The 55,529-nt window shown below is 56.8% G+C and carries 58 protein-coding genes (1 of these 58 running past the window's edge); 18 read left to right on the forward strand and 40 right to left on the reverse strand.

Annotation, left to right across the window (positions count from 1 at the left end; translation table 11 throughout):
- The 9 genes from ABU178_RS16775 to fkpA form a co-directional block, all read right to left on the reverse strand.
- On the reverse strand, positions 1 to 392 hold a 392-nt coding region (locus tag ABU178_RS16775; RefSeq protein WP_397216972.1), incomplete at its 3' end, for a GTP-binding protein.
- Positions 393 to 461: 69 nt separating this feature from the next.
- Positions 462 to 2,576 (reverse strand): elongation factor G, encoded by a 2,115-nt coding sequence (fusA, locus tag ABU178_RS16780; RefSeq protein WP_397216974.1) that lies wholly within the window; start codon positions 2,574 to 2,576, stop codon positions 462 to 464.
- 93 nt (positions 2,577 to 2,669) lie between these two features.
- A complete protein-coding gene (gene rpsG, locus ABU178_RS16785) occupies positions 2,670 to 3,140 on the reverse strand; it encodes a 30S ribosomal protein S7 (protein WP_397216975.1) in 471 nt (156 codons plus the stop codon).
- A gap of 96 nt (positions 3,141 to 3,236) precedes the next feature.
- Positions 3,237 to 3,611: a 30S ribosomal protein S12 gene (gene rpsL, locus ABU178_RS16790; RefSeq protein ID WP_003852912.1), complete on the reverse strand. Its 375-nt coding sequence runs from the start codon at positions 3,609 to 3,611 to the stop codon at positions 3,237 to 3,239.
- 124 nt (positions 3,612 to 3,735) lie between these two features.
- A complete protein-coding gene (tusB, locus tag ABU178_RS16795) occupies positions 3,736 to 4,023 on the reverse strand; it encodes a sulfurtransferase complex subunit TusB (RefSeq protein WP_397216978.1) in 288 nt (95 codons plus the stop codon).
- 9 nt (positions 4,024 to 4,032) lie between these two features.
- Positions 4,033 to 4,392, reverse strand: coding sequence for a sulfurtransferase complex subunit TusC (tusC, locus tag ABU178_RS16800; RefSeq protein WP_397216980.1), 360 nt, complete (start codon positions 4,390 to 4,392; stop codon positions 4,033 to 4,035).
- On the reverse strand, positions 4,392 to 4,778 hold the full coding sequence (gene tusD, locus ABU178_RS16805; RefSeq protein WP_397216982.1) for a sulfurtransferase complex subunit TusD: 387 nt from the start codon (positions 4,776 to 4,778) through the stop codon (positions 4,392 to 4,394). Before tusD ends, tusC begins: the two co-directional genes overlap by 1 nt.
- The gene (locus ABU178_RS16810) at positions 4,778 to 5,500 is read right to left on the reverse strand and encodes a transcriptional regulator (protein WP_397216984.1); all 723 of its coding nucleotides are present in this window, start codon (positions 5,498 to 5,500) and stop codon (positions 4,778 to 4,780) included. Before ABU178_RS16810 ends, tusD begins: the two co-directional genes overlap by 1 nt.
- Before the next feature lie 164 nt (positions 5,501 to 5,664).
- Complete coding sequence (gene fkpA, locus ABU178_RS16815; protein ID WP_397216986.1) at positions 5,665 to 6,489, reverse strand: FKBP-type peptidyl-prolyl cis-trans isomerase; 825 nt, start codon at positions 6,487 to 6,489, stop codon at positions 5,665 to 5,667.
- Positions 6,490 to 6,758: 269 nt separating this feature from the next.
- Between fkpA and ABU178_RS16820 the strand changes: the two genes are divergently transcribed.
- Entirely contained in the window at positions 6,759 to 6,977 is a 219-nt protein-coding gene (locus tag ABU178_RS16820) for a SlyX family protein (RefSeq protein WP_397216988.1), read from the forward strand.
- A 109-nt stretch (positions 6,978 to 7,086) separates the two neighbouring features.
- Here the strand turns inward: ABU178_RS16820 and slyD are convergent, their stop codons facing one another.
- The 4 genes from slyD to kefG form a co-directional block, all read right to left on the reverse strand.
- Positions 7,087 to 7,641: a peptidylprolyl isomerase gene (gene slyD, locus ABU178_RS16825; protein WP_397216990.1), complete on the reverse strand. Its 555-nt coding sequence runs from the start codon at positions 7,639 to 7,641 to the stop codon at positions 7,087 to 7,089.
- A gap of 196 nt (positions 7,642 to 7,837) precedes the next feature.
- Positions 7,838 to 8,032 carry a YheV family putative zinc ribbon protein gene (locus ABU178_RS16830; protein ID WP_397216992.1) on the reverse strand — a complete coding sequence of 65 codons (195 nt, stop codon included), beginning with the start codon at positions 8,030 to 8,032 and terminating at the stop codon, positions 7,838 to 7,840.
- A 76-nt stretch (positions 8,033 to 8,108) separates the two neighbouring features.
- The gene (kefB, locus tag ABU178_RS16835; protein WP_397216994.1) at positions 8,109 to 9,911 is read right to left on the reverse strand and encodes a glutathione-regulated potassium-efflux system protein KefB; all 1,803 of its coding nucleotides are present in this window, start codon (positions 9,909 to 9,911) and stop codon (positions 8,109 to 8,111) included.
- A complete protein-coding gene (gene kefG, locus ABU178_RS16840) occupies positions 9,911 to 10,462 on the reverse strand; it encodes a glutathione-regulated potassium-efflux system ancillary protein KefG (protein WP_397216996.1) in 552 nt (183 codons plus the stop codon). Before kefG ends, kefB begins: the two co-directional genes overlap by 1 nt.
- A 123-nt stretch (positions 10,463 to 10,585) precedes the next feature.
- On the opposite strand from kefG, the gene ABU178_RS16845 reads away from it, so the two are divergent.
- Positions 10,586 to 12,490 (forward strand): ABC transporter ATP-binding protein, encoded by a 1,905-nt coding sequence (locus tag ABU178_RS16845; protein WP_397216998.1) that lies wholly within the window; start codon positions 10,586 to 10,588, stop codon positions 12,488 to 12,490.
- Positions 12,491 to 12,632: 142 nt separating this feature from the next.
- On the opposite strand, the gene tauD is transcribed toward ABU178_RS16845, so the two are convergent.
- Genes tauD through tauA form a run of 4 tightly spaced genes read right to left on the reverse strand, consistent with a single transcriptional unit; the run spans position 12,633 to position 16,051 of the window.
- On the reverse strand, positions 12,633 to 13,472 hold the full coding sequence (tauD, locus tag ABU178_RS16850) for a taurine dioxygenase (protein ID WP_397217000.1): 840 nt from the start codon (positions 13,470 to 13,472) through the stop codon (positions 12,633 to 12,635).
- A complete protein-coding gene (gene tauC / locus ABU178_RS16855) occupies positions 13,472 to 14,296 on the reverse strand; it encodes a taurine ABC transporter permease TauC (RefSeq protein ID WP_397217001.1) in 825 nt (274 codons plus the stop codon). The genes tauD and tauC overlap by 1 nt, the downstream gene beginning before the upstream one ends.
- Positions 14,293 to 15,060: a taurine ABC transporter ATP-binding subunit gene (tauB, locus tag ABU178_RS16860; RefSeq protein ID WP_397217003.1), complete on the reverse strand. Its 768-nt coding sequence runs from the start codon at positions 15,058 to 15,060 to the stop codon at positions 14,293 to 14,295. The genes tauC and tauB overlap by 4 nt, the downstream gene beginning before the upstream one ends.
- A gap of 10 nt (positions 15,061 to 15,070) precedes the next feature.
- A complete protein-coding gene (gene tauA / locus ABU178_RS16865; protein WP_397217005.1) occupies positions 15,071 to 16,051 on the reverse strand; it encodes a taurine ABC transporter substrate-binding protein in 981 nt (326 codons plus the stop codon).
- A 231-nt stretch (positions 16,052 to 16,282) separates the two neighbouring features.
- Between tauA and ABU178_RS16870 the strand changes: the two genes are divergently transcribed.
- Entirely contained in the window at positions 16,283 to 17,263 is a 981-nt protein-coding gene (locus tag ABU178_RS16870; RefSeq protein ID WP_397217007.1) for a LacI family DNA-binding transcriptional regulator, read from the forward strand.
- A 1-nt stretch (position 17,264) separates the two neighbouring features.
- Here the strand turns inward: ABU178_RS16870 and ABU178_RS16875 are convergent, their stop codons facing one another.
- Positions 17,265 to 17,867, reverse strand: coding sequence for a LysE family translocator (locus ABU178_RS16875; protein WP_397217009.1), 603 nt, complete (start codon positions 17,865 to 17,867; stop codon positions 17,265 to 17,267).
- Between the two features lie 60 nt (positions 17,868 to 17,927).
- Between ABU178_RS16875 and ABU178_RS16880 the strand changes: the two genes are divergently transcribed.
- From ABU178_RS16880 to ABU178_RS16890, 3 genes are all read left to right on the forward strand, one after another.
- Positions 17,928 to 18,944, forward strand: a complete 1,017-nt coding sequence (locus tag ABU178_RS16880) for a hydrolase (protein ID WP_397217011.1) — start codon at positions 17,928 to 17,930, stop codon at positions 18,942 to 18,944.
- A 3-nt stretch (positions 18,945 to 18,947) separates the two neighbouring features.
- The gene (locus tag ABU178_RS16885) at positions 18,948 to 19,166 is read left to right on the forward strand and encodes a YheU family protein (RefSeq protein ID WP_397217013.1); all 219 of its coding nucleotides are present in this window, start codon (positions 18,948 to 18,950) and stop codon (positions 19,164 to 19,166) included.
- A 74-nt stretch (positions 19,167 to 19,240) separates the two neighbouring features.
- On the forward strand, positions 19,241 to 20,110 hold the full coding sequence (locus ABU178_RS16890) for a phosphoribulokinase (RefSeq protein ID WP_397217015.1): 870 nt from the start codon (positions 19,241 to 19,243) through the stop codon (positions 20,108 to 20,110).
- Positions 20,111 to 20,145: 35 nt separating this feature from the next.
- Here the strand turns inward: ABU178_RS16890 and ABU178_RS16895 are convergent, their stop codons facing one another.
- Positions 20,146 to 20,550: an OsmC family protein gene (locus ABU178_RS16895; RefSeq protein ID WP_397217017.1), complete on the reverse strand. Its 405-nt coding sequence runs from the start codon at positions 20,548 to 20,550 to the stop codon at positions 20,146 to 20,148.
- 302 nt (positions 20,551 to 20,852) lie between these two features.
- On the opposite strand from ABU178_RS16895, the gene crp reads away from it, so the two are divergent.
- Together crp and ABU178_RS16905 are read left to right on the forward strand one after the other, a co-directional pair.
- Positions 20,853 to 21,485, forward strand: a complete 633-nt coding sequence (gene crp, locus ABU178_RS16900; protein ID WP_017803012.1) for a cAMP-activated global transcriptional regulator CRP — start codon at positions 20,853 to 20,855, stop codon at positions 21,483 to 21,485.
- A 58-nt stretch (positions 21,486 to 21,543) separates the two neighbouring features.
- The gene (locus ABU178_RS16905) at positions 21,544 to 23,622 is read left to right on the forward strand and encodes a YccS/YhfK family putative transporter (protein ID WP_397217019.1); all 2,079 of its coding nucleotides are present in this window, start codon (positions 21,544 to 21,546) and stop codon (positions 23,620 to 23,622) included.
- Here ABU178_RS16905 and argD read toward each other — a convergent pair.
- The 5 genes from argD to ppiA all read right to left on the reverse strand — a co-directional run bounded on the left by argD (position 23,619) and on the right by ppiA (position 26,971).
- Positions 23,619 to 24,839 (reverse strand): bifunctional acetylornithine/succinyldiaminopimelate transaminase, encoded by a 1,221-nt coding sequence (argD, locus tag ABU178_RS16910; RefSeq protein ID WP_397217021.1) that lies wholly within the window; start codon positions 24,837 to 24,839, stop codon positions 23,619 to 23,621. The genes ABU178_RS16905 and argD overlap by 4 nt on opposite strands.
- Before the next feature lie 88 nt (positions 24,840 to 24,927).
- Positions 24,928 to 25,503, reverse strand: coding sequence for an aminodeoxychorismate synthase component II (locus ABU178_RS16915; RefSeq protein WP_397217023.1), 576 nt, complete (start codon positions 25,501 to 25,503; stop codon positions 24,928 to 24,930).
- Positions 25,504 to 25,543: 40 nt separating this feature from the next.
- Complete coding sequence (locus tag ABU178_RS16920; protein WP_397217025.1) at positions 25,544 to 26,137, reverse strand: putative adenosine monophosphate-protein transferase Fic; 594 nt, start codon at positions 26,135 to 26,137, stop codon at positions 25,544 to 25,546.
- Positions 26,127 to 26,297 carry a YhfG family protein gene (locus ABU178_RS16925; RefSeq protein ID WP_397217027.1) on the reverse strand — a complete coding sequence of 57 codons (171 nt, stop codon included), beginning with the start codon at positions 26,295 to 26,297 and terminating at the stop codon, positions 26,127 to 26,129. The genes ABU178_RS16920 and ABU178_RS16925 overlap by 11 nt, the downstream gene beginning before the upstream one ends.
- A gap of 101 nt (positions 26,298 to 26,398) precedes the next feature.
- Positions 26,399 to 26,971, reverse strand: a complete 573-nt coding sequence (gene ppiA, locus ABU178_RS16930) for a peptidylprolyl isomerase A (RefSeq protein WP_397217029.1) — start codon at positions 26,969 to 26,971, stop codon at positions 26,399 to 26,401.
- Positions 26,972 to 27,235: 264 nt separating this feature from the next.
- Between ppiA and tsgA the strand changes: the two genes are divergently transcribed.
- Positions 27,236 to 28,414, forward strand: coding sequence for an MFS transporter TsgA (gene tsgA, locus ABU178_RS16935; protein WP_397217031.1), 1,179 nt, complete (start codon positions 27,236 to 27,238; stop codon positions 28,412 to 28,414).
- A gap of 32 nt (positions 28,415 to 28,446) precedes the next feature.
- Here the strand turns inward: tsgA and ABU178_RS16940 are convergent, their stop codons facing one another.
- Entirely contained in the window at positions 28,447 to 29,730 is a 1,284-nt protein-coding gene (locus tag ABU178_RS16940; protein ID WP_397217033.1) for a cytosine deaminase, read from the reverse strand.
- A gap of 230 nt (positions 29,731 to 29,960) precedes the next feature.
- On the opposite strand from ABU178_RS16940, the gene nirB reads away from it, so the two are divergent.
- From nirB to cysG, 3 genes are all read left to right on the forward strand, one after another.
- The gene (gene nirB / locus ABU178_RS16945; protein WP_397217035.1) at positions 29,961 to 32,501 is read left to right on the forward strand and encodes a nitrite reductase large subunit NirB; all 2,541 of its coding nucleotides are present in this window, start codon (positions 29,961 to 29,963) and stop codon (positions 32,499 to 32,501) included.
- The gene (nirD, locus tag ABU178_RS16950; RefSeq protein WP_397217038.1) at positions 32,498 to 32,824 is read left to right on the forward strand and encodes a nitrite reductase small subunit NirD; all 327 of its coding nucleotides are present in this window, start codon (positions 32,498 to 32,500) and stop codon (positions 32,822 to 32,824) included. The genes nirB and nirD overlap by 4 nt, the downstream gene beginning before the upstream one ends.
- A gap of 72 nt (positions 32,825 to 32,896) precedes the next feature.
- Positions 32,897 to 34,261 carry a siroheme synthase CysG gene (cysG, locus tag ABU178_RS16955; protein WP_397217040.1) on the forward strand — a complete coding sequence of 455 codons (1,365 nt, stop codon included), beginning with the start codon at positions 32,897 to 32,899 and terminating at the stop codon, positions 34,259 to 34,261.
- 70 nt (positions 34,262 to 34,331) lie between these two features.
- Here cysG and trpS read toward each other — a convergent pair whose 3' ends face one another.
- From trpS to pilM, 12 genes are all read right to left on the reverse strand, one after another.
- Positions 34,332 to 35,336 carry a tryptophan--tRNA ligase gene (gene trpS / locus ABU178_RS16960; RefSeq protein WP_397217042.1) on the reverse strand — a complete coding sequence of 335 codons (1,005 nt, stop codon included), beginning with the start codon at positions 35,334 to 35,336 and terminating at the stop codon, positions 34,332 to 34,334.
- A 16-nt stretch (positions 35,337 to 35,352) separates the two neighbouring features.
- A complete protein-coding gene (locus tag ABU178_RS16965) occupies positions 35,353 to 36,030 on the reverse strand; it encodes a phosphoglycolate phosphatase (protein WP_397217044.1) in 678 nt (225 codons plus the stop codon).
- Complete coding sequence (gene rpe, locus ABU178_RS16970; RefSeq protein WP_397217046.1) at positions 36,014 to 36,697, reverse strand: ribulose-phosphate 3-epimerase; 684 nt, start codon at positions 36,695 to 36,697, stop codon at positions 36,014 to 36,016. The genes ABU178_RS16965 and rpe overlap by 17 nt, the downstream gene beginning before the upstream one ends.
- Positions 36,698 to 36,763: 66 nt before the next feature.
- Positions 36,764 to 37,576, reverse strand: a complete 813-nt coding sequence (dam, locus tag ABU178_RS16975; protein WP_397217048.1) for an adenine-specific DNA-methyltransferase — start codon at positions 37,574 to 37,576, stop codon at positions 36,764 to 36,766.
- 95 nt (positions 37,577 to 37,671) lie between these two features.
- On the reverse strand, positions 37,672 to 38,703 hold the full coding sequence (locus tag ABU178_RS16980) for an SPOR domain-containing protein (RefSeq protein WP_397217050.1): 1,032 nt from the start codon (positions 38,701 to 38,703) through the stop codon (positions 37,672 to 37,674).
- A 72-nt stretch (positions 38,704 to 38,775) separates the two neighbouring features.
- Positions 38,776 to 39,864 (reverse strand): 3-dehydroquinate synthase, encoded by a 1,089-nt coding sequence (gene aroB, locus ABU178_RS16985; RefSeq protein ID WP_397217052.1) that lies wholly within the window; start codon positions 39,862 to 39,864, stop codon positions 38,776 to 38,778.
- A 39-nt stretch (positions 39,865 to 39,903) separates the two neighbouring features.
- On the reverse strand, positions 39,904 to 40,425 hold the full coding sequence (gene aroK, locus ABU178_RS16990; RefSeq protein ID WP_397217054.1) for a shikimate kinase AroK: 522 nt from the start codon (positions 40,423 to 40,425) through the stop codon (positions 39,904 to 39,906).
- A gap of 360 nt (positions 40,426 to 40,785) precedes the next feature.
- The gene (hofQ, locus tag ABU178_RS16995) at positions 40,786 to 42,051 is read right to left on the reverse strand and encodes a DNA uptake porin HofQ (RefSeq protein WP_397217056.1); all 1,266 of its coding nucleotides are present in this window, start codon (positions 42,049 to 42,051) and stop codon (positions 40,786 to 40,788) included.
- A complete protein-coding gene (locus ABU178_RS17000; protein ID WP_397217058.1) occupies positions 41,987 to 42,376 on the reverse strand; it encodes a HofP DNA utilization family protein in 390 nt (129 codons plus the stop codon). Before ABU178_RS17000 ends, hofQ begins: the two co-directional genes overlap by 65 nt.
- A complete protein-coding gene (locus ABU178_RS17005) occupies positions 42,366 to 42,866 on the reverse strand; it encodes a HofO family protein (protein WP_397217060.1) in 501 nt (166 codons plus the stop codon). Before ABU178_RS17005 ends, ABU178_RS17000 begins: the two co-directional genes overlap by 11 nt.
- The gene (locus ABU178_RS17010; RefSeq protein ID WP_397217062.1) at positions 42,863 to 43,399 is read right to left on the reverse strand and encodes a PilN domain-containing protein; all 537 of its coding nucleotides are present in this window, start codon (positions 43,397 to 43,399) and stop codon (positions 42,863 to 42,865) included. The genes ABU178_RS17005 and ABU178_RS17010 overlap by 4 nt, the downstream gene beginning before the upstream one ends.
- Positions 43,399 to 44,226 carry a pilus assembly protein PilM gene (gene pilM, locus ABU178_RS17015; protein ID WP_397217064.1) on the reverse strand — a complete coding sequence of 276 codons (828 nt, stop codon included), beginning with the start codon at positions 44,224 to 44,226 and terminating at the stop codon, positions 43,399 to 43,401. Before pilM ends, ABU178_RS17010 begins: the two co-directional genes overlap by 1 nt.
- A gap of 116 nt (positions 44,227 to 44,342) precedes the next feature.
- On the opposite strand from pilM, the gene mrcA reads away from it, so the two are divergent.
- Positions 44,343 to 46,898, forward strand: a complete 2,556-nt coding sequence (mrcA, locus tag ABU178_RS17020) for a peptidoglycan glycosyltransferase/peptidoglycan DD-transpeptidase MrcA (RefSeq protein ID WP_397217066.1) — start codon at positions 44,343 to 44,345, stop codon at positions 46,896 to 46,898.
- A 106-nt stretch (positions 46,899 to 47,004) separates the two neighbouring features.
- On the opposite strand, the gene nudE is transcribed toward mrcA, so the two are convergent.
- Entirely contained in the window at positions 47,005 to 47,571 is a 567-nt protein-coding gene (gene nudE / locus ABU178_RS17025; protein ID WP_397217068.1) for an ADP compounds hydrolase NudE, read from the reverse strand.
- Positions 47,572 to 47,974: 403 nt separating this feature from the next.
- Between nudE and ABU178_RS17030 the strand changes: the two genes are divergently transcribed.
- The 5 genes from ABU178_RS17030 (at position 47,975) to pckA (ending at position 54,055) form a co-directional block, all read left to right on the forward strand.
- Positions 47,975 to 50,122, forward strand: coding sequence for an intracellular growth attenuator family protein (locus tag ABU178_RS17030; RefSeq protein WP_397217070.1), 2,148 nt, complete (start codon positions 47,975 to 47,977; stop codon positions 50,120 to 50,122).
- A gap of 51 nt (positions 50,123 to 50,173) precedes the next feature.
- Complete coding sequence (gene yrfG, locus ABU178_RS17035; protein WP_397217072.1) at positions 50,174 to 50,842, forward strand: GMP/IMP nucleotidase; 669 nt, start codon at positions 50,174 to 50,176, stop codon at positions 50,840 to 50,842.
- Positions 50,843 to 50,855: 13 nt separating this feature from the next.
- Positions 50,856 to 51,257: a ribosome-associated heat shock protein Hsp15 gene (gene hslR / locus ABU178_RS17040; protein ID WP_397217074.1), complete on the forward strand. Its 402-nt coding sequence runs from the start codon at positions 50,856 to 50,858 to the stop codon at positions 51,255 to 51,257.
- A 26-nt stretch (positions 51,258 to 51,283) separates the two neighbouring features.
- Positions 51,284 to 52,153, forward strand: a complete 870-nt coding sequence (gene hslO / locus ABU178_RS17045) for an Hsp33 family molecular chaperone HslO (protein WP_397217076.1) — start codon at positions 51,284 to 51,286, stop codon at positions 52,151 to 52,153.
- A 282-nt stretch (positions 52,154 to 52,435) separates the two neighbouring features.
- Positions 52,436 to 54,055: a phosphoenolpyruvate carboxykinase (ATP) gene (pckA, locus tag ABU178_RS17050; protein ID WP_397217078.1), complete on the forward strand. Its 1,620-nt coding sequence runs from the start codon at positions 52,436 to 52,438 to the stop codon at positions 54,053 to 54,055.
- A gap of 54 nt (positions 54,056 to 54,109) precedes the next feature.
- Here the strand turns inward: pckA and envZ are convergent, their stop codons facing one another.
- Together envZ and ompR are read right to left on the reverse strand one after the other, a co-directional pair.
- Positions 54,110 to 55,474, reverse strand: coding sequence for a two-component system sensor histidine kinase EnvZ (envZ, locus tag ABU178_RS17055; RefSeq protein WP_397217080.1), 1,365 nt, complete (start codon positions 55,472 to 55,474; stop codon positions 54,110 to 54,112).
- Positions 55,471 to 55,529, reverse strand: the 3' portion of a protein-coding gene (ompR, locus tag ABU178_RS17060) for an osmolarity response regulator transcription factor OmpR (protein WP_001157751.1). 661 nt of this gene lie beyond the right edge of the window; 59 of the gene's 720 nt are visible here — the last part of the coding sequence; its start codon lies beyond the right edge, outside the window — the gene reads right to left on this strand; its stop codon occupies positions 55,471 to 55,473. The genes envZ and ompR overlap by 4 nt, the downstream gene beginning before the upstream one ends.

Raw genomic sequence — 55,529 nt, forward strand, 5'->3', positions numbered from 1 at the left:
ATGTACGGAACGCCTACCTGACGACCCAGCAGGATGTGCTCACGGGTCTGCGGCATCGGGCCGTCAGTCGCAGCAACAACCAGGATAGCGCCGTCCATCTGAGCAGCACCGGTGATCATGTTTTTCACATAGTCGGCGTGGCCCGGGCAGTCAACGTGCGCGTAGTGACGGGTCGGGGTTTCATACTCAACGTGAGAAGTGTTGATGGTGATACCACGAGCCTTCTCTTCCGGCGCGTTATCGATCTGATCGAACGCACGAGCCTGGCCACCGTATTTCTTGGACAGAACGGTGGTGATTGCTGCAGTCAGGGTGGTTTTACCGTGGTCAACGTGACCGATGGTGCCCACGTTTACGTGCAGTTTGTTACGTTGAAATTGCTCTTTCGCCATGGCGATAATCCTTACTGTTATGCCTTCATCATTGATGAAGGCATCTGTTCACTATTTTAAACCGTAGCCTTATTTGCCACGAGCTTCAATAACGGCCTGAGCGACGTTGTTCGGCGCATCATCGTACTTCAGGAACTCCATGGAGTAAGAAGCACGGCCTTTGGTCAGAGAACGCAACTGGGTCGCGTATCCGAACATTTCAGACAGCGGCACTTCAGCGTGAATCTGAACGCCGGTAGCGTTGGATTCCTGCCCTTTGAGCATACCACGGCGACGGCTAAGGTCACCGATAACGTCACCCGTGTTCTCTTCCGGCGTCTCTACTTCAACCTTCATGATCGGCTCAAGCAGTACCGGATGGGCTTTCTTAAAGCCGTCTTTGAACGCGATAGAAGCAGCCAGTTTAAACGCCAGTTCTGAGGAGTCGACGTCATGGTAAGAACCAAAGTGCAGACGAACGCCCAGATCAACTACCGGATAGCCAGCCAGCGGACCTGATTTCAGCTGCTCCTGGATACCTTTGTCAACGGCCGGGATGTATTCGCCAGGAATCACACCGCCTTTGATGTCGTTGACGAACTCGTAGCCTTTCGGATTCGAGCCCGGCTCCAGCGGGTACATGTCGATAACAACATGACCGTACTGACCACGACCACCAGACTGCTTGGCGTGTTTACCTTCGATATCGGTAACTTTAGTGCGAATCGCTTCACGATAAGCAACCTGCGGTTTACCGACGTTCGCTTCAACGTTGAATTCACGCTTCATACGGTCAACGATGATGTCGAGGTGCAGCTCACCCATACCGGCGATGATGGTCTGGTTAGACTCTTCGTCAGTCCATACGCGGAATGACGGGTCTTCTTTCGCCAGACGGCCCAGAGCCAGACCCATTTTTTCCTGGTCAGCTTTGGTTTTCGGCTCAACGGCGATAGAAATTACCGGCTCCGGGAATTCCATACGCTCAAGGATAATCGGTTTAGCAGGATCACACAGGGTATCACCGGTGATCACATCTTTCAGACCGATTGCCGCAGCGATGTCGCCTGCGCGAACTTCGCTAATCTCTTCACGTTTGTTCGCGTGCATCTGAACAATACGACCGAAACGCTCGCGTGCAGATTTTACAGAGTTCAGTACGGTATCGCCTGAGTTAACCACGCCAGAGTACACGCGGAAGAAGGTCAGGTTACCTACGAACGGGTCGTTCGCAATTTTGAACGCCAGCGCAGAGAACGGCTCGCTGTCATCAGCATGACGCTCAGCAGGAGTATCTTTGCCGTCGTCCAGCATACCGTTGATCGCAGGAACGTCAGTCGGTGCCGGCAGGTACTCAACCACAGCATCCAGCATCGCCTGAACACCTTTGTTCTTAAATGCAGAACCACAGGTCACGAGGATGATCTCGTTGTTCAGTACGCGCAGACGCAGCGCTTTCTTGATCTCTTCTTCGGTCAGCTCTTCGCCGCCCAAATACTTCTCCATCAGCTCTTCAGATGCTTCAGCTGCGGATTCGATCAGATTCTGGCGCCATTCTTCAGCCAATTCTTCCATCTCAGCCGGGATATCTTCGTAAACGAAGGTAGTACCCTGATCAGCATCGTTCCAGTTGATGGCCTTCATTTTGATCAGGTCAACAACGCCGGTGAAGTTCTCTTCAGCGCCGATTGCCAACTGCAGCGGAACCGGAGTTGCGCCCAGACGCTCTTTAATCTGACCAACAACTTTCAGGAAGTTCGCGCCCATGCGGTCCATTTTGTTAACGAACGCAATACGCGGAACTTTGTATTTATTGGCCTGACGCCATACGGTCTCAGACTGCGGCTGCACGCCACCTACTGCACAGTAAACCATTACTGCGCCATCGAGCACGCGCATGGAACGTTCTACTTCGATGGTGAAGTCAACGTGTCCCGGGGTGTCGATGATGTTGATGCGGTGCGGCTCAAACTGCTTAGCCATACCTGACCAGAACGCGGTGGTCGCCGCAGAAGTGATGGTAATACCACGCTCCTGCTCCTGCGCCATCCAGTCCATGGTTGCTGCGCCATCGTGTACTTCACCGATTTTATGGTTAACACCGGTGTAGAACAGGATACGCTCGGTGGTAGTGGTTTTACCGGCGTCAATGTGTGCGCTGATACCGATGTTACGGTAGCGCGCAATGGGTGTTGTACGAGCCATTTGATTCCTCTGATTCTCGGACGTTCAAAGTTAGTCGAACCCAGCGGGTTGGCTGTTTGAGCGCCCGCTGGTTTAACAACTACTACGTGGCTATTACCAGCGGTAGTGAGCGAACGCCTTGTTGGCTTCTGCCATACGGTGAACGTCTTCACGTTTCTTCACTGCGGTACCTTTGTTTTCCGCAGCATCAGAAAGTTCGTTCGCCAGGCGCAGAGCCATAGATTTATCACCGCGTTTACGAGCAGCTTCTACGATCCAACGCATTGCCAGGGCATTACGACGAACCGGACGGACTTCAACTGGCACCTGATAAGTAGAACCACCAACACGGCGAGACTTAACTTCAACAGTCGGACGCACGTTTTCGAGGGCTACTTCGAAAGCTTCCAGTTCAGATTTACCAGAACGCTGAGCCAGGGTCTCCAGCGCGGTATATACGATTGCTTCAGCAGTAGATTTTTTACCATCTACCATCAGGATATTTACAAATTTGGCCAGCAGCTCAGATCCGAACTTAGGATCCGGCAGGATTTTACGTTGACCAATGACGCGACGACGTGGCATGGAAATACTCCGTTGATAATTCAGGATTGTCCAAAACTCTACGAGTTTATTTTGACATTTATGTTAAAACGTTTGGCCTTACTTAACGGAGAACCATTAAGCCTTTGGCTTCTTCACGCCGTATTTGGAGCGGGCTTGCTTACGGTCTTTAACACCTGAGCAGTCCAGCGCGCCACGAACGGTGTGGTAACGCACACCTGGCAGGTCTTTAACACGACCGCCACGGATCAGGATCACGGAGTGTTCCTGCAGGTTATGACCTTCACCACCGATGTAGGAGGTAACTTCAAAACCGTTGGTCAGACGAACACGGCAAACTTTACGCAGTGCTGAGTTCGGTTTTTTCGGGGTGGTGGTGTACACACGAGTACAAACACCACGTTTTTGCGGGCAGGCTTCCAGCGCAGGCACGTTGCTCTTTGCAACTTTGCGTACGCGTGGTTTGCGAACCAGCTGGTTAACTGTTGCCATTAAATAGCTCCTGGTTTAGCTTTTGCTTCGTAAACACGTAATAAATCGCCTCGTATTACTACGAGGACGCAGAATTTTAGGGCTGTGCTAAAAAGGTGTCAAGAAATAACCAGGATTTACGCGATTACCAGGTTATTTGCTGCTGATGTTTTGCGGTTAGGGCAACGAATCCAGTATAGTCCAGCGATGACACTTTGGCTGAAATTTGTGCAGATAATCCTCGCGCTTCAACATCTTCCAGCAATACCCACAGCGTGGCGGGCGCGGAAAGCAGCCTTTCCAGCATTGCGCTGCCCGCCAGGGCGCCCAAAACGCCATCCTGCAATAACAGCAGGTCATCCTCCGGATTTAGCATGCGAAGCAGCGTTTCGATATCGCACTGCCAGGGGGAATGCATCAGAGTATGTAGCATCTGTGGTTCTCAGAAAGTGATAATGCGGTCAAATTCAGCCAGCCGCTGGCGCAGCGCGTCCGGTTCCAGCACTTCCACATCAAGCACGCGCGCCGCCTCAGCCGCCAGACCGCGCGCCTTCAGCGAATCATGACAAAGGTAGCACTGCTCAATGTCATACAACGGCAGCACGCCAAACGTGGCGATGTAGTTGCGTGCCAGAATGCGCTCCGGCTGTTGCTGGCTGGTTAACTGCAACACCCCATCGCCGATAAAAAACAGCCCGATGCTCTCGCTCAGCGCGGCCGTCGCCAGCGCGGCGTCAAGTCCTTCTCGCCCGGCGCTGGTGCCGTGCGGCGCGTGGGTAAACACAAAGGCAACGCGATTCATCAAAATTGCACCAGTCGATCGCAGCTGAGCGCCGCGTCCGCCAGCGCGCCCAGTCCGCTGAGTTCAAAACCGGGCTGCAGGTTGCTGCCCGCCAGCTGCAATCGGGTTGCTTCCTGCGGATCGGTAACGCCGCGCCGCAGCGCCGCGGCAACGCAAACATTCAGCACCACGCCCTGCTCCTGCCGCAGCGCCTGCCATGCGCGCACTAAATCGACCTCGTCACTGGCTGGCGCGGTAAGCTGATTCGCATTCAGCACCCCTTCCCGGTAAAAAAACACGCTCTCCAGCTGATGACCCGCCGCCAGCAGCGCACGCGCAAACAGCAGCGCGCTGCTGGCCTGCTGCGTTCCGTAGGCAGGGCCGGTAACCAGCAGGGTATAACGCATCAGCGCTCCTGCCCCTGGAAATCACCATTTTTGAACTGGCGAATATAGAGGTACACGGTGTGCTTGGAGATGTTCAGGCGATCGGCAACCTGGTTGATGGCGTCTTTGATATCGAAAATGCCTTTTTCATAAAGGTTGAGCACCACCTGACGATTCTTCGCATTGTTTGAGACGTTGCGGTCGGCGCTCACCTCTTCGATGGTAAATTCCAGCGTTTGCGTCACCAGATCTTCGACCGAGCTGGCAAAGTTGACGTTGGAATCCACCTGCTGCATTTCAGGCGGCATAAAGGTGGACATGATTTGCGAAAACGGCACGTCAAGGTTCATGTTGATGCAGAGCAAGCCGATCACCCGCTGCTGGCGGTTGCGAATCGCAATGGTCACCGACTTCATCAGCACGCCGCTTTTGGCGCGGGTAAAATAGGCTTTGGAGACATTGCTGTCCGCGCCGTGCATATCATGCAGCATACGCAGCGCCAGATCGGTTATCGGCGAACCGACTTTACGCCCGGTATGTTCGCCGTTGGCGATACGCACCGCAGAGCATTTTAAATCTTCCAGCGAATGCAACACGATCTCACAATGTGAACCGATCAGCATCGCCAGGCCATCCACGACGGCCTCGTAGGACTTCAGAATATCGTAATCGGCTTGTTCGAACGGACGCTGTTCGAGCAAATCGAAGTCGGTCAGTTCACCGGGATTGAATGGATTAGACATCGAAGACATCACCCTAAATGGCTGGAGCCTGTCACAGCGCTGCAGGGCAGACTCAATATTTGGATAGTTATGCAGGCGCTAGTCTGGCAAATGTCGGCCGCTTATGCCAGAGCTTTGTCATCGTGCTGAAATGAAACCGCCGCTTCGCAGCGGCGGTGAAAAGCTTACTGAGCTTTTTGCCCGGCAGCGGCAGGCGCCTGCGCCTTGTCATCCGCTTTCGGCGCTGGCTTGATGTCCAGCAGCTCAACGTCGAATACCAGCGTAGAGTTGGCAGGGATGCCCGGCACGCCGTTTTTGCCATAGGCCAGCTGCGGCGGGATCACCAACTTGATTTTGCCGCCTTTCTTAACGTGCTTCAGGCCTTCAGTCCAGCCCGGGATCACGCCATCCAGACGGAAAGAGAGCGGTTCGCCGCGCGTATAGGAGTTATCAAACTCGGTGCCGTCGATCAGCGTACCTTTGTAGTTAACTACCACGGTATCGCTGTCTTTCGGCGCGTCGCCGCTGCCCTCTTTCTCAACTTTGTACAGCAGGCCGCTGTCAGTTTTCTTCACGCCGCTCTCTTTGGCGAATTTTGTGGCATAGGCATCGCCTTTATCCGCGTTTTCTTTAGCGTCTTTTTCCATCTTGGCCTGTGCTGCGCCTTTTACGCGACCTTCGAATGCCTGCAGCGTCTGCTCAATCTCTTGATCAGAGAGCTTGCTCTTGCCAGCAAACGCATCCTGCACGCCAGCGATCAGCTGCTGTTTGTCCAGTTTGATGCCCAGTTTTTCCTGCTCCTTCAGGGAATTGTCCATGTAGCGACCCAGCGAAGCACCTAACGCGTAAGCAGACTGCTGATCTTCATTATTGAACGCAGCGTTTTTCGGTGCCTGAGCCTGAGGCGCAGCAGTCGGTGCTGCTGTCGGCTCTGCCGCCATTGCCAGCGGAGCGCTGAGCGCAACGGCCATAGTGGTAGCTAACAATGTGACTTTAAACAGTGATTTCATCCTTTCTCCAAAACCGAAGCCTCTAACCTCGGGAATTATTGCGGACTAAAGGCCCACACTATAACTGTACGTGGCGGTGGCGAACACTACCACAATGTAATTACCCGGTTAACCTCCGACCTTTTTTGCATCAGGAAGTTTCATCAGAGATGATGTCGTCTCGCCTGTTTTCAAGCGGGACGGTGACGATGAATGAAAAAATCAGGTGATTCTGCGGCGGCAGGTCGTAAAATCACGCCTGAACAGGCACCGTAACAGAAGGAGAAGCTATGCAATATTCAGAGTGGGAGAAACGGCTGGAAGCCCTTGAGAGCAAGGTCGCATTCCAGGAACTGACCATCGACCAGCTGAACCAGACGGTGACCCAGCATGAGCTGGAACTGAGCAAAATGCGGGAGCAGATGCGCCTGATGGTGAGCAAGCTTAAGGGCGCCGCGCCGTCGATGGTGGCGTCGCAGGCGGAGGAGACGCCGCCGCCGCACTATTGATCAGTCCAAAGTAGCGGCACTGCGGCTGCATGCTCGCGCACGCTTTGAAGCGAGCGCCAGAAAAGCAAAAGGCCACCCGGAAGGTGGCCTTTATCATTGCAAAGCGATGTTAGTGACTGCAGCCGCAGCCGCCGGTGCCGCAACCACCCTGACCATGGTCATGGTCGTGATCATGGTCGTGATCGTGATGATGGCCATGTTCGCCATGTACGTGTCCATGAGCCAGTTCTTCCGGCGTGGCTTCGCGAATCGCAACAACTTCCACGTTGAAGTTCAGGTTCTGGCCCGCCAGCATGTGGTTGCCGTCAACCACAACGTGCTCATCTTCCACTTCGGTAATTTCTACCGGTACCGGACCCTGATCGGTTTCCGCCAGGAAACGCATACCAACCTGCAGTTCGTCCACGCCCATAAAGACATCTTTAGGCACGCGCTGAACCAGATTATCGTCGTACTGACCGTAGGCTTCGTTTGCCGGGATATGCACGTCAAACTTGTCGCCGACTACATGATTTTCCAGCGCTTTTTCCAGACCAGAAATCAGGGAACCATGACCGTGCAGATAGTCCAACGGTGCACTCACCGGTGACTCGTCAACCAACACACCGTCTTCTGTACGTACCTGATAGGCCAGGCTAACCACCAGGTCTTTAGCTACTTTCATGATATCTCCTAACCGTTGAGAACTGCGATCCCGTCCCATTGGTCTATTTTTGCGTGCAATAACACCAACCAGAAAGGTTCAAAACCAGGGATAAAAACGCAACTGCGCTTTTCATTGCCCCAGCGTTAATTGCGCCGATTGTAACGGAATTCAATCCCGCTGTAAGTTTAAGCTTAAAAAAAGCTGAGCTATTACGCTACTCAGGATGAAAAATCCCTATCACTTGCTCCTGATTACGAACCTGATCGCGTACTTGCTTATCGGCTTCACGCATCTGGTGACCGCACTTCACGCACTCTACGACATCGACATTGTTTTCACGCCACATCGCCAGCGTGTCTTTTTCCTGACAGTGCGGGCACACCGCACCGGCAATAAAACGTTTACGCATGTTGTTTCCCGCCCGTTCTGTTTCAGATCGGATTAGCTAAGTTTAGCTGACAGTGGAACGATCGCTTTTTCCCCTACTACTGATCGTCCCAGCCATCGAACTGGCGCTTCTCCTGCTGCATTTCACGCTGGAAGATATCCTCCAGCTCCCGTCGCGCCTCGCGTACGCGCGAAATCTGCGCGCTGTCGGCATGGTTCGGCATCAGCTCGCGCAGCATGCGCATATCGAGCCGGCGAAAATGCAGCTGGGCGCGCTGCGCCTGATGCGGGTGCATACCCAGCGTCATCAGCGCCTTGCGGCCTAACTCCAGCGCGCTGGAGAAGGTTTCACGCGAGAACTGCGTCACGCCCGCCTGCAGCAGCTCATGCGCTTCCACACGACCACGCGCCCGCGCCAGAATCTGCAGCTGAGGAAAATGTTGCTGACAGAGGTGCACAATGGTCATTGAGTCTTCCGGATCGTTACAGGTAATCACGATAGACTGGGCGCTGGCCGCACCGGCCGCGCGCAGCAGCTCAAGCTCGGTGGCATCGCCATAGTAAACCTTGTAGCCATATTTACGCATCAGGCTCACGGCGCTGATATCACGCTCCAGCACGGTGATGCGCTTGTTGTTCGCCATCAGCAAACGGCCAACCACCTGGCCGAAGCGGCCAAAGCCGACCACGATCACCTGCGGCTGGTCGTCATCGACAAAGGGCTTCTCGCCTTCATCGTCCGGCTCGTTAAAGCGACGAGCGAGAATTCTGTCAACTCCCTGCATCAGCAGCGGCGTGGTCATCATCGACAGCGTGACGGTGACCAACAGCAACGGCAGCTGATCGCCGGAAAAAAGTTTGGCGGAGGAGGCAGCGGAAAAGAGCACAAAAGCGAACTCCCCGCCCTGACTCAGCACGCCAGAAAACTGCAATCGCTCGGAGCTGCGCAGGCCGTAAATGCGCCCCAGCAGATAAAGCGCCAGGCTTTTTATCGCCACCAGAATCAGCACGCCGAGCAGAATCGCCACGATATGGGTGTAAAGCACGCCAAGATTCAGCGCCATGCCCACAGAGATAAAGAACAGCCCGAGCAGCAAACCTTTGAAGGGATCGATAGCGACTTCCAGCTCGTGGCGATACTCGCTTTCTGCCAGCAGGATACCGGCGATAAAGGTTCCCAACGCCATCGAGAGGCCCAGCGCATCCATAAACAGCGCGGAACCCAGCACCAGCAGCAGCGCGGCGGCGGTAAACACCTCGCGCACGCCGGAGGCGGCGATATAGCGGAAGATGGGTCGCAGCAGATAGCGTCCACCAATCAGCATACCGGCAAAGGCCAGCACCTTCATGCCGAGTTTCATCCAGTCGACGCTGCCATTGTCGCTGCCCGCCAGCAGCGGCACCAGCGCCAGTGCGGGAATAACCGCCAGATCCTGGAACAGCAGCACCGAGAAGCCGAGCTGGCCCGCCTCGCTGCGGTTCATGCCTTTATCGCGCATCAGCTGCAACGCCATGGCGGTAGAAGACATCGCCAGACCGATGCCGCCGATGACTGCGGCCTGCCATTCAAAATCGGTCAGCCAGAGCAAAACGCCCAGTACGGCGGCAGAAAAAATCACCTGTGCGGCGCCCACGCCGAAAATAGAGCGTCGCAGCGACCAGAGTTTGGAGGGGTTCAGTTCCAGACCGATGATAAACATCAGGAACACCACGCCAAGCTCGGAAAAGTGAAGAATCTCTGCCACATCGCTGATAAAGCCCAGGCCCCAGGGACCGATGGCGATACCGGCCAGCAGGTAGCCCAGCACTGCGCCGATACCGAGCCGCGCGGCGACCGGCACTACCAGCACTGCGGCAAACAGGTAGATCACGCCGGCGGTAAGCAGGGATGGTCCTTCCATTACAGGCCTCCGTTGGGCAGCGGCGTCGCCAGCCAGTCGCCATAGGCACGGGCAACGTGCTTCATCATCTCCGGCGTCTGTCGGCGCGCCCAATAGATAATCATCGGCGTCATCCAGTGCATCCGACACATTTGCGCCGTCAGTTCGAAGGGGCGCATGATCTCACTCATGGGATAACGGTTAAGGCCATCTTCATGATAAGCGGTCTCCGGCTCGCCGGTGGTGACTACGCTGCGCCAGTATTTGCCTTCCAGCGCATTGCCGCCCACGCCGCTGGCGAAGCCGCGCGACAGCACGCGATCCAGCCACTCTTTCAGCAGCGCCGGGCAGCTGTAGGTATACAGCGGATGTTGAAACACCACCACCTGATGCTCACGCAGCAGCTGCTGTTCATGATGAATGTCGATAAAAAAGTCAGGATAATGCGCATAAAGATCATGCACCGTGACATGCTCAAGTTGCTGAGCAGGCTGCAGCAAAACCCGATTGGCGATGGAATCCTGTGATTCCGGGTGGGCGTAAAGTAGCAAAACTTTTGGCGGCTGCGACATCGTTCTCCTCTGGATCGTCAAATCGTCGTCACAGCGCGGGATTTCCGCTACCATGCACGACGCAACGAATGTTCATCTCATTATGTTGCCGATAAATTAACATATTCTGACGATACGGCGCTTATGATTGTCTTTTCCTCGTTACAAATTCGACGCGGTACCCGGGTTCTGCTGGATAATGCCAGCGCAACCATTAATCCCGGCCAGAAAGTCGGCCTGGTGGGCAAAAACGGCTGCGGCAAATCAACGCTGCTTTCCCTGTTAAAAGGTGAGATCAGCAGCGATGCCGGCAGCGCAACTTTCCCCGGCAACTGGGCGCTGGCGTGGGTCAATCAGGAGACGCCTGCGCTCGGTAAGCCTGCGCTTGATTATGTTATCGACGGCGACCGTGAGTATCGTCAACTTGAGGCAGAACTTGAGCAGGCTAACGCGCGCAACGACGGCAATACCATTGCGCTGCTGCATGGCAAGCTGGACGCCATACAGGCCTGGAGCATCCAGGCGCGCGCCTCGAGTCTGCTGCACGGCCTCGGCTTCGCTCAGGAGCAGCTGCTGCGTCCGGTGAGCGATTTCTCCGGCGGCTGGCGAATGCGTCTTAACCTGGCGCAGGCGCTGATCTGCCGCTCCGATCTGCTGCTGCTTGATGAACCCACCAACCATCTCGATCTGGATGCGGTGATCTGGCTGGAGCGCTGGCTGAAAAACTATCCGGGCACGCTGATCCTGATTTCCCACGATCGCGATTTCCTCGATCCGGTAGTGGATAAGATTCTGCACATCGAGCAGCAAACGATGTTTGAATATACCGGCAACTACAGCTCCTTTGAGCGTCAGCGCGTAGCTAAGCTGGCGCAGCAGCAGTCGTTATATGAGCATCAGCAGGAGAAAGTGGCGCACCTGCAAAGTTATATCGATCGTTTCCGCGCCAAAGCCTCCAAGGCGAAGCAGGCGCAGAGCCGCATTAAAATGCTGGAGCGTATGGAGCTGATCGCGCCAGCGCACGTTGATAATCCCTTCAGCTTTAGCTTTCGTCCGCCGGAGAGCCTGCCTAATCCGCTGCTAAAAATGGAGAAGGTCACTGCAGGCTATGGCGATCGCGTGATTCTTGACGCCATCAAGCTGAACCTGGTGCCGGGTTCGCGCATCGGACTGCTGGGGCGTAACGGCGCGGGTAAGTCGACGCTGATCAAGCTGCTGGCGGGCGAATTAACGCCGCTCGATGGCGAAATCGGTCTGGCGAAAGGCATCAAGCTCGGTTATTTCGCCCAGCATCAGCTGGAATTCCTGCGGGCTGACGAGTCGCCATTGCAGCATCTGGCGCGCCTGGCACCTAAGGTGCTGGAACAGCAGCTGCGCGATTACCTTGGCGGCTTTGGTTTCCAGGGCGACAAGGTCAGTGAAAATACCGAACGTTTTTCCGGCGGCGAAAAAGCGCGTCTGGTGCTGGCGCTTATCGTCTGGCAGCGCCCGAACCTGCTGCTGCTTGATGAACCCACCAACCATCTCGACCTCGATATGCGGCAGGCGCTGACCGAAGCGCTGATCGATTTCGAAGGCGCGCTGGTGGTGGTTTCGCACGATCGCCACCTGCTGCGTGCCACCACCGACGACCTCTATTTGGTACACGACGGCAAAGTGGATATGTTCGAAGGCGACCTGGAAGATTACCAGCAGTGGCTGATCGATTTGCAGAAACAGCAAGCCCAGCAGGACGCCGCACCGAAGTCGGATAACGGCAACAGCGCACAGGCGCGTAAAGATCAGAAGCGACGCGACGCTGAACTGCGCGCTCAGACCCAGCCGCTGCGCAAGCAGATCGAAAAGCTGGAGAAGCAGATGACGAAGTGGCAGACGCAGTTGACCGAAGCGGAGAACCAACTTGCCGAGAGCGCCATCTACGATCCGAGCCGCAAAGCGGATCTGACTCTGGCATTGCAGCGTCAGGCGGAAAGCAAATCGGCGCTGGAAGAAGTGGAAATGGCCTGGCTGGATGCGCAAGAGCAGCTGGAAAATATGATCGCCGAGTAATCGATTTTACCTTTCTCCTCGATCTTAAAATGATCGTACCGGAGCGAGACAAGGCGCCAGGCTCAAAACAAGCGGAGCATACTGAAGTATGTGAGCATTGTTTTGAGCCGCAGCAACGCAATCGCAGCCCGGTACGGGCATTTCAAAAAGGTCTATCGCCTAATACCGTCGCGCGATGCATCACTCTGCGCGCCGGATAATAATCCGCATTCGCATAATGTTGCGTTACGCGGTTATCCCAGATCGCCATATCATTCTCCTGCCAGCGCCAGCGCACCTGAAACTCTGGCTTGGTAATATGCGTAAACAGAAAGCCCAACAGCGCATCGCTCTCTTTCTCGCTCAGCTCCAGAATGCGTGTGGTAAAGCCTTCGTTCACAAACAGCGCCTGCCTGCCGCTCACCGGATGGGTACGGATCACCGGATGCTGTACCGGCGGATGTTTCGCCACCGCCTGCTGCCAGCGCTGATGTTCCTCCTCAGTTTTGCGGTATTTATACTCCTGAAACGACTTTTTGAAGTCATGCTCAGCATGCAGACCCTGCAACAGGCTTTTGAACGGCTCGGAGAGCGCATTATAGGCCGCAATCCCGCTGGCCCATAAGGTATCGCCGCCGCTTTCCGGCAACCGTTTCGCCGCCAGAATAGCAACCGCCGGCGGCGTCTCGATAAAGGTGACGTCGGTGTGCCAGTTGTCGTTATCCGGCGGATTGTCCTGATGGGTATCCAGCACGATGATCTCATCCACGCCGTCGGCGTGCGGGTAGACCGGATGAATGTGCAGATCGCCAAAGCGCGCCGCCAGCAAACGCTGCTGCTGCGGCGTAATTTGCTGATCGCGCAGGAACAGCACCTGATGACGCATCAGTGCATGGTATAACTGCTCAAACTGCCCGTCGCTGAGCGGTTTAGCGAGGTCGAGGTTAGTGACCTGCGCGCCGATATGGGGCCCCAGCGCGGTAATCGTTAAGCGTTCGTTCATTACTGTTCTCCATTCCAGGGCGTCAGGCGGCGTTGCAGCACGCGCAGACCCAGTTCTAAACTAAAGGCGATGAGTGCAATCACGGCGATGCCGGCCAGCACCACATCGGTAGCGAGAAATTCACCGGCGGACTGCACCATAAAGCCCAGCCCGCGCGTGGCGGCGATCAGCTCAGCTGCCACCAGCGTCGACCAGCCCACGCCAAGACCAATACGTAAACCGGTAAGAATCTCCGGCAGCGCGCCGGGTAAAATCACCCAGCGCAGCAGTTGCCAGCGGCTGGCCCCCAACGCTTGCGCGGCGCGAATGCGCACCTGCCGGCTGTTTTTCACCCCTGCCAGGGTCGACAGCGCGACCGGCGCGCAGATTGCCAGGTAGATCAACAGAACTTTCGAGGTTTCGCCGATGCCGAACCAAATGACCATCAGCGGCAGATAGGCGAGCGGCGGCACAGGACGGTAGAGTTCAATCAGCGGATCGAGCAGGCCGCGTACGGCGGGGCTTAGTCCCATGGCGATCCCGACCGGAATGCCGATAATGGCCGCAGCCAGCAGGGCAATCAGCATCCGCGTCAGGCTGGCGGCGAGATGCTGCCAGAGCGTGGCGTCCATAAAGCCCTGCGGGCTGGCGATCAGCAACAGCTTTTGCAACACCTGCTGCGGCGACGGCAGAAACAGCGGGCTAATCAGGCCCAGCGCGGTTACGCTCCACCAGGCCAACAGTAAAATCAGCAGACTGAGAAAACTCAGACTCAGCGGACGCGAAAGCGGCCAGCGCAGGCGAAGGCGCGCCACCAGTGCTTTATCATTCATCAGCGTGCTCATGCGAATGTCTCCCGCTGGGCGAATACCCGACTCAGCACATATTCTCGACGCGCAATAAAAGCGGGATCGGACTTGATGCTGCGGCAGGCTTCCCCCCCGGCGAAGCGGCGGCCAAAATCAAGCTTCAGCCGTTCCATCACGCGGCCCGGTCCCGGCGAGAGCAGCACCAGATCGCTGGCGAGAAACACCGCTTCTTCAATGTCGTGGGTAATCAGCAGGATCTGTTTGCCGCTGTCGCGCCACAGCGTCAGCAGCAGCGTCTGCATCTGTTCGCGGGTAAAAGCATCCAGCGCGCCGAAAGGCTCATCCAGCAGCAGCAGCTGTGGATCCGCCGCCAGCGCCCTGGCAATGCCGACGCGCTGCCGTTGCCCGCCGGAAAGCTGCCAGATAAAACGTTTCTCCGCCCCCTCCAGCCCCACTTTTTGCAGCAGACGACGGGCGATAGCGTGACGTTCGACACGCGCCATCCCCGCCAGCTGCAGGCCGAAGGCGACGTTATCAATCACGTTGCGCCACGGCAGCAGCCCCTCGTTCTGAAACACCACGCCACGCTCCACGCCCGGCCCGGCAATCTCTTTGCCATCCAGCGTGATGCTGCCTGATTCCAGCGGCAAAAAACCGGCGATCAGGTTGAGCAAGGTGGTTTTGCCGCAGCCGGACGGGCCGAGCACCACCATAAGTTCGCCCTGATTCAGTTGCAGGCTTATATCCTGCAACGCGGGCTGTCCGGCGTAGCGAGCATTCAGGTGCGCGATGCGAAGCATGATGATCTCCTCAGGGTTGCGCCAGGGGTTGAACAAAGCGGCTGGTGACGTAATCGCTGTAGTCTGTTGACGCCTGCGGCACCTTGCCCTGCTCTTTCAGGAAACGCGCAGTATCGACAATCGCCCGGTTGACCGGTTTCCCCAGCTGCCCAATCTGCTGCTGCGCCGTGAGATAGGTATTGCCTTGCACCAGGCCCGCCACCTGCGCCTGTGGTACGCCGCTCAGGCGCGAGAGTTTGCTGAGATTATCTGGCTGCGTCAGCCACTGCTGTGGGTTATCCAGATAAGCTTTCTGTGCCGCCAGCGCGCTGCGGGCAAAAGCGGTGACAATCTCCGGATGCTGCTGAGCAAAATCTTTGCGCACTACCCAGACATCCAGCGTCGGCGAGCCCCAGGCCGCCACCTGCGAGGAGTCGGTCAGCACTCTGCCCTGCTTCTCCAGCTCGTTCACTGCGGGTGCCCAGACGTAGGCGCCGTCGATGTCGCCGCGTTGCCAGGCGGCGGTAATAGCTGGCGGCTGGAGGTTAATCAGCTGCACCTGATCCGGTTTGATGCCCCAATGCTTCAGCGCGGCGAGGAGGCTGTAGTGCGTAGTGGAGATAAAGGGAACGGCAATGCGCTTGCCCACCAGATCCTGCGGGGTGCGGATCTCTTTTTTCACAACCAGCGCTTCGGAATTCCCTAGCTGCGAGGCGAGCAGGAAAGCTTCTATCGGCAGCTGTTGCGCGGCGGCTACCGCCAGCGGGCTGGAGCCAATATTGCCGATCTGCACGTCGCCGGAGGCGAGTGCGCGCAGCACGCCCGAGCCGCTGTCGAATTTACGCCAGTCCACCGTGGCGCCGCTCTCGCTGGCGAAGGTGTTATCCGCCTGCGCCACCTTGGCTGGCTCCGCTGAGGTTTGATACGCCACGGTGACGTTGACCGCGTTGGCCTGAAACGCCACCAGCGCCAATGCTGCGGCTAAAAATGAAAAACGCGCTTTTGCTGTCATGATGCACCCTGAGAGAGTTGTGTTGCTTGCAGTCTCTCCGCGGTACGGGATTTCATAAAGGAACTTAAAATTATCCCTAATAAAAATAAGTTCTTAGATCATCTCTGGTTTAACTCATGCAAAAAATGCAAATGATTTCAGGCCTGACGGCAAAGCAGACCGGGCGCGCTGCAAAATGCTGTGGTATTAATAGGCTTCCCGCTTTCCTGGTTAAGAAGGTTCGCCCGTACCATGTCGATAGAGAAAGTAGCGCTGCTGGCAGGTGTCTCAAAGGCTACCGTTTCCCGCGTATTGAATGAGCACCCCGGCGTGAGACCCGATACGCGTGACAAGGTACTGGCCGCGATTAACTTCTGCGATTACCAACCGAACCTGCTGGCACGTCAGCTGCGCACTGCGCAAAGCCATATGCTGCTGGTGTTGATTTCAGATATCACCAATCCGTTCTGTGCCAACGTGGTGCAGGGAATCGAGGCGGAAGCGGAAGCGCAGGGCTATCATATTCTGTTGTGTCATACCGCCTCGCAGATGCGGCGCGAGGCAGCCAGTCTGGGTCTGCTGGCGGGCAAAGTGGTGGATGGCGTGATCACCATGGATGCGGCAAGCTGTCTGCCGGGCCTGACGGAATTTATTGGCGATTTTCCCTGGGTGCAGTGCGCCGAATGCGATCCGTCGATCAACGCCTCTTCCGTTACCATTGATAACCTGGCCGCCGCGCGCGATACCGTGCGCTATCTTGCCGGTAAGCGGCGTCGACGAATCGCCTTGGTCAACAGCGATATGCGCTATCTTTATTCTCATCAACGCGAGGCGGGCTACCGCGCGGCGCTTGAGGAGATGGAGCTGAGTTGGGCGAGCATCGAATATGCCGAAAGCCTGACCTGCGAGGCGGGCATCGCCGCGTTTCGCCGTCTGCTTCAGCGGCCTGAACGGCCCGATGCGGTTTTCGCTGTCTCAGATATGCTGGCGGTCGGCGTGATTCACGCCGCGCTGGAAGCGGGACTGCGCGTGCCGGAAGATTTAGCGGTGGTGGGTTTCGACGGGATAGCGTTAACCGGCAGCCTTAATCCACCGCTCACCACCATTGAACAGCCTATGCATCAGCTTGGCGTGCGCAGCGTGCAGCTGCTGTTGAAAAAGATTCGTCAGCCGCACGCGCCAGCCATCCATGAGGTTCTGCCCTGGAAGCGCATTGAACGCGCTTCCTGCTGACTCAATGCCAGATTAACAGTACGCAGGCTGCCGTCAGGGCGCCCATGGCAAGGTTAAATATTTTCCACGCGCGACGGCTGCGCAACAGACGGCCAATCAGGCTGCCGAAGCCCAGCCAGGCGATCCCCGCCACCAGATTGACAATCGCCATGCCGACGCTGATAGCGACCACCGACGAACGATAAGCGTCGCCCGCCAGGCTGAAGCTGGCTACCGCGCCGAGCGCCATCAGCCAGGCTTTCGGATTGATCAGCTGCAACAGCCCGCCCTGCCAGAAGGGCATCGGCGTTTGCGGCCCGTCGCCGGTTTCCAGCTCTTCATAGGCGGCCGTGGCGATTTTCCACGCCAGCCACAGCAGGTAGAGGCTGCCAGCGAGCTTCAAAAACAGATGCAGCGAAGGATAAAGCAGAATCAGTCCGCCCACGCCAAAAGCGACCAGCAGCAGCATCAACTGCATACCGATCATAATGCCGATCATCAGGGGAAGGGATCGCAGAAAGCCAAAGTTGGCGCCGGACGCGGTGAGTAACATATTATTAGGGCCTGGCGTGATCGCGGCAACCCAGAGAAAGCCCAGCATTGAAAAAAACAGACTCAGTTCCATGTATGTCGGGTGCTCCTCACCCAGAAAAAACAGACAGCCCATCGAAGCTAACAGTGTGATATGAATCAGACAAGCCTTTACGACATGAATTTTAGTCACGCGCCAGTTGAGACCTTTACGCCGATGGCGGGTATGCGTAATCCGCATCTGCAAACCGTGCTGCCGCGTCTGGTTCGTCGTCACATTACCCTGAAACCGCACTGGCAGCGCCTCGACCTGCCCGACGGCGATTTTGTCGATCTCGCCTGGAGCGAAGATCCCGCGCAGGCGCGCCATAAGCCGCGCGTGGTATTGTTCCACGGGCTGGAAGGCAGCTTTCACAGCCCCTACGCCCATGGACTGTTGCAGGCCTGGCAACAGCGCGGCTGGCTGGGCGTCGTGATGCATTTTCGCGGCTGCAGCGGCGTGCCGAATCGTCTCGGACGTATTTATCATTCCGGCGAAACGGAAGATGCCGCGTATTTTCTGCACTGGCTGCAGCAGCGCTGGGGCAAAGCGCCCACCGCCGCGGTCGGCGTCTCGCTTGGCGGCAATATGCTGGCCTGCCTGATGGGAAAACAGGGCGACAGCGCGCTGCTGGATGCGGGCGTGGTGATCTCCGCGCCGCTGCTGCTGGAGCCATGTAGCGTCAGGCTGGAAACCGGATTTTCACGCCTTTATCAGCGTTATCTGCTGGAGCAGCTAAAAAAGAATGCGGAACGCAAACTGCGCGCCTGGCCCGGCACCCTGCCGGTCAACCTGTTACAGCTGAAAGCGCTGCGCAAGCTGCGCGATTTCGACGATGCCATTACCGCCCGCGCGCACGGCTTCCATGATGCCGCCGATTATTACCGTCGCGCCAGCGCCATGCCGCTGCTGCCTGATGTGCGTAAGCCGCTGCTGATCATCCACGCTCAGGACGATCCTTTTATGACTGACGAGGTGATCCCGGATCCGACGCGGTTACCTGCTAACATTACTTATCAACTGACCCGCTACGGCGGTCACGTTGGCTTTGTGGGGGGTACGCTGCGCAAGCCGCAGATGTGGCTTGAACGACGCGTGCCGCACTGGCTTTCACCTTATCTGGAAAACTAAGCTGTGATAATTCCCTGGCAACAAGTGGATCCCGAAACGCTCGCCAATCTGATTGAGGCCTTTGTGCTGCGCGAAGGCACCGATTATGGCGCAGAGGAGCGCAGCCTGGCGGAAAAAGTCGAGGATGTCCGGCGTCAGCTGGAGCGCGGTGAGGCGGTGCTGGTCTGGTCTGAACTGCATGAAACGGTCAACATCATGCCGCGCGGCGAGTTTCGCGGCTGACGGAGAGCGGATGACACTGGGGCGGCAATCATGCTAACAATGCACATCGCCCGATCTTAACAGGGAGTTTTATCATGTCAGCCAGGCATCCGATTATCGCCGTTACCGGTTCCAGCGGCGCCGGCACCACCACCACCAGCCTCGCCTTTCGTAAAATCTTTCAACAGCTGAGTCTGCACGCGGCCGAGCTGGAGGGTGACAGTTTCCATCGCTACACGCGGCCGGAAATGGATATGGCGATCCGCAAAGCGCGCGATCTCGGTCGTCACATCAGCTATTTCGGCCCGGAAGCCAACGATTTCGGCCTGCTGGAGCAGACTTTTACCGAGTATGGTCACAGCGGCCACGGGCAGTCGCGCAAATATCTTCATACCTACGATGAAGCGGTGCCGTGGAATCAAGTGCCGGGAACCTTTACGCCCTGGCAGCCGCTGCCCGCCAATACCGACGTGCTGTTTTATGAAGGACTGCATGGCGGCGTAGTGACGCAGCAGCACAACGTGGCAGAGAAAGTGGATCTGCTGGTGGGCGTGGTGCCCATCGTCAACCTGGAGTGGATTCAGAAGCTGGTGCGCGATACCAGCGAGCGCGGCCACTCGCGCGAGGCGGTGATGGATTCGGTAGTGCGATCGATGGAAGACTACATCAACTTTATTACCCCGCAGTTTTCACGCACCCATATCAACTTCCAGCGCGTGCCCACGGTCGACACCTCAAACCCCTTCGCCGCCCGCAGTATTCCCTCGCTGGATGAGAGCCTTGTGGTGATCCATTTTCGCGGGCTGGAAGGGATCGATTTTCCCTATCTGCTGGCGATGTTGCAGGGATCATTTATTTCGCACATCAACACGTTGGTGGTGCCGGGCGGCAAAATGGGTCTGGCGATGGAGTTGATCATGGGGCCGCTGGTAAAACGGCTGATCGAAGGGAAACGTATCGAATAAGCTGTGAGGCCGCCGCGTCCGGCCTCACGCTGGCGTTACTGCGCCACGACTTCGTAGCTGTGGGTGATCTCCACGCCTTTGCCCAGCATGATCGCCACCGAGCAGTACTTTTCCGCTGAGAGATCCACCGCGCGCGCCACCGCTTTGTCGCTAAGATCTTTGCCGCTGACAATAAAGTGCAGATTAATATAGGTAAAAATGCGCGGCGCCTCTTCGCGGCGCTCGGAGGTCAGCTTCACTTCGCAGTCCGCCACTTCGTTGCGTCCTTTTTGCAGGATCGACACTACGTCAATAGCGCTGCATCCGCCTGCGGCCATCAGCACCATCTCCATCGGACTCGGCGCTTTGTCGCCCGAGTTGCCATCCATCAGCACCTGATGACCGGATGAGGATTCTCCCAAAAATGTCAGCCCTTCAACCCACTTCACACGAGCCTGCATAATAAACTCTCCTGATTCATTTAGTTAACGTCAGAGTACGCCCTCGCCGGCGAAACAGCAATCGGCCGGATTCGCCGTTTGCTGAAGCGAGACAACACAAGACAGTCGGTGAAAGCTGTGCTACAAACAGAGCTGAAAATATTTTTCGTCACTTATAGACGAATGCGGGACGAATCACGAGCACAGCTCACGACGGAGACCCGAATAATTTCCTGAATGGGAAACGCTTGACGATTTCACCGCCTGACAGGGAAAACGGCCCCCTGTATTTTGGGCACGATTACAACAGAGGATAACAGAGAATGGTTCTCGGAAAACCGCAAACAGACCCTACACTCGAATGGTTCCTGTCCCATTGTCATATTCATAAATACCCATCGAAAAGTACCTTGATTCACCAGGGCGAAAAGGCTGAAACGCTTTACTACATCGTGAAAGGCGCCGTTGCGGTGCTGATTAAAGATGAAGAAGGTAAAGAGATGATCCTCTCCTATCTGAATCAGGGCGATTTTATTGGCGAGCTTGGCCTGTTTGAAGAGGGCCAGGAGCGCAGTGCCTGGGTACGCGCGAAAACCGCGTGCGAAGTGGCTGAAATTTCCTATAAAAAATTTCGCCAGCTGATCCAGGTGAACCCGGATATTTTAATGCGCCTCTCATCGCAGATGGCGCGTCGCCTGCAGGTGACTTCAGAGAAAGTGGGTAATTTAGCTTTCCTTGATGTGACGGGCCGCATCGCTCAGACGCTGCTTAACCTGGCGAAACAGCCGGACGCCATGACCCACCCCGACGGGATGCAGATCAAAATCACCCGTCAGGAGATCGGTCAGATCGTTGGCTGCTCACGCGAAACCGTCGGACGTATTCTGAAAATGCTGGAAGATCAGAATCTGATCTCCGCACACGGCAAAACGATCGTCGTCTACGGCACCCGCTAATTCCGTATCACTCACGGCGTGATGGCAACATCGCGCCGTTTTTATTTGCGATGAGCTGATGTGGCGCCGAATCATCTACCATCCTGAAGTCAACTACGCCCTGCGGCAAACGCTGGTTCTTAGCCTGCCGGTGACGCTCGGCTGGCTGCTGGGCGATCTGCAAAACGGACTGCTGTTCTCGCTGGTGCCCGCCTGCTGCAATATCGCCGGTCTGGACACGCCCCATAAACGTTTTTTTAAACGGCTGATTGTCGGCGGCAGTTTGTTTGCCGCCAGCAGTTTGCTGATCCAGTGGCTGACGCTGAAGCAAGTGCCGTTGCCGCTGATTCTGTTTCTGATGCCGCTGCTGCTGGGCGTTACCGGCGAGATCAGTCCACTGCATGGACGGTTGCTGCCCGGCGCGCTGATCGCTGCCATCTTCACTCTCGGCCTGGAAGGGCATATGCCTGTCTGGGTGCCGCCGCTGCTCTATATCGGCGGCACGCTCTGGTATGGGCTGTTCAACTGGTTCTGGTTCTGGCTGTGGAAAGAGCAGCCGATGCGCGAAACCCTGAGCCTGCTTTTTCGCGAGCTGGCGGATTACTGCGACGCCAAATATACCTTGCTGACGCAGCTCACCGATCCGGAAAAAGCGCTGCCGCCGCTGCTAACGCGCCAGCAAAAAGCGGTGGATCTCATCACCACCTGCTATCAGCAGATGCACATGCTCTCCGCCAGCCGGGACAACAGCCATAAGCGGCTGACGCGCGCCTTTCAGGTTGCGCTCGATCTGCAGGAGCATATTTCCGTCAGCCTGCATCAGCCGGAAGAGGTGCAGAAGCTGGTGGAGCAGAGCCACGCCGAAGCGGTGATCCGCTGGAATGCCAAAACCATCTCCACGCGCCTGCGCGAACTGGCGGACGACATTCTTTATCATCAGCTGCCGGACCGGTTCGACATGGATAAGCAGCTCGGCGCGCTGGAGAAGATCGCCCGCCAGCATCCGGATAATCCGGTGGGCAACTTCTGCCTCTATCACTTCAGCCGCATCGCGCGCGTGTTGCGCAGCCAGAAGCCGCTCTATCAGCGCGACCTGATGGCCGATCGCCAGCGCCGTCTGCCGCTGCTCGCCGCCCTGCGCAGCTATCTGTCGCTCAAGTCCGCCGCGCTGCGCACCGCGGCACGCTTTGCCGTGATGCTGATGTTTGGCAGCACGCTGGCGCTGTTCTTTAATATTCCCAAGCCCTTCTGGATATTGATGACCATCATGTTTGTCAGTCAGAACGGCTATAACGCCACGCGGGTCCGTATTCAGCACCGGGCGCTCGGCACCTTTGCCGGGCTGGTGATCGCGGCGGCGACGCTGCGCTTCGCCGTGCCGGAATCAATCGTGCTTTCCGGCATGCTGGCGATTACCCTGATCAGCTATCTGTTTATCCGCAAATCTTACGGCTGGGCAATGGTCGGCTTTACCGTCACGGCGGTGTACTCACTGCAACTGCTCTCGCTGAACGGCGCGCAGTTTTTGCTGCCGCGCCTGATGGATACGCTGATGGGTTGTCTGATCGCTTTTGGCGGGATGATCTGGCTCTGGCCGCAGTGGCAGAGCGGCCTGCTGCGACAGAATGCGCACGATGCGCTGGAAACCTACCAGGAAGCGTTGCAGATGCTGCTTGGGCCGGAGCAGGCGTCGGGAAAGCTGGCGTACCAGCGCATACGCGTGAATCAGGCGCACAACGCGCTGTTCAATTCGTTGAATCAGGCGATGCAGGAGCCTGCCTTTAACCCGGAGTATCTCAAGGATATGCGTCTGTGGGTGACGCACAGCCAGTTTATCGTCGAGCACATCAATGCAATGACGATTCTGGCGCGTGAGCACACCATGTTGACCTCTGAGCTGGCGCAGCGCTATCTGCAATCCTGTGAAATCGCGTTGCAGCGTTGCCAGCAGCGGCTGGAATATGACAAAGGCTCAGACAGTAACGTGCTGGAAGCACCGGAAGATGTGAATGAAGGACCGATGACTATTGTGGAGCGGCATGTGAAGCGAATTCTGGGACATCTCAGCGTAATGCATACCATCTCTTCACTGGCATGGAGCCAGCGACCACAGCATGGCCGCTGGCGGGTAAAACGCTTGCGTAAAAAACAGAGTTAGCTGGCGAGCGTCTTTTCCACCGCGCGGGCGAAACGTGCCATTCCCTCTTCGATGTCGGTGGGTTCAATCACCAGCGACGGGGCAAAGCGGATCACGTCAGTACCGGCATTCAGGATCATCACTCCTTCCGCCGCCGCCGCGTTGAGTATATCGCGCGCCTTACCGGCGTGCTGTGGCTTGAGCGCCGCGCCAATCAACAAACCTTTGCCGCGAATATCGCTGAAGAGATCCAGCTTGTTGTCCAGCGCCTTCAGCGCCGCGACAAACTGCTGACGGCGGCTTTCCACGCCTTCCAGCACCTCTGGCGTATTGATGATATCCAGCGCCGTTTCGGCGATGGCGCAGGCCAGCGGGTTGCCGCCGTAGGTAGTGCCGTGCACGCCCGGCGCCATGGTCGAGGCGATCTCATTGGTGGTCAGCATCGCGCTCACCGGGAAACCGCCACCCAGCGCTTTGGCCGTGGTCAGGATGTCCGGCTGCACGCCGTAGTGCTCATAAGCAAACAGCTTGCCGCTGCGTCCCATGCCGCTCTGCACCTCATCCAGCACCAGCAGCGCCTGATGCTGGTCGCAAAGCTCGCGCAGGCCCTGCATAAATTCCTGAGTCGCAGGCATCACGCCACCCTCGCCCTGAATCGGCTCCACCACAATCGCGCAGGTGTGATCGTCAATCACCGCTTTTACTGCCGCCAGATCGTTGAACGGCACATGAACGATATCCGCCGGCTTTGGACCAAACCCGTCGGAATATTTAGGCTGGCCGCCAACCGATACGGTAAACAGCGTGCGGCCATGAAAAGCATTATGGAAGGCGATGATTTTGCTTTTATAGGGACTGTGGCGCTTCGAGGCGTAATAACGCGCCAGCTTGAATGCCGCTTCGTTAGCCTCAGCGCCGGAGTTGGCAAAGAAGACGCGCTCGGCAAAGGTGGCGCTAATCAGCTTGCTGGCAAGGCGCAGCGCCGGTTCATTGGTAAAGACGTTGCTGGTATGCCACAGCGTTTCGCCCTGGGTTTTCAGGGTTTCTACCAGCGCCGGATGGCAGTGGCCTAACGCGGTTACCGCGATACCGCCGGAAAAATCGATATACTCTTTGCCCTGCTGATCCCATACACGGCTGCCCTTGCCCTTCACCGGCACAAACTGCGCAGGTGCATAAACAGGCAATATAACGTTATCGAAAGTTTCCCGTGTTACCGCTAGTTTTTCCGCCGCCATAGCCGACCTCGTTTGATTGTTTGTTGAACCATTGTGAAATAATAATCACAAAATATGCATAAAAAATCATCCGAAGGCAAACATAACTTTACTGACTGAGGAAATTACCCAGCAGCTGATGCCCCTGCTCGCTAAGAATGCTTTCGGGATGAAACTGTACCCCTTCCAGCGGCAGCGTTTTATGACGAAACCCCATAATTTCATCCGGCTCGTCGTCGCGCAGGCTCCAGGCGGTGAGTTCAAAGCAGTCTGGCAGGGAATCGCGCGCCACGATCAGCGAATGATAACGCGTCACGGTCAGCGGATTATTGAGTCCCCTGAATGCCCCTTTACCGGTGTGCTGAATCGCAGAGGTTTTCCCGTGCATGACCTGCCGCGCGCGAACCACTTTTGCGCCATAAGCCTGAGCAATGGCCTGGTGGCCGAGACAGACGCCGAGGATCGGCAGACGCCCGGCAAAACGGGCAATCACCGCCAGCGAAATGCCCGCGTCGTCTGGCGTACAGGGACCGGGGGAAATCACCAGATGTGTCAGCGGCAGCGCCTCTATTTCACTCAGTGAAATGGCGTCGTTGCGTACCACGCGCACCGCCGCGCCCAGCTGGCAAAAATATTGGTAGAGATTCCAGGTGAAGGAGTCATAGTTGTCGATCAGCAGCAGCATTATCGCTCCTCAGCGTTAAACTGCCGCTATTCTACGCACTTTAACTGGCCGCGCTTACCACTTTAGTGAAAATGGCAATCAGCGGTTGCAGGTCGCCATCGACGCCCGCGCGGTTGGCCTCCAGCCAGGATTCCCGCTCGATCTTATCCCAGTCGAGCAGATAACCGGCGTGCAGCGCCAGCTGTTCAAAGAAAATACGTTGCGCCCGCCCATTACCCTCGCGGAACGGATGCAGCATGTTGATTTCGCAATAGTAGTGGGAAAGGCGCGCGATAAAGGTTTCCGTGTCCAGATTCGCCAGTCCCTCTTCCTCTTCCAGCGCGCTCATCAGCGAATTACCTTCTTTTTCGATATATTCGAAATGGCAGAACGGCGTATCTTCCAGCCAAATATCGATGGTGCGTATCTCGCCAGCCCAGCTGTAGAGATCCTGAAACAGCGTACGGTGGATATGACACAGGTAAGGTAGCCCGATATTGCGTGGGCCTAACTCCAGCGTCGCCAGACGCGCGCTGCTGAATGCCAGCTCGGCTTTGCGCAGCTGCGCGGCATCATGAATATCGAGCAGATTTTTCAGCACATCATCGTTTTGCCATACATAGGGATCGTGCGAAGGGGTGAGGTTATCGGCCATACTGCCTCCTCAGCGATGTCAGTCGCTCTTCCGCCTGGTCGCCGCTGAGGGTCGGTTCCAGCAGCGTAAAACCTTCCAGTCGGCAGCTGGCCTGATAGCTGGTGCTGCGCCGCTGTTGCCAGAGCGTGGATTTCTGTTTGTCGGTGAGTTTGCTGACCATGAAGCCTCCTGCTGAGTAAGTTGCCCTAAGTATAAGCAGCAAACTTTTCCTTTGCCGAAGGCGAGGCAGACATCGCCATGCGGTGATGGCGATGCGTCACATCAGGGAAGAATTTTCGCTGCAAGAATAACAACCGGTTTGGCGGGCACGTTCTGATAAGGACCGACATCTTTGGTTGGCACCTGCGCGATCTTATCCGCTACTTCCATGCCTTTGATAACCTTACCGAAAACCGCATAGCCGAAATCGCGCTGGCCATGATCGAGGAAGGCATTGTCCGCAACGTTAATAAAGAACTGGCTGGTGGCGCTGTCTTTCTCAGCGGTACGCGCCATGGCAATAGTGCCGCGCTGGTTGCGCAGGCCATTATCCGCTTCATTCTTGATCGGCGCGTTGGGCTGCTTTTGCTGCATATCCATGGTGAAGCCGCCGCCCTGAATCATAAAGCCAGGGATAACGCGATGGAACGTGGTGTTGTTATAAAAACCGCTGTTGACGTAATCGACAAAATTTTTCACTGAAACCGGCGCTTTCTGGTCGTTCAGTTCAAGTTCGATATTACCGGCAGAGGTGGTCAGCAACACATGCGTGTCGCCTTTGGCGGCAAATGCCGTCGCAGAAATCGAAGAGAGCGCTAACAGGGCAACTGCCGCTGTCACAGTACGTTTAAACATGAATGATTCCTTACCTGGGAAAGCAAGCTCAAAAACAGATTGATTGTAAAGAGCATGTTATTCAAGAGCCAGTGTTTTACCTATATTTACGCTGTGATTTTCCTGCGCAGTGATCCGATCAGGAAGCGATGTTTTCGTGACCAAAATCACACTATTAATGAAATATAGATAACATATTTCACTCTTTGTTTATTAAGATCACAGTTCCGTTTACACTTTCTGACATTTTCTGCCCTCCTTTCCGCCCTTTTACAGGTTATGACAATGACTAATCGTAATCGCATCGGCCTTACCTGGATCAGCTTTTTTTCGTATGCGCTGACCGGTGCGCTGGTGATCGTCACCGGCATGGTGATGGACAATATCGCCCACTATTTTCAGCTGCCTGTCTCCAGCATGAGCAACACCTTTACCTTTTTAAATGCCGGGATTCTGGTCGCCATTTTTCTTAACGCCTGGCTGATGGAGATCGTTCCGCTGAAGCGCCAGCTGATCTTTGGCTTTGTATTGATGATCCTGGCGATTATCGGCCTGATGAACAGCCACAGCCTCAGCCTCTTCTCGCTCTGCATGTTTGTGTTGGGTGTGGTGAGCGGCATTACCATGTCGATCGGCACCTTCCTGATTACCCATCTTTATGAAGGCCGCCAGCGCGGGTCGCGCCTGCTGTTTACCGACTCCTTCTTCAGCATGGCCGGTACCCTGTTTCCTATCCTGGCCGGTGTTATCCTGGCGCGCCAGCTGCCCTGGTATTGGGTTTACTGCTGCATCGGCCTGCTCTATGTGGCGATTTTTTTGCTGACGCTGTGCGTGGAGTTCCCGGTGCTGCGTAAGGCGGAAAAAGTACAGACGGCGGAAAAAGAGAAATGGGGCGTCGGCGTGCTGTTCCTCTCGCTGGCGGCGCTCTGCTATATCCTCGGCCAGCTGGGCTTTATCTCCTGGGTGCCGGAATACGCCACCAAAACCATGGGCATGGATATTGCCGATGCGGGCCAGCTGGTGGGCAACTTCTGGACCGCCTATATGATCGGCATGTGGGTGTTCAGCTTCCTGCTGCGCTTCTTCGATCTGCAACGCATTCTGATGGTGCTGGCCGGTCTGGCGACTGTGCTGATGTACTGGTTCGTCAGCAGTGAAGATGCCGGTATGCTGCGCTGGATTATTATGGTGCTCGGCTTCAGCTCCAGCGCTATCTACACCACTATCATTACGCTCGGCTCGCTGCAAACCAAAGTCGCTTCGCCGAAGCTGGTGAACTTTATTCTGACCTGCGGCACCGTCGGCACCATGTTGACCTTCGTGGTTACCGGCCCGATTGTGGCGAAAGGCGGCGCGCATGCGGCGCTGGCAACGGCAAACGGACTGTATGCCGTGGTGTTTGTGATGTGCGTACTGCTGGGCTTTGTGACGAAGCATCGCCAGCATGGCCATGTGATGCATTAATCGCGACGGGCGGAACCTTCCGCCCGTTTTTCTTAGCGCCTGAAACTCACCTTCTCCGCTTCCTGCAACCAGATTTCGCTCTGTGCAGGCCGGGTCGCCGCCAGCAGCTTACCGTTGCGAATGGCGTAACGTACCGGCACCTGACGGCGCACCGCATCAAAACCGCTTTCGGCTGGCAGGATAATCAGGCTGGCGGCGTTACCCATCTGAACACCGTAATCGCTGAGTCCCAGAGTTTTGGCGCTGTTATGGGTAATCAGATCCAGACCGCTATCGATCTGCTCATATCCCATCAGCTGGCAAATGTGCAGGCCCATATGCAGCACCTGCAACATATTGCCGGTGCCCAGCGGATACCAGGGATCAAAAACGTCGTCATGGCCGAAACAGACATTGATCTCCGCCTCCAGCAGCTCTTTGACCCGCGTCACGCCGCGCCGTTTGGGATAACTGTCAAAACGCCCCTGCAAGTGAATATTCACCAGCGGGTTAGCAACAAAGTTAATCCCCGAGAGCTTCAACAGCCGGAACAGGCGCGAGGTATAGGCGCCGTTGTAAGAATGCATCGCCGTGGTGTGGCTGGCGGTAACCCGTGCGCCCATGCCATCACGGTACGCCAGCGCGGCGACCGTCTCCAGGAAGCGCGACTGCTCATCATCAATCTCATCGCAGTGCACGTCGATTGCCCGGTCATACTTGCTCGCCAGTGCAAAGGCTTTATGCAGCGACTCGACGCCATACTCGCGGGTAAATTCGTAATGCGGAATGGCGCCGACCACATCAGCGCCGAGGCGTAACGCCTCTTCCAGCAGAGCCTCGCCATTGGGATAGGAGAGAATGCCCTCCTGCGGAAAAGCCACGATCTGGATATCGACCCAGGGCGCCATTTCGCTTTTCACCTCCAGCATCGCCTTGAGCGCGGTCAGCGTGGGATCAGAAACATCCACATGGGTGCGCACATGCTGAATGCCGTTGGCGATCTGCCACTTCAGCGTTTGCTTCGCCCGCTGCTTCACGTCCTCATGGCTGAGCAGCGCCTTGCGCTCGGCCCAGCGCTCAATGCCTTCAAACAGCGTGCCGGACTGATTCCAGGCTGGCTCTCCGGCGGTTTGCGTGGTGTCCAGGTGGATATGCGGCTCGATAAAAGGCGCACAGGCCAGGCCCCCTTCCGCATCCAGCGTCGCCGCGCCATTTTCCACCTGCTGCGGCTGTGGATGAAGGCGCACGATTTTCCCCGCGCTGATTTCGATCTGCCACAGCCCTTCACGCCTGGGCAAACGCAGGTTGTTAATCCACTTCAGTGACGTTGATGCCATGCCATTCTCCCGTTGAAAAAGCGCACAGTGAATAAACCTAACATGAAAGTCGTGAAAAATGCTTTCAGGGAAAATAGTGGGCTGTTGTTAAGCGAATGGCTTTTTTCGTAAGGCTTTTACAATCAGAGACATACCTCAAAAGGAGTATATAGGGCGTCGCTTGATGTATATCAATAAGCCTGCTAAGCGACGCGCTATTGTAGCCAAAACTTCCCCGCTTTGAGGCAAAAATGAGCAAGCATAACGTCGCCATTATCGGTAACGGCATGGTGGGACACCGCTTCATTGAAGAGCTCATCGACAAGGCCGAACCTGGCCAGTTTGCGATAACCGTCTTTTGTGAAGAACCCCGCGTTGCCTATGACCGCGTCCATCTCTCCGCCTGGTTTTCTCATCATACTGCTGAAGAACTCTCGCTGGTGCGTGACGGCTACTATGAAAAGCACAACGTTAACCTGCTGTTAGGCGAGCGCGCTATCACCATTAACCGTCAGGAGAAGGTGATTCACTCAAGCAGCGGGCGCGCCGTGCATTACGACACGCTGGTGCTCGCCACCGGTTCTTCTCCCTGGATACCGCCGATCAAAGGCGCCGAAGGGCCGGGCTGCTTCGTTTACCGCACTATCGAAGATCTCAACGCCATTGAAGCCTGCGCCCGACGCAGTCAGCGCGGCGCAGTGATTGGCGGCGGCCTGCTCGGCCTGGAAGCTGCCGGCGCGCTGAAAAGCCTCGGCATTGAAACGCATGTGGTGGAATTTGCCCCGGTGCTGATGGCGGAACAGCTCGATGCCCAGGGCGGCGAACAGCTGCGGCGCAGGATTGAACAGATGGGCGTACGCGTGCACACCGGAAAACATACCCAACAGATAGCACACCATGACAACGGCAGAAAAATCCTGCACTTTGCCGACGGCAGCGAACTCAATGTTGATTTCGTCGTGTTTTCTACCGGCATTCGTCCGCAGGATAAACTGGCGAAACAGTGCGGCCTGGCGCTGGGCGAGCGCGGCGGCGTGGCGATTAACGATCGTTGCCAGACCAGCGATCCGGCGATTTACGCCATCGGCGAATGCGCCGCCTGGCAAAACCGTATTTATGGCCTGGTCGCCCCTGGCTATAAGATGGCGCAGGTGGCGAGCGACTGCCTGACCAAACGCCAGAACGCCTTTTGTGGCGCCGATATGAGCGCCAAACTCAAGCTGCTGGGCGTAGACGTCGGCGGCATTGGCGATGCCCATGGCCGTACGCCGGGCGCGCGCAGCTATCTCTGGCTGGATGAGCATAAAGCCGTCTATAAACGGCTGGTGGTGAGCGCAGACAACAAAACGCTGCTGGGCGCCGTGCTGGTGGGCGATACCAGCGACTATGGCAATTTGTTGCAGCTGGCGCTGAACCAAATTCCACTGCCGGAAAATCCGGAGGCGCTGATCCTGCCCGCAGGCAGCGGGGAAAAGCCCGCAATGGGCGTCGATTCGCTGCCTGACAGCGCGCAAATCTGTTCCTGTTTCGACGTCACCAAAGGCGATATCGTCAATGCGGTGATGAGCGGCTGTCATACCGTGGCGGCAATCAAGGCGGAAACCCGCGCCGGGACCGGCTGTGGCGGCTGCGTTCCGCTGATTACACAGGTGCTTAACGCTGAGCTCAGCCGCCAGGGCGTGGAGGTCACTAATCATCTGTGCGAGCACTTTGCTTACTCTCGTCAGGAGCTGTATCACCTGATTCGGGTCGAGGGCATTAAAACTTTTTCCGCGCTGCTGGCGAAATATGGTCAGGGTTACGGCTGCGAAGTTTGTAAACCCACCGTTGCCTCCCTGATCGCCTCCTGCTGGAATGACTATATTCTGCAACCGCAGCATACGCCGTTGCAGGACAGCAACGATCTTTACCTCGGCAATATTCAGAAAGATGGCACCTACTCCGTAATCCCGCGCTCGGCAGGCGGCGAAATCACCCCGGAGGGGTTGATGGCAATAGGCAAGGTGGCGCGCGAGTATAACCTGTACACCAAGATTACCGGCTCCCAGCGTATCGGCCTGTTCGGCGCGCAAAAAGACGATTTGCCCGCCATCTGGGCGCAACTTATTGAGGCGGGCTTCGAAACCGGTCAGGCCTACGCCAAGGCGCTGCGCATGGCGAAAACCTGCGTCGGCAGCAGCTGGTGCCGCTACGGCGTCGGCGACAGCCTGGGCTTCGGCATTGAGCTGGAGAATCGCTACAAAGGCATACGTACCCCGCACAAAATGAAATTTGGCGTCTCCGGCTGTACCCGCGAGTGCGCTGAAGCTCAGGGCAAAGATGTTGGCATTATCGCCACGGAAAAAGGCTGGAACCTCTATCTCTGCGGCAACGGCGGCATGAAGCCGCGCCATGCCGATCTGCTGGCAGCCGATCTCGACCGCGATACCCTGATCCGCTATCTGGATCGCTTTATGATGTTCTACATCCGCACCGCCGATCGCCTGCAGCGCACCTCGCTCTGGCTGGAAAGCCTGGATGGCGGCATCGACTACCTGCGCAGCGTGATCGTTGACGACAGGCTCGGCCTTAACGATGAGCTGGAAAGCGAACTGGCGCGCCTGCGTGCCAGCGTCGTCTGCGAATGGCAAACCACGCTGGCGGAGCCGCGGCAGCTTGCGCGCTTCGCGCACTTTATCAACTCGCCGCTGCGCGATCCCAACGTACAGATTGTGGCCGAACGTGCTCAGCATCGTCCGGCGCGCCCGGCGGAACGCATCAACGTCACTTTCATTGAGGAGGTGAAATCATGAGCCAGTGGACCGCGGTGTGCTTGCTTAACCAGATTTTACCGGCCAGCGGCGTTTGCGCGCTGGTTAACGGCCAGCAAATCGCCATCTTCCGTCCTTATGCGGATGAGCAACTCTGGGCGCTCAGCAATATCGATCCCTTTGCCGGGGCCAGCGTGCTGTCACGCGGCATTATCGCCGAACACCAGCAGTCGCTCTGGGTCGCCAGCCCGTTGAAAAAACAACGTTTCCGCCTCAGCGATGGTCTCTGTATGGAAGATGAAAGCCGCGCGGTAAACACTTTCCCGGTGCGGGTTAACGCGGGTCAGGTTGAAGTCTGCGCCTGAGACCCACCACGTACACTCGATCTTTCCCTTCTGGCCTTCGCCTGGCGCGAAGGCTTTTTTTCAGGATTAGCTATGGATTTCCTACCTCTGTTTTGTCGTTTACAGGGCAAGCGCTGTCTGCTGGTAGGCGGCGGCGAAGTAGCCGAACGTAAGGCGCACCTGCTGCTGGAGGCGGGCGCCGATCTGCTGGTTGGCGCGCCCGCGTTTACCCCGATTTTTCATCACTGGGCGCAGCAGGAGAAGCTGACGCTGATTCAGGGAAGATTTACTGCCAGCTGGCTGACAGAGTGCTGGCTGGTTATCGCGGCCACCGATGACGACGGTGTGAATCAGCAGGTAGCCGCGGCAGCTGAAACGAAACGGATTTTTTGCAATCTGGTGGATGCGCCAGAACAGGCCAGCGTGATTATGCCGTCGATTATCGATCGTTCGCCGCTGGTGGTCGCCGTCTCCTCGGGCGGCACCGCGCCCGTTCTTGCCCGTCTTTTGCGTGAGAAGCTCGAAGCGCTGCTGCCACAGCATATCGGCCAGCTGGCGCGCTATGCGGGCAGCCTGCGTCGGCGGGTTAAATCGACTTTCGTTTCTGTCAGCGAACGGCGCCGCTTCTGGGAAAAACTGTTTTTGAACCATCGCCTCATGCAGTCGCTGGCGAACCAGGATCGGGCCAAAGTCACACAAATCACCGAAACGTTGTTTACAGAGCCGCTCGATAACCGTGGCGAAGTGGTGCTGGTTGGCGCAGGACCGGGCGATCCCGGCCTGCTGACGCTAAAGGGTTTGCAGCAAATCCAGCAGGCGGACGTGGTGGTGTACGATCGTCTGGTGTCAGACGAGATCATGAAGCTGGTGCGCCGCGATGCAGAGCGGATATTCGTGGGCAAACGCGCCGGTCATCACTGCGTGCCGCAGGAGGAGATTAACCAACTCCTGCTGCGTGAAGCCCGACTCGGCAGGCGCGTGGTGCGCCTGAAAGGCGGCGATCCCTTTATCTTCGGGCGCGGCGGCGAGGAACTTGAAACTCTTCACCTCGCGAGGATTCCCTTCTCGGTAGTGCCCGGCATCACTGCCGCCTCGGGCTGTTCCGCCTATGCGGGCATCCCGCTGACGCACCGCGACTACGCCCAAAGCGTGCGGCTGGTTACCGGGCATTTGCAGCGCGACAGCCAGCTCGACTGGTCAACGCTTGCCGCCGAACAGCAGACGCTGGTGTTCTATATGGGATTGTCGCAGGCGGCAGAGATTCAGCAGCAGCTTTTGGCTCAAGGGATGAGCGACGATATGCCGGTTGCGCTGGTTGAGAACGGCACCAGTACAAACCAACGCGTAGTCAGCGGGACGCTGGCGCAGCTCAGCGAACTGGCGCAGCAGGTCAACAGCCCCAGCCTGATGATTATCGGACGGGTAGTGGGTCTGCGGGAAAAGCTACGCTGGTTTTAACGCGGAATCGCAGAAATAAAAAAAGCGGCGATTCAGGTCTCGCCGCCTTTTATTACTTCTCTTGTCTGGATTACGGCTGCGCCACGAAACCAATCGCTTCGTAGACTTTCTTCAGCGTCTGCTGCGCCTGCGCACGCGCCTTGCTGGCGCCGTCGCGCATCACCTGCTCAAGGAAAGCTTCATCATTGCGGTAACGATTGTAGCGCTCCTGCAGCTCAGAGAGCATGCCGGAGACCGCATCGGCTACCGCGCCTTTCAGATGACCATACATTTTGCCTTCGAACTCTTGCTCCAGCTCGGCAACGGTTTTGCCGGTGACGCCAGAGAGAATATCCAGCAGGTTAGAGACGCCCGCTTTGTTCTGCACGTCGTAGCGCACCACCGGCGGCTCGTCGGAGTCAGTTACCGCGCGCTTGATCTTTTTCACCACCGATTTCGGATCTTCCAGCAGGCCGATGACGTTGTTGCGGTTGTCATCCGATTTGGACATCTTTTTGGTCGGCTCCAGCAGCGACATCACGCGCGCGCCCGATTTCGGGATAAACGGCTCCGGCACTTTAAAGGTGTCGCCGTAGATGGCGTTGAAACGCTGCGCGACATCGCGGCTCAGCTCCAGATGCTGCTTCTGATCTTCGCCCACCGGTACCTGCGTGGTCTGATAAAGCAGGATATCGGCCGCCATCAGCACCGGGTAATCGAACAGCCCGGCGTTAATATTTTCAGCATAGCGTGTGGATTTGTCTTTGAACTGCGTCATACGGCTCAGCTCGCCGAAGTAGGTGTAGCAGTTCAGCACCCAGCTCAGCTGCGTGTGTTCCGGCACATGCGACTGAACAAAGATGGTGCTTTTAGCAGGATCGATACCGCAGGCGAGATAAAGAGCCAGCGTATCCAGCGTCGCCTTACGCAATGCGGCGGGATCCTGGCGTACGGTAATGGCGTGCAGGTCAACGATGCAGTAAATGCAGTGATAGTCGTCCTGCATTTGCACCCACTGACGCAGCGCACCCATATAGTTGCCAATGGTCAGTTCACCGGAAGGCTGTGCGCCGCTGAAAACGATGGGTTTTGTCATGCTCAAGTCCTGATAATCATAGCCCGAGAGCGGGCAAAAGTTCGTCGAAAGAGTTCAGTGTTAAATCGGGCTGGCTGGTGGCGATAGGTTCGCCGTAGTTATAGCCAAAGGTCATACCGACATTGGGTACGCCTGCCGCCTGGGCAGCGAGAATATCATTGCGCGAGTCGCCGACAAACAGCAGCTGTTGCGGAAGCAGACCAAACTTACCCAGAACCAGGAAAATCGCTGCCGGATGCGGCTTTTTCGCTACCACATCGTCACCGCCGATAATCAGCGAGAAGTAATCTGCAATGCCGAGCGAGACCAGCAGCGGCGCCACAAAAGGCGTGGGCTTGTTGGTGACAATCGCCAGCGGCAGGCCTTTGCTCGCCAGCGCCTGCAGCGTAGCGGTGACCTGAGGAAACAGCGTGCTGCCCGCTTCTACCGTCTCGGCGTAATAACGATCAAACAACGCGCGCGCGTCACGCTGCTCATCGGGCTGCGGCTCACGGTTCAACGCCCAGCTCAGGGCGCGCGCCATCATCACGTCTGCGCCATTGCCGATCCAGGTAGATACGCGTTCAACACCAGCTGCCGACAGCTGTAAATCCGCCAGCGTACGGTCTATCGCTTCCGCCAGGCCCGGCGCGCTATCCACCAGCGTGCCGTCGAGATCAAAAGCCAGCGCACGAATATCAGTGAAATGAGCCATTGGCTTTCTCCAGCTCATTACGCATATCGTCGATCACTTTTTTATAATCGGGATGACCAAAAATAGCGGAACCGGCAACAAACATGTCCGCCCCGGCGGCAGCAATCTGGCCGATATTGTCGATTTTCACCCCGCCATCTACTTCGAGGCGAATGTCGTAGCCGCTTTCATCAATGCGCTTACGCGCCTGACGCAGCTTGTCCAGCGTGGCGGGGATAAATGACTGGCCACCGAAGCCCGGATTCACCGACATCAGCAGAATAATATCCAGCTTATCCATCACGTAATCGAGATAGCTGAGCGGCGTGGCGGGATTGAATACCAACCCGGCTTTACAGCCATGCTCTTTGATCAGTTGCAGCGTGCGATCGACATGCTCAGTCGCTTCCGGATGGAAGGTGATGTAGCTGGCGCCAGCGCGGGCAAATTCAGGAATCAGGCTGTCTACCGGTTTCACCATCAGGTGTACGTCGATCGGCGCGGTAATGCCGTAATCACGCAGCGCTTTCAGCACCATCGGCCCCATCGTCAGGTTGGGCACATAGTGGTTATCCATCACGTCGAAATGCACCACGTCGCCACCGGCCGCCAGCGCTTTGGCGGTATCTTCGCCCAGGCGGGCGAAATCCGCAGACAGAATTGAAGGGGCCAGCAAATATTGTTTCATCCGATTCTCCCAATTTTGGCATCAGCCCACAGGCTGATGTAATACGTTGGTCGCGGACGAAACAGACTAGCAGTAGAGTGCCAGTAGTTCGTCGACCTGCGTGCGACCACTAATACTTCGGCTGATAGAACGCCGGGCTTTGACCACATGCAACACGGCATTCTGATACCACAAACGGGTCATATCCGTGTCGTGGTTGGATATCAGTACCGGAATGCGGCTGTCCTGCGCCAGCCTGGCCGCCAGTTCCGCCAGATGTTCCTGCTCGCGCATGCTGAAACTGTTGGTGTGATAGGCCGTAAAGTTGGCCGTCGCCGACAAGGGCGCATAGGGCGGATCGCAATAGACCACCGAACCGGCGCGCGCGCTATTCAGGGTAACATCGTACGATTCACAGACAAAGGTCGCTTTTTGCGCGCGCTCGGCAAACCAAAGCAGTTCCGCCTCGGGAAAATAGGGTTTGCGATAGCGTCCAAAGGGCACGTTAAACTCACCGCGCAGGTTATAGCGGCACAGTCCGTTGTAACCGTGACGGTTCAGATAGAGGAACAGGAGCGCGCGCTGATAGGCATCGCTACTGCTGTTGAACTCGATGCGGCGGCCATAATAGATTTCCGCGCTGTTGGCTTCGGGGGTAAACAGCGCGCCGGCATCCTGAATAAATTCGGCAGTACGGGTTTTAACAATGTTATAAAGATTAATCAGGTCGTTGTTGATGTCCGCCAGATGGTAGCTCTGGTAATCGGTATTCAAAAATACCGAACCGGCACCAACAAACGGCTCCACCAGGCAGTCGCCCTGAGGCAAATGGCGACGAATGTCGTCCAGTAAAGGGTATTTACCTCCTGCCCATTTCAGGAAAGCGCGTTTTTTCTTCATGCTGTCGTGGTTAATACATCTTCGTTATTGGCTGTGGCTGAACCGACAGCAGTTCTGCGCTTCAAAACGGGGCCATACAGATGGCCCCACAAACATCAGTTACCGGCTTCTTTTTTCACCTGACTGACCGGCTTCACCCATGGGTTCTGCGCACGAACCTCAGCAGGCAACGACGCGACGGCGCGTTTGGCATCGGCCGACGTGGCATAAGAGCCGCTGATCAGGACATACCAGGGTTCGCCGTTACGTGTGGTTTTATACACATGATAACCGCTCAGGTTCTGTTTTTTCGCCCAGGCATTCAGCGTGTCGGAGCGTGAGGCGCCGCTCAATTGCAGGGTATAGCTGCCGCCCGGCAACGTTTTGCTGGCGCTGCCGCTACTGGCAGGCGCATTGCTACGTACCGCTGCGCCAGATTGCGGCTTGCTCTGTTTCACCGCAGGCGCTGGCTGCGTTTTATGCGGCGCTGGCTTCGCGGCATGCTGCGTCGTGCCCGACGCATGCGTTGGCTGCGGCTTGCTTACCGGCGCAGCGCTGCTGGGATTGCCGTTGCCGCTCACCGTTGCCGGCGCGGTGGGCAGCGAGCTGTCGCTCTGCGCGCCCTGCGCGGCATCATCCACCTGCCCTTGTTGATTGCTCAACGCGCTGTTGAGATCGCCCGGTAAGGTCACCCGTTGCTGGTTCGCCGGCGTTTCAACCGGTGCCGCCTGAGTCGGCGTCGGAGAGACCGCTGGCATGGAAATATCGCGTGGCTGATTGCTGTCGCCGCTCGCAGTTTCACCGTTCGCCGGCACGCCATTGTTGGCCGGTGCCGTGGCGGTGGTCTGCTGCCCGGTCATGGAAGCCGATCCGGTAAGATCGATATTTTTTTCATTGCCCGAGCCGGAGGAAGCCGCGTTGTTGTTGGCAGACTGTTGCGCAGGCGCGCTCTTGTCCGGCCCTTTTAAGGCAGAACCGATGCCCAGCACCAACAGCAGCAGCACTAAAATACCGATGCCCATCATCATGTGCTGACGGGAAACCGGTAATTTCGGGGCGGAAGCAGACCTTTGGGGCTTACGCGACCGCGCTGGACGGCGGTCGCTGGCGTCAGGTTTTAACTCGTCTTCCGGTTTAAACTCATCCATTTAGCTTCCTCCGTTAAGCGGCTTGCCGCGCAGCGCATTCCCTGAGCCGCGTTCACCACTTACATCTTTTAATCAGGATGCCTGGCAATCGTTAATCGCAGCCAGAACAATCTCATGGTCGACACCCGCACGAACTTCAGCACGGCCAATTGCCTGCGGCAGCACCAGACGCAGCTCGCCAGCCAGGACTTTTTTGTCGCGCATCATATGCGGTAAATAATCCTCTGCCGCCATGCTTTGTGGGCCATGAATCGGCAAACCGGCGCGCTGCAACAGCGCGATAATGCGTTCGCTCTCCTGAGCGCTGAACTGTCCCAGACGCTCCGCAGCGCGCGCCGCCATCACCATGCCTGCAGCGACAGCTTCGCCATGCAGCCAGTTGCCATAGCCCATATGCGCTTCAATGGCATGCCCGAAGGTATGCCCCAGATTTAGTAACGCGCGCAGACCGGTTTCGCGCTCATCCGCCGCTACCACTTCCGCCTTCAGCTCACAGCAGCGCCGAATGCACCAGGCCATCGCTTTCTCATCCAGTGCCAGCAGCGCATCGAGATTTTGCTCGAGCCAGCGGAAAAACTCGCCGTCGAGAATAATGCCGTATTTGATCACTTCCGCCATGCCGGACGCAAGCTCGCGCGGCGGCAAAGAGGCAAGACATTCGATATCGATCACAACTGAGGCAGGCTGGTAAAACGCGCCAATCATGTTTTTACCCAGCGGATGATTCACTGCCGTTTTCCCACCGACGGAAGAGTCGACCTGCGACAGTAACGTGGTCGGTACCTGAATAAAGCGTACGCCGCGCTGATAGCTGGCTGCGGCAAAACCGGTCAGATCACCGATAACGCCGCCGCCAAGGGCGATTAAAGTCGTATCTCGCCCGTGCGGTTTTTCCAGCAATGCGGTAAACACCTGATCCATCACGGCGAGGGTCTTGTACTGCTCACCATCAGGCAGAATCACCTGATCAACCTTTACGCCTGCCGTCGTTAAACGTTGCTTCAGCGCATCCAGCCAGAGCGGTGCCAGCGTCTGGTTCGTGACCAGCATGGCATTATCGCCCGCTTTCAGCGGCCAAAAAGAAGCCGGATCGTTAAACAGTCCGGCGGCGATTGTGATGGGGTAGCTGCGTTCCCCCAGTGAGACAGTGACCTTCTCCATGATGACCGATTACCTGTTGCTAAGCCCGAAGGCGATGGTTCAACTTTTTTCCAACATGTGGATAATCTGATTCGCCACCACTTTAGCACTTTGATCGTCAGTGCGGATGGTTACATCAGCAATCTCTTCATAAAGAGGGTTACGTTCATCAGCCAGCGCTTCGAGCACTTCGCGCGGCGGTGAATCGACCTGCAGCAGCGGACGTTTCTTGTCGCGTTGCGTACGTGCCAGTTGTTTTTCAATAGTGGTTTCGAGGTAGACCACTACACCACGGGCGGAGAGACGATTACGTGTTTCACGGGATTTGACGGATCCGCCGCCGGTCGCCAGGACAATGCCCTGCTTTTCGGTCAGCTCATTAATGATCTTTTCTTCGCGATCGCGAAAGCCGGCTTCACCTTCGACGTCAAATACCCAGCCCACATCCGCTCCGGTACGTCGCTCAATTTCCTGATCGGAATCATAAAATTCCATATTGAGTTGCTGAGCTAACTGACGACCAATAGTGCTTTTGCCGGCACCCATCGGCCCAACCAGAAAGATATTGCGTTTCTCTGCCATTTTGTCGGTATTACTAAGAAATTCGTTGATGATACCCCGCGTTCAGCTTTCGGGCTGGCGGGACAGGAACTGAAACCTCATGAGCGTTAGCAAGAGTCAGACGAAAAATTATCTCAACACTCAAGGCCATTTGGCAACCGAATAAATTGCCACCGGCGACCACTTTACAGGGCAGGTCTGTGGTTCGCGAAACTGTAACGAACCATTGCAGCGCTTAAATCGCCCCTGTTCAGTAAAAACAAAGGACTCGCGTTACATATTAATAGCTGGAGCGTCACACCGTTTAAAAATCGCTAAACCTTGTATGCTAATTCCTGCGCTGCGTCAACGTAGATGGCTCCAGACGACGAATTTTCCGTTTTATCCCGGCGAAAGTGCTGCTTCCCTGACCAGTCGCGGCGTAATAAAAATAACCAGTTCGCGTTTCTTATGCTCTTCAATTTCCTGTCGGAACAGTCTTCCCAGCAGGGGCAGATCCCCCAGCAGCGGGACTTTATTCTTCCCTTGCGCGCGCTGCTGTTGGAAAATACCGCCCAGCGCCAGCGTTTCCCCGTCGCGCAGGGTCACCTGCGTTTCGATCTCCTGCTTGTCGATGGTTAACACCTCGGTTTCCCCGCTGTTGATATTTCTGCCCGGCACATTCTGACTGATGCGTAATTTCAAATGAATGCGCCCGTTAGCCAGAATGCTGGGTGTCACCTCCATACCCAGCACAGCTTCCTTGAATTCAATTGTGGTGGCGCCATTGCTTCCTGAGGACACTTCATAGGGAATTTCGCTGCCCTGCTTAATGGTGGCGGTCTGTTGATGCGAGGTGAAAAGATGCGGGCTGGCGATAATTTCGATCTGATTTTCCTGCTCCAGCGCGCTGAGTTCTAAATCCAGCAGCTGTCCGCTCATGCGCGTTAGCGTCAGGCCTGCGCTGAAGCTGGGTTTGCTCACCGCCAGAGGAATCGAGAGCTGCGGATGACGTAAGGCGTCAGTGACCACATCTTCAGGATGCAGGCTCCAGCTCACCCCCAGTTCGCGCAGATGTTCCTCGCTGATAGTGACAATATGCGCCGCCAGTTCAATCTGCTCCAGCGGTACATCCAGCGCGCGCAACCAGCGCTCGGTCTCCTCCAGCGCCGCCTCTGTGTCACGCAACAGCAGCGCATTGGTACGGGTGTCAACGGTTGCGCTGCCGCGCGGCGTCATCAGAGAAAGCCGTTCAGCCTGTAGGCTGCGGTGAACCTCGCTGGCATCAGCGTAGTGCAATACTACCGTACGCTGCCTCAGCGGTTGCTGTTGCTGTTGCTCTGCCCGCTGCTGCATCGCCTTTTGCTGCTGAAGCTGCTGCCAGCTCTCCGGGTACACCAGCAAAATATTCTCTTCAGAGACCACCGTCAGGTGCGCCATGCGCGCGACCAGATCCAGCGCCTGTCGCCAGGGCACATTATCCAGCCGCAGCGAAAGCGAGCCCTCTACGCCAGGGGCAACCAGCAGGTTCAGCTGCTGAAACTCAGCCAGCGCGTTCAGGATGCGTTCGACCGGCGCGTCGTCAAATGCCAGCGTCAGGCGATCATCGCTGGCGTATGCCGGAAGCATCAGCCCTATCAGCAGCAGCCCGGTGACTTTCCGTATCATGGTGTTTTCCTTTTAACTGAAACGAAATGGAGAGCGGCGTGCAGCTTTTTTCCGCCGTTAACGCCAGCTGGCGTGCGGTGATTGAGACGACCCGCCAGGGCGGTACGGGGAAGGGACGATCCGGTCGTACCCGCATTTTTGCGCCCTGCGGATGAACCAACCAGGCATAGAAATGTTCATGGTTGCCAATCACGCCCTGTAATCGCCATGCGGTCAAAGGCGCAATATCATGCAGACACAGGGCCTCGGCGGGAGGCTGAAAAGGATCGCGCGCCAGCAGCGCGCCGGGCCAGGCCAACAGCAGCAGCAGCGCTCTACTCCTCATCTTTTACCTCCAGCCAGAGCTGAGCCAGCAGCCGATCTTTTTCCGCCTGTAGCAGAAAGCGCGCAGGCAGCGGCGTTGGCTGTAGTGTTTGCAGATGGGAAAAGAGCGGCTGAAATTCACGCCAGCTCAGTCTCAAAGCAAGCTGTTTCGGCTCGCCGTCCGGCTGCCAGCTGGCTAACTGATCGCCGCGAGCGGCCAGCAGCGTCTCAAGCGAGCCTGAATGCGTGCTCGCCGCCGCCAGCTGCGCCTCTGTTTGCTGTTGCTGCTGTAGCAGCGCTGACAGCGCAGGATGTTGGTTAAGCTGGAACTGGCGCTGCTGCGCCTTCTGCTTTAATCCGGTCAGCTTAAGCTGTAACTGCTGCTGCCTCTGTAGCTGAGGCCGTAGTAGCAGAAGCCAGGCCAGCATAACCAGCAGCAGCACGCTGCCTGCCAGCATTCCGACTTTTGCCAGCAGCGGCAGCTGTAGCCAGCGCGTCATCGCATCACTCATTGCGCCTCCTGCAAGCTGGCCCGTAAAGCAAAATAATAATCACCTTCCGGCTGACGACTGACGCTACCTTGTCGCACCTGGCTAAAAAGCGGCTGTGCAGCCAATTGCAGACGGAAATCGCGCACCGCCTGCATGGAATACGATCGCCCTTCCAGAGTCAGCAGAGCATCCCGCTTCTCCAGCCGGGTCAGCCAGAGTGAATCGGGCAAGAGCGCAGGCAGGGTCAGCCAGAACTGATGCCAGCCATTGAGTTGATCAACAGCGCGCCGCCGCTGGCGCAGAAGATTTTCCAGCTGTTCAAGCTTCTGCTGTGCGGCTCTCTGTTCAGCCAGTGCGTCCTCCAGACGCCGCGCTTGCTCCGTTAACTCTGCCTGCTCCCGCTCAAGCTGAAGATACGCGCGCGCGTTTTGCCATCTCACCAGCAGCAAGGCGATAAGCAGCAACAGTAACGTGAAAAAGATGAGCTGAAACCAGCAGCGACGCTGGCGACGCAGCTGACGCTCCCGCCACGGCAACAGGTTAACCGCGACCATCAGTAATCCTCCCGACGCAATGCCAGTCCGAGAGCCAGCGTAAACGCCTCCTCGTACTGGGGCAGAGGCGGCTGCTTATGCTGCAACAGGGCGAGCGGTGAAAAAGCACGGGTTCCGGCAGGCGCGGCTATATCGCTGGCCGCGCTAAACCAGATATCGCTGGCCGACGAGAAATAATGCTGCCGCAGCTGTGAAAAATCGGCGATTTCGTCGCAGGAACAGCTGCCGCCGGATTCCGCCTCTCCACCCTGCACATGCCAGAGCCAGTGATCGCCCGGATGATGAACCATCACGCTGCCGGTCGGCAATCGGGCCGCCCGGGCGACAACGGCCAGCGACATGGGCGTGAGCTCAAACACATCGGGGAAAAAACCCGCCTGCCGCAAGGGGTCCAGCCACTGCTCAATCGCCGTACGGCGGGCGGCAGTGACGCAGAGCTGTTTTTCATCGTTGTCGAGCGGGCGGTAATCCAGCGTCAGCGCATCCGGCTCAATTGGGAATATTCGTCTCGCGGCGGCATGCACATAACGGCTAAGCTCCGGCTCGCGTAATGCCTGATTGGGCAGGGTTAAGGGACGTTGCAGCGCCAGCTGGGGCGGCAGGCCAACGCGCAAAGAGATGCGCTGCGGCAGCTGTTTGCGCCACTGGTGCAGCCGGGCCAGCAGCGTTGCCGATGATTGCAGCACACCGTTTCTTAACGCATCAGGCGGCAGCGGCTGCCGCCACCAGTGTCGAAGCTGCCAGCCTTCGCGACGGCGCTGAATGCCGAGCGCACAAAGTTGTTTATTCTGAATATCCAGTCCAATTTGCCATGTCTGAAAAGCCATGCGCGCGATCTCCATATCGTCAGGGAAAAAGGACGTATCAAAGCGTCTGCCTTGCCTTTATACTACCGCGCGATTGTTTATAAACTGCCCAAACGACAACAGATGGGAAATTTCAGGTGAAGTTCGTAAAGTATTTATTAATTCTTGCAGTGTGTTGCATCTTGCTGGGAGCCGGCTCTGTTTATGGTTTGTACAAATATATTGAGCCTCAGCTGCCCGATGTAAACACCCTGAAAGATGTCCGCTTGCAAACCCCAATGCAGGTTTACAGCGCCGATGGTGAACTGATCGCTCAGTATGGCGAAAAACGTCGTATTCCTTTGACGTTACAGCAGATGCCGCCGGAGCTGATCAAAGCGTTTATCGCCACAGAAGATAGCCGTTTTTATGAGCATCACGGTGTCGATCCCATGGGGATCTTCCGTGCCGCCAGCGTGGCGCTGATCTCAGGCCACGCCTCACAGGGTGCCAGTACCATTACTCAGCAACTGGCGCGTAACTTCTTTCTCAGCCCTGAGCGCACGCTGATGCGTAAAATCAAGGAAGCTTTTCTGGCGATTCGCATTGAGCAGCTGCTGACGAAAGATGAAATTCTGGAGCTTTATCTCAACAAAATTTACCTCGGCTACCGTGCTTACGGCGTTGGTGCGGCCGCGCAGGTCTATTTTGGCAAGCCTGTCGACCAGCTTTCGCTGAGTGAAATGGCGATGATTGCAGGTCTGCCTAAAGCGCCTTCGACCTTCAACCCGCTCTACTCGCACAGCCGCGCGCTGGCGCGTCGCAACGTGGTACTGGGGCGCATGCTCGATCAGAACGACATCACGCAACAGCAGTATGACGATGCGCGTAACACCCCGCTGGAAGCCAACTACCATGGCCCGGAAATCGCCTTCTCCGCCCCTTATCTGAGCGAGATGGTGCGTCAGGAGATGGTGAAACGCTACGGTGAAAACGCCTATAACGACGGCTTTAAGGTTTACACCACCGTTTCACGTAAGTTTCAGCAGGCGGCGCAGGACGCCGTGCGTAACAATGTTATCGCTTATGACATGCGCCACGGCTATCGCGGCCCGACCAAAGTGCTGTGGAAAGTGGGCGAACCGGCTCTGGGTAAAACCGAGATTCTGAAAGAGCTGAACACGCTGCCGGTTTACGGCCCGCTCTTCCCGGCGGTAGTGACCAGCGCGAACAGCGATGAAGCCACGGCGATGATGAAGGATGGTAGCAGCGTTTCGCTGACGCTGGCAGGCGTTCGCTGGGCGCGTCCGTTCAAATCCGACACACTGCAGGGCGCCACGCCGAAAAGCGTGACGCAGGTGTTGCAGGCGGGCCAGCAAATTTGGGTGCGCAAAGTTGATAATGACTGGTGGCTGGCGCAGGTGCCGGACGTCAACTCGGCGCTGGTGTCGCTCAACCCGACGGATGGCGCCGTGCGTGCGCTGGTAGGCGGCTTCGATTTCAATCAAAGCATGTTTAACCGCGCGACCCAGGCGCTACGTCAGGTCGGCTCCAATATCAAGCCGTTCCTCTATACCGCCGCCATGGATCGGGGTCTGACGCTGGCCTCTATCCTGAACGACGTGCCGATCTCCCGTTGGGATGCCGGCGCTGGCGCGGACTGGCGTCCGAAAAACTCGCCGCCGACGTATGATGGCCCGATTCGTCTGCGCCAGGGTCTGGGACAATCTAAGAACGTGGTGATGGTACGTGCGATGCGTGCGATGGGCGTTGATTACGCGGCGGAATATCTGCAGCGCTTCGGCTTCCCGGCGCAAAATATCATTCATACTGAATCGCTGGCGTTGGGCGCGGCCTCTTTCACGCCAATGCAGGTGGCGCGCGGTTATGCGGTGATGGCCAACGGTGGCTTCCTGGTCGATCCTTACTTTATTCGTAAGATTGAGAATGAGCAGGGCGAGACCCTGTTTGAAGCTAAGCCGAAAATTGCCTGTCCGCAGTGTAATCTACCGGTGATATATGGCGATACGCAAAAATCTCTTGCGCTGAACGAAGAGAGCGTGGAAAACGTCGCCGTTTCCGGAGAGGGTCAAACTCAGGCGGCTCCGCAGCCTGTGCTTGGACAGGTGGCGCCGCAGCCGCAGCAGGGAGGCGATCAGCAGTACGCCCCGCATGTGATCAATACGCCGCTGGCGTTCCTGATTAAGAGCGCGCTGAACTCTAACGTCTTTGGCGAACCGGGCTGGATGGGCACCGGCTGGCGCGCGTCGCGCGATCTCAAACGCAACGATATCGGCGGCAAAACCGGCACCACCAACAGTTCGAAAGATGCCTGGTTCTCTGGCTATGGCCCGGAGACGGTAACCTCCGTCTGGATCGGCTTCGACGATGCCCGTCGCGATCTGGGTCGCAGCACGGCTTCCGGCGCGATTAAAGATCAGATTTCAGGTTATGAAGGCGGCGCGAAAAGCGCGCAGCCAGCCTGGGATGATTATATGAAGGTTGCGCTGGATGGCGTGCCGGAGCAGCCGCTGACGCCGCCGGACGGTATTGTGACGGTCACTATCGATCGTCGCACCGGCAAACTGGCGAACGGCGCCGGCAATACGCGTCAGGAATATTTCATCAACGGCACGCAGCCAACGGAATACTCCGTGCATGATGTCGGCACCACCATTATGGATACGGGTGGTGAGAGCCACGAGCTGTTTTAACTTTGCTTATTCGCTATGCGGAGAGGTGAAGTGAGATAAGGGATAACGCAACTTGGGCGGCAACAATAACCTGATTGCGTTATCTCTTTTTTTCATCAGATAAAATTCAGTAACTAAGCCTGCCCTGCTTCACCAGCCATTCACGCACCAGGAATAACGCGCTGACGTTACGCGCCTCGCAAAAGTCAGGCTCCTCTAACAGCGCCAGCAGGTTATCCAGCGGCCAGCGACGGACAATCAGCGGCTCCGGCTCATCGCCTTCCAGCTTCTCTTCATAAAGCGCTTCTGCCACAACAATATTCATTTTGCTGGAGAAATAAGAGGGCGCCATGGTGAGTTTTCCCAGCGTTTCCAGTTTTTCCGCACCGAACCCCACTTCCTCTTTCAGCTCGCGTTCCGCCGCTTCGAAAATGCTTTCGCCCGGATCGATCAAGCCTTTCGGGAAGCCAAGCTCATAGTTCTCCAGCCCAACGGCATATTCCTGTATCAGAATCAGCTGATTATCAACGATCGGCACAATCATCACCGCTTCGCGCCCGGAAGGCTTCATGCGTTCATAAACACGTCGCTCGCCATTGCTGAAGGCAAGATCAACGGCTTCGATAGTAAACAAACGGGAGCGAGCCACCGCTTCCACGTTGAGGATGTCAGGTTTTTTTGGGGGATTTTTCATATCAGCCTCAAACTTAGCACAGCCATGTGATGCGATGATGCCCGGAACAGACAGAATACAGAACCGCGAACCATTGTGCGACAGCCAGCCCGTCCTGCCAATCCTGGCACACCTCTGCTTACCGGCGCTAACAACTTATTGTTATGTCTCAGATAAAAAACAGCATGATGTCAATTGGAAGCGGCAAAATTCAGAATAGACCGATATTTAATTGAGTTTTCGACAGGTAACATTTCAGCAAGGCTGGTTATGCTACCTCTAATTAAATGATTTTGTGCGTTATTTTATCTTTCAGCTCGCTTGCCAGGGCTGTTTGTTCCCGCCAAAATTGACCTCAATAAGTGGCGTCATCTGGAGTATGCGGTTAACGTGAAGGCAGTATTTTGGCTGGATTAAGCAAAGCATGAGCACAATACTCATTATCCTTGCGGTCATGCTGGCCTGTTCAATACTGGCGGGCATCGGTTTCTGGTACGCTATGCGGCATCGTCCGCCGTTGGCGAAACCGCTGCCGTTTATCACTCCTCCCCATCGCAAACTCACTGATGAAGAGCGCAGCGCCGTTGAGAAGTATGTCGCCACGTTTGGTAAAAGAAAGCGTCGCGGCAGTATTGCTGTGCCTGGCGAGGCGACCGCCGCCACCTCCGAAAGCCTGACGCTGACCTCGCAGAGCAACAACGTTTATCCGGTTACGCGTGCTATTACCCGCTACGGCCTCTCCACGGACGATCCGCAAAAATGGCGTTATTATCTGGATGCTATCGAAGTGCATCTGCCGCCGCTTTGGGAGCAGTACATCACCGACGAAAACTATGTCGAGCTGATCAAAACCCAGTCAATGCCGTTAGTGATTTCGCTTAATGGCCACTCGCTGGTGAACTATGCGGTTGAGCAGCAGCCGCTGCCGTCGCTGGTGCGCCCGATGTCGACCAACGCCTCGATCCGAAAAGAAGAGAGTGAGAATGTCGAACTGCTGCAGGTGCGTAAAGAGACGCCGGAAGAGTACAGCCTCTCGCGTCCCGACGGCACGCGCGAAGCCCTGACCATCAGCTTCGCCTTCCTGCTGTTTTTTATCAGTCTGCTGGTGCCTGGCCGCTTTATGAGCTGGCTGGCACTGCTGGGCGTCGTCATGATTGCGGTCAGCCTGTGGTTTCTCTATCGCTTTCCGGGGGAGAAAGGGCTGCGCGAGGTACACTGTCTGCGCGGCGCGCCGAAACGCTGGGGGCTGTTTGGCGAATCCAACCAGGGTCAGAACAATATCTCCCTCGGCATTATCGATTTGATCTATCCCGCTCACTGGCAGCCCTATGTGGCCCATGATCTAGGGCAGATCACTGACATTGAGATCTACCTTAATCGTCAGGTGGTGCGCCAGGGCCGTTTTCTTTCGCTGCAGGATGAAGTGCGTAACTTTCCGGTACAGCGCTGGCGCAAAAACGTCGTGCTGGCCTGCGGCTCGCTGCTGGTGCTGGCGCTGCTGGTCAGCTGGATCCCTCTCAGCATGCCGCTGAAGCTGAGCCTTGCCTGGATAAAAGGCACGGAGAGCATCGAGGTAAACGGCGTCGATCGGCTGGCCGCGATGTCATTGAATATTGGCGACAGCCTCAAGGTGAGCGGCACCGGCATGTGTTCGGTGCCGGGCAACTACCAGAGCAACCGCTCCTATGCCTATATGCCGTTTGACTGCTCCGCCATCTACTGGAATAACGCCGCACCCCTGCCGCAGCCGCAGTCCGATATTATCGATAAGGCCTCTGCCCTGCTTGATGCCACCAACAAACAGCTGCATCCGGAAACCAATACCGATCCCAAGCTGAATCCGCAGCTGGCCTCGGCCATCCAGAAGTCAGGCATGATCCTGCTGGATGATTTTTCCGAGCTGGTGCTGAAGACGCAGGATCTCTGCAGCCTGCAGCAAGATTGCGTCCGGCTGAAAAATGCGCTGGTTAACCTGGGCAACGCCAAAGACTGGGATACGCTGGTGCATCGCGCCGATTCCGGTCAGCTCAACGGCATGAACGTGCTGTTGCGTCCGGTCAGCGCAGAAGCGCTGGAAAATTTAGTGAATACCGCCACCTCAACCTTTTTCTCTCGTGAGACGCGACGCGCGGCGGAAAACCTGAACAGTCCGCCGCCCGGCGGGTTTCTGATTATCAGCGATGAAGGACATCAGCTGGTAAACCAGCCTCAGCCAGCGGTTTCACTGTTCGATCTTGACGCCCCGGCGCAGTGGAGCGAGCTGCAGCGTATGTCAGGTATGCTGCTGCACACGCCGTTCGCCGCCAGAGGCATCATCACCAACATCTCTACCGATGCCAACGGCACCCGGCATATTGCGCTGCATAACGAACCTGACGCCATGGCGCTCTGGCGTTATCTTGCCACCTCGCTGCTGTTAGTGGTACTGATCGCCTGCGCGCTGGCGAATGGCCTGCTGGCGCTGCGCCGCATCCACCGTAACCGCCTGCGTATGGCGGATATTCAGCAATATTACGACAAGTGCTTTAATCACCATCTCAGCACTATGCAGAGCGTGCGCTCGTTATTCTGACCCTCAGGCTTCTGTGCTACCCTGTCGCCCTGTTTTTGCCTGGGGGATAAAATGGCCGCTACGCTCAACTGGTCAGAGATTGATACCGTGCTGCTCGACATGGACGGCACCCTGCTGGATCTCGCCTTCGACCGCCATTTCTGGCTGGAACACGTACCCGAATCCCTGAGCCGCGCCCGCGCCATTACGCTGGCGGAGGCTCACCAGCTGATTGCCGAAAAGTATCAGGCCGTAGCCCATACGCTAAACTGGTATTGTCTGGACTATTGGTCGCAGGAACTGGCGTTGGATATTCGCGCCATGACCTGGGAGAAGCGCAGCCGCGCAGCGTTACGCGCCGATACGCTGCCCTTTTTGCAGGCGCTGCGTCGGGCGGGTAAACGCACCATTTTGCTGACCAATGCCCATCCGTATAACCTGGAGGTCAAGCTGGCCGAGACCGGATTAGCGGCACACCTTGATTTATTACTTTCTACCCATACCTTTGGGTATCCGAAAGAAGACCAACGCTTATGGCAGGCGGTGCAGCAGCAGACGGGTTTCGATAACGCGCGCACATTGTTTATCGATGACAGCGAACCAGTGCTGGATGCCGCGCAAAAATGGGGCGTCCGTTGGTGCCTTGGCGTCAGCAATCCCGACTCCGGTCGGCCCGATCAATCCTTCAGCCGCTATCAGGCCGTACGGGATTACCACCAGCTGAGCCATACGCTGACGTAAGTCAGGAGTAGCAATGAAAGAGAAAACCAGCGAAGGCGTACGGCTCGACAAATGGCTCTGGGCCGCGCGCTTCTACAAAACCCGCGCTATCGCGCGTGAAATGATCGAAGGCGGCAAAGTGCATTACAACGGCCAGCGCAGCAAACCCAGCAAGCTGGTGGAGCTGGAGGCGGAACTGACCTTACGCCAGGGCAACGACGAGCGCACGGTGACGATTACCGCCATCAGCGATCAGCGCCGTCCCGCCAGCGAAGCGCAACAGCTCTACAGCGAAACCGCTGCCAGCATTGAAAAACGGGAAAAGATGGCGCTGGCGCGCAAGATGAATGCGCTCACCATGCCGCATCCCGATCGTCGGCCGGACAAAAAAGAGCGCCGCGATCTGATGAAATTCAAAATTTCGGGCGATGAATAACGCTTCGCCTCAACGAGAGAAACCTTATGTCTGTACAAGATCAACTGCATCGTTACCTGTTTGAAAATGCCGCGGTTCGTGGCGAGCTGGTGAATGTGACCCAGACCTGGCGTGACGTGCTGAAAACCCACGACTATCCGGCGCCGGTACAGCAGTTGCTGGGCGAAATGCTGGTCGCCACCAGTTTGTTAACCGCTACCCTGAAGTTTGATGGCGATATTACCGTACAGTTGCAGGGTGACGGTCCGCTTTCGCTGGCGGTAATCAACGGCAACAACCGTCAGGAACTGCGCGGCGTGGCGCGCGTTCAGGGCGACATCGCGCCAGAGAGCAGCCTGAAAAGCATGGTGGGCAACGGCTATCTGGTGATCACCATTGCGCCGGAAAAAGGCGAGCGCTATCAGGGCGTGGTGGGCCTGGAAGGGGAAACCCTGGCCGAGTGTCTGGAAGATTACTTTATGCGCTCCGAACAGCTGCCGACGCGCCTGTTTATTCGCACCAGCGATAAAGGCGCGGCAGGCATTCTGTTGCAGGTGTTGCCAGCGCAGGAAACCAGCAAAGAAGATTTCAACCACCTGGCGACCCTGACGGAAACCGTGAAGGCGGAAGAGCTGATTGAGCTGCCTGCTAACGAAGTGCTGTGGCGTCTGTACCATCAGGAAGAAGCGACTGTATACGATCCGCAGCCGGTGATGTTTAAGTGTACCTGCTCGCGCGAGCGCTGCGGCGAAGTGCTGAAAACCCTGCCGCAGGCAGAGGTGGACGACATTATCGAAGAAGATGGCGAAATCGATATGCACTGCGACTATTGCGGCACCCACTACGTTTACGACGCCGTGGACATCGCGGCGATTCGCAACGCCTCCGTCAGCAGCGGCGACGATCGCCTGCATTAATTCCCTTCGGGCGGCCTCAGTCGCCCTTTTCCTTCTCCGCGCGTATTAACAGATTCAATAGCAATCACGGTTTTTTGCGCTGGCTTTTCTCTCTCATCTGACCGAAATTCCTGCTTAGCGCGCCCAACCTCGCATTTCTGGGGATCACTCTTTTTCCCGCTGGCGGAGAGGTGTACACTGCGCGCGATTGTGCTCATATTCAGGAATAATCAGGAATAATTTTCACGATCGATAAACCTCCATTGCCAGTGCAGTACAGACACCGATTAAAGGAGCAGTCACATGCGCGTTAACGGCCTGACCTCGCCAGACCTTGCCGCTTTGGGCATCACGGAGACCACGGAAGTGGTCTATAACCCCGACTATGAGACCCTGTTTCAGGAAGAAACACGCCCGGAATTACAAGGCTACGAGCGTGGCACCCTGACGCAAAGCGGCGCGATTGCCGTCGATACCGGCATTTTCACCGGTCGATCGCCGAAGGACAAATACATTGTGCGTGATGACACCACGCGCGACACGCTCTGGTGGAACGATCAGGGCAAAGGGAAAAACGACAACCAGCCGTTGTCGCAGGAGACATGGCAGGCATTGAAGCAGTGCGTAACGCAGCAGCTGTCAGGCAAACGTTTGTTTGTGGTGGACGCCTTCTGCGGCGCCAATCCCGATACGCGTCTCAGCGTGCGTTTTGTCACTGAAGTCGCCTGGCAGGCGCACTTCGTGAAAAACATGTTTATCCAGCCGGATGACACTGAGCTGGCCGGTTTTACGCCCGATTTTGTGGTGATGAACGCCGCGAAATGCACTAACCCGAACTGGCAGGCGCAGGGGCTGCATTCCGAAAACTTCGTCGCCTTCAACCTGACGGAACGTATGCAGCTGATTGGCGGCACCTGGTACGGCGGCGAAATGAAGAAGGGACTGTTCGCCATCATGAATTACCTGCTGCCGCTGCGGGGCATCGCCGCGATGCATTGTTCGGCAAACGTCGGCAAGTCCGGCGATGTGGCGGTATTTTTCGGTCTTTCCGGCACCGGCAAAACCACGCTTTCCACCGATCCTGAACGTCAGTTGATTGGCGACGATGAGCACGGCTGGGATGATGACGGCGTCTTTAATTTTGAAGGCGGCTGCTACGCCAAGACCATCAAGCTCTCGGAGCAGGCGGAGCCGGAAATTTATCGCGCCATCCGCCGCAATGCGCTGCTGGAAAACGTGGTGGTGCGCGCCGACGGCAGCGTCGATTATGACGACGCCAGCAAAACCGAAAACACCCGCGTCTCCTACCCGATCGATCATATCGACAACATCGTCAGGCCGGTATCGAAAGCGGGCCACGCCAGAAAAGTGATTTTCCTTACGGCGGATGCTTTTGGCGTACTGCCGCCGGTTTCGCGCTTAACACCGGAGCAGACCCAGTATCATTTCCTCTCCGGCTTTACCGCCAAGCTGGCCGGGACCGAGCGCGGCATTACCGAGCCGACGCCCACCTTCTCCGCCTGTTTCGGCGCCGCCTTCCTGACGCTGCATCCGACGCAGTATGCGGAAGTGCTGGTGAAGCGTATGCAGGCAGCTGGCGCGCAGGCGTATCTGGTGAACACCGGCTGGAACGGCAGCGGCAAACGCATCTCGATTAAAGATACGCGCGCTATTATCAATGCCATTCTGGCGGGTGAGCTGGATGAGGCGGAGGTAGAGACGCTGCCGGTGTTTGGCCTGCAGATCCCGCGCGCGTTGCCGCAGGTGGATGCCGCCATCCTCGATCCGCGCAACAGCTGGGAAAGCGAGGAGAAGTGGCAGACGAAAGCGCGCGAGCTGGCGCAACGCTTTATTGATAACTTCGATAAATACACCGATACCGCCGCCGGCGCGGCGCTGGTGAAAGCGGGGCCTCATCTCTGAAGTGACTCGCTGCGTTAACACCGGCGTGGGTTTCCCGCGCCGGTTGTTTCAGGTTTAGCTCTGCGCGCTGCTAATCAGCGTATGGCTCTGACTGCCCGCTTCGGGTACCGGCAGCCAGGCGCGAATGCGCAGCCCACCACGTTCACTGACGCCAATTTCCAGCGAACCATGATGAGCGTCGATAATACGCTGCACAATCGCCAGCCCTAAGCCGGTGCCGCTGGTGCTGCGCGCGCTGTCGCCACGCACAAACGGCTGGAACAAGTGCTGCAACTGATCCGGCTTGATGCCCGGCCCGTCATCTTCCACCTGGAACCAGGCGCGATGCAGTTCGTGACCGCTGCTGACTTTGATCCAGCCATTGCCGTAACGCGCCGCGTTCACCACCAGATTGGCTACCGCGCGCTTGATGGAGAGCGGGTTGATATCCAGCATCAGCTCTTCCGGCATCACCGCATTCTCGATTTCCCGTTCATAGCCGCTCTCGGCTGCCACCACTTCGCCCAGCACGCCGTTGAGATCGGCGCGCTCGGTCTGCATCTCCTGACCGGTGCGCAGGTAATCGATAAACTGTTCGATGATGGCGTTACACTCTTCGATATCCTTGTTAATCGACTCCGCAAGATAACCATCCTGCTCGCCCATCATCTCGGTCGCGAGACGGATACGCGTCAGCGGCGTACGCAAATCATGGCTGACGCCAGCCATCAGCAGCGTACGATCATCGGCCAACTGCTTCACGCCCGACGCCATCTGGTTAAAGGCGCGCGTAACCGAACGCACTTCCGATGCGCCATATTCACGCAACGGCGGCGGGATAATGCCCTTCCCTACCTGCAGTGCAGCATGTTCCAGATCGACCAGAGGTCGGTTCTGGATACGAATAAACAGCCAGGCGCCGCCGATAGCCAGCAGCATAATCGCCAGCGTATAGCGGAACAGCGGCGAAAAGTCGCCCTGATGGATCTCGGTCAGCGGCACCCGCACCCAGATATCGGGCGACAGCCAGGTTTTCAGCCAGACCACCGGCGAGTTTTTATTCACCTCAACGCGCACATCGGTGGGACCGCCCAGCTGTTGCGCCATCTGCTCGCTGAGAAATTCGTAATGCTGCGCCCAGCGCAACCCGCTCTCTTCCGCCGCCGCGTTGGTATAAAGCGAAATGCCCAGCTCACGGTAGATTTCCCGGCGAAACGCGGGCGGCACTTCCAGCTGCGTGCCATCTTCCAGCTGAAGCCGATCGGTCATCAGCATGCGCACCTCATAGGCGAGCACCTTGTTGAACTGCTGCAGACTGGGAAGAATGGCGAAGTTGAGCACCACCAGATAGGTCGTTACCAGGCTGACAAACAGCAAGGTAACGATCAACAGCAAGGTGCGGGCAAACGAACTGCGGGGCGAGAAGCGCAGTCGCCTCATGCTTTACTGCCGTCCGGTACAAAAACGTAACCCAGGCCCCAAACAGTCTGGATAT

Origin of the sequence: Pantoea osteomyelitidis, from assembly GCF_044342975.1 — a bacterium.
GTDB lineage: Bacteria > Pseudomonadota > Gammaproteobacteria > Enterobacterales > Enterobacteriaceae > Pantoea > Pantoea osteomyelitidis.

Coding starts and splice junctions, on each gene's coding strand:
- fkpA (WP_397216986.1), bottom strand. CDS start 6,489: ATGAAATCACTGTTTAAAGTCACATTGTTAGCTACCACTATGGCCGTT.
- tauD (WP_397217000.1), bottom strand. CDS start 13,472: ATGAACGAACGCTTAACGATTACCGCGCTGGGGCCCCATATCGGCGCG.
- slyD (WP_397216990.1), bottom strand. CDS start 7,641: ATGAAAGTAGCTAAAGACCTGGTGGTTAGCCTGGCCTATCAGGTACGT.
- aroB (WP_397217052.1), bottom strand. CDS start 39,864: ATGGAGAAGGTCACTGTCTCACTGGGGGAACGCAGCTACCCCATCACA.
- dam (WP_397217048.1), bottom strand. CDS start 37,576: ATGAAGAAAAAACGCGCTTTCCTGAAATGGGCAGGAGGTAAATACCCT.
- ABU178_RS16845 (WP_397216998.1), top strand. CDS start 10,586: ATGATTGTCTTTTCCTCGTTACAAATTCGACGCGGTACCCGGGTTCTG.
- ABU178_RS16905 (WP_397217019.1), top strand. CDS start 21,544: ATGTGGCGCCGAATCATCTACCATCCTGAAGTCAACTACGCCCTGCGG.
- ABU178_RS16890 (WP_397217015.1), top strand. CDS start 19,241: ATGTCAGCCAGGCATCCGATTATCGCCGTTACCGGTTCCAGCGGCGCC.
- pilM (WP_397217064.1), bottom strand. CDS start 44,226: ATGGCTTTTCAGACATGGCAAATTGGACTGGATATTCAGAATAAACAA.
- trpS (WP_397217042.1), bottom strand. CDS start 35,336: ATGACAAAACCCATCGTTTTCAGCGGCGCACAGCCTTCCGGTGAACTG.
- ABU178_RS16830 (WP_397216992.1), bottom strand. CDS start 8,032: ATGCGTAAACGTTTTATTGCCGGTGCGGTGTGCCCGCACTGTCAGGAA.
- ABU178_RS16870 (WP_397217007.1), top strand. CDS start 16,283: ATGTCGATAGAGAAAGTAGCGCTGCTGGCAGGTGTCTCAAAGGCTACC.
- ABU178_RS16965 (WP_397217044.1), bottom strand. CDS start 36,030: ATGGCTCATTTCACTGATATTCGTGCGCTGGCTTTTGATCTCGACGGC.
- rpe (WP_397217046.1), bottom strand. CDS start 36,697: ATGAAACAATATTTGCTGGCCCCTTCAATTCTGTCTGCGGATTTCGCC.
- ABU178_RS16875 (WP_397217009.1), bottom strand. CDS start 17,867: ATGGAACTGAGTCTGTTTTTTTCAATGCTGGGCTTTCTCTGGGTTGCC.
- ABU178_RS16820 (WP_397216988.1), top strand. CDS start 6,759: ATGCAATATTCAGAGTGGGAGAAACGGCTGGAAGCCCTTGAGAGCAAG.
- pckA (WP_397217078.1), top strand. CDS start 52,436: ATGCGCGTTAACGGCCTGACCTCGCCAGACCTTGCCGCTTTGGGCATC.
- aroK (WP_397217054.1), bottom strand. CDS start 40,425: ATGGCAGAGAAACGCAATATCTTTCTGGTTGGGCCGATGGGTGCCGGC.
- ABU178_RS16980 (WP_397217050.1), bottom strand. CDS start 38,703: ATGGATGAGTTTAAACCGGAAGACGAGTTAAAACCTGACGCCAGCGAC.
- tauB (WP_397217003.1), bottom strand. CDS start 15,060: ATGCTTCGCATCGCGCACCTGAATGCTCGCTACGCCGGACAGCCCGCG.
- crp (WP_017803012.1), top strand. CDS start 20,853: ATGGTTCTCGGAAAACCGCAAACAGACCCTACACTCGAATGGTTCCTG.
- nirD (WP_397217038.1), top strand. CDS start 32,498: ATGAGCCAGTGGACCGCGGTGTGCTTGCTTAACCAGATTTTACCGGCC.
- fusA (WP_397216974.1), bottom strand. CDS start 2,576: ATGGCTCGTACAACACCCATTGCGCGCTACCGTAACATCGGTATCAGC.
- ABU178_RS16940 (WP_397217033.1), bottom strand. CDS start 29,730: ATGGCATCAACGTCACTGAAGTGGATTAACAACCTGCGTTTGCCCAGG.
- hslR (WP_397217074.1), top strand. CDS start 50,856: ATGAAAGAGAAAACCAGCGAAGGCGTACGGCTCGACAAATGGCTCTGG.
- nirB (WP_397217035.1), top strand. CDS start 29,961: ATGAGCAAGCATAACGTCGCCATTATCGGTAACGGCATGGTGGGACAC.
- tusB (WP_397216978.1), bottom strand. CDS start 4,023: ATGCTACATACTCTGATGCATTCCCCCTGGCAGTGCGATATCGAAACG.
- tusC (WP_397216980.1), bottom strand. CDS start 4,392: ATGAATCGCGTTGCCTTTGTGTTTACCCACGCGCCGCACGGCACCAGC.
- yrfG (WP_397217072.1), top strand. CDS start 50,174: ATGGCCGCTACGCTCAACTGGTCAGAGATTGATACCGTGCTGCTCGAC.
- hofQ (WP_397217056.1), bottom strand. CDS start 42,051: ATGATACGGAAAGTCACCGGGCTGCTGCTGATAGGGCTGATGCTTCCG.
- argD (WP_397217021.1), bottom strand. CDS start 24,839: ATGGCGGCGGAAAAACTAGCGGTAACACGGGAAACTTTCGATAACGTT.
- ABU178_RS17030 (WP_397217070.1), top strand. CDS start 47,975: ATGAGCACAATACTCATTATCCTTGCGGTCATGCTGGCCTGTTCAATA.
- ABU178_RS16880 (WP_397217011.1), top strand. CDS start 17,928: ATGAATCAGACAAGCCTTTACGACATGAATTTTAGTCACGCGCCAGTT.
- ABU178_RS17010 (WP_397217062.1), bottom strand. CDS start 43,399: ATGGTCGCGGTTAACCTGTTGCCGTGGCGGGAGCGTCAGCTGCGTCGC.
- rpsG (WP_397216975.1), bottom strand. CDS start 3,140: ATGCCACGTCGTCGCGTCATTGGTCAACGTAAAATCCTGCCGGATCCT.
- envZ (WP_397217080.1), bottom strand. CDS start 55,474: ATGAGGCGACTGCGCTTCTCGCCCCGCAGTTCGTTTGCCCGCACCTTG.
- kefB (WP_397216994.1), bottom strand. CDS start 9,911: ATGGAAGGACCATCCCTGCTTACCGCCGGCGTGATCTACCTGTTTGCC.
- ABU178_RS17005 (WP_397217060.1), bottom strand. CDS start 42,866: ATGAGTGATGCGATGACGCGCTGGCTACAGCTGCCGCTGCTGGCAAAA.
- ABU178_RS16810 (WP_397216984.1), bottom strand. CDS start 5,500: ATGTCTAATCCATTCAATCCCGGTGAACTGACCGACTTCGATTTGCTC.
- tusD (WP_397216982.1), bottom strand. CDS start 4,778: ATGCGTTATACCCTGCTGGTTACCGGCCCTGCCTACGGAACGCAGCAG.
- ABU178_RS16925 (WP_397217027.1), bottom strand. CDS start 26,297: ATGGTCAGCAAACTCACCGACAAACAGAAATCCACGCTCTGGCAACAG.
- nudE (WP_397217068.1), bottom strand. CDS start 47,571: ATGAAAAATCCCCCAAAAAAACCTGACATCCTCAACGTGGAAGCGGTG.
- ABU178_RS16895 (WP_397217017.1), bottom strand. CDS start 20,550: ATGCAGGCTCGTGTGAAGTGGGTTGAAGGGCTGACATTTTTGGGAGAA.
- tsgA (WP_397217031.1), top strand. CDS start 27,236: ATGACTAATCGTAATCGCATCGGCCTTACCTGGATCAGCTTTTTTTCG.
- cysG (WP_397217040.1), top strand. CDS start 32,897: ATGGATTTCCTACCTCTGTTTTGTCGTTTACAGGGCAAGCGCTGTCTG.
- rpsL (WP_003852912.1), bottom strand. CDS start 3,611: ATGGCAACAGTTAACCAGCTGGTTCGCAAACCACGCGTACGCAAAGTT.
- tauA (WP_397217005.1), bottom strand. CDS start 16,051: ATGACAGCAAAAGCGCGTTTTTCATTTTTAGCCGCAGCATTGGCGCTG.
- kefG (WP_397216996.1), bottom strand. CDS start 10,462: ATGTCGCAGCCGCCAAAAGTTTTGCTACTTTACGCCCACCCGGAATCA.
- ABU178_RS17000 (WP_397217058.1), bottom strand. CDS start 42,376: ATGAGGAGTAGAGCGCTGCTGCTGCTGTTGGCCTGGCCCGGCGCGCTG.
- ABU178_RS16915 (WP_397217023.1), bottom strand. CDS start 25,503: ATGCTGCTGCTGATCGACAACTATGACTCCTTCACCTGGAATCTCTAC.
- tauC (WP_397217001.1), bottom strand. CDS start 14,296: ATGAGCACGCTGATGAATGATAAAGCACTGGTGGCGCGCCTTCGCCTG.
- hslO (WP_397217076.1), top strand. CDS start 51,284: ATGTCTGTACAAGATCAACTGCATCGTTACCTGTTTGAAAATGCCGCG.
- ppiA (WP_397217029.1), bottom strand. CDS start 26,971: ATGTTTAAACGTACTGTGACAGCGGCAGTTGCCCTGTTAGCGCTCTCT.
- ABU178_RS16920 (WP_397217025.1), bottom strand. CDS start 26,137: ATGGCCGATAACCTCACCCCTTCGCACGATCCCTATGTATGGCAAAAC.